Below are 52,660 nucleotides of genomic sequence, written 5' to 3'. Positions count from 1 at the left end.
CGGATGTCCCGATAGCCGACCTTCATGACGTCCTCGATCTCGAGGTCTTCGACGCTTCCCGCGTTGGCCGCGAGGCTCAGAATCGTGTCCTGCGCCTTGGCGTGCAGGATCAGGCGGGTCGAGTCCGCCTTGGGATCGCAGCCGACGATCAGGATCTTGTGACCCATCTCGGCAAGCGCCGCGAGCGTGTTCTGCGACGTCGTCGATTTGCCGATACCACCCTTGCCGTAAAACGCGATTTGTCTCAGTGAAGACATGTTGCTCTCCATCAACCGATTGCCAATGACTCCGCGCTGCTCGCGCGAGATTGCTTCTCTCTCAGAAGCGTGGGCCCGCGGGGTTCGGGAAGGAGAACATCGCTCGCCAGCAGCGTCGGCGTGTTCCCAGCCCTCACTCGTTGTTGCTGCATCCAAATAGCAACTGGCGTGCCACTCGTTTGCGTGCGCCCTAAGGGGCTGATCGCGCTCGCGAAATATTTCCGCACCCACAACCGACAGAAGCTGTGTCGAACCCTACAGAGGTACGGCTACTGTCAGAAACCGAACACGGATCGCAGTGCTGGCGGTGCGAATGCACCGCGATTTCCGCGACGGGGACACGGAACGGAAATTGCTATCCCTCCTCAAGAGGCAATTCGAGGAGAACGTCAGATGCAGATCGGTGTCGAGACAGCCAAGGCCGTCGACCAGCGGCGCGTATTCGTGGTCGACGAGGACGAGATCACCCGCGCCGCGCTCCAGTTCATGCTGCATGACGAAATCGAGACCCACGAGCTGGCAACACCCGAGGAAGCCTATGCCAAGGGCGTGGACTGGTTGAAGCCCGACGTCGTGCTGCTCGGCGTCTCTTTTCTGAAGGCCCGCGGGTCGGGCCTGGTCGGCGAGATCGGCGCAAGATTTCCCGGCGTTCGCATTCTCGTCGTGGCCGACAAATCCGATGAGACCACCGCGGTCGAAGCGATGAAGGCCGGCGCCCATGGCGCGGTGGTAAAGCCGCTGACGCTGGAGGGCGTCCGCAAGAAGGTCGACACGATCCTCGGCCGCGGCGGGGCCGCGCCGCTGATCCAGCTCAGCGCGATAAAATAGGGCCCGCGCATGGCGACAGTGCTGTTCTACCAAAAGCCGGGCTGCGGGACCAACGCCCGGCAAATCCGCGCGTTGGAGGTGGCAGGTCACCGGGTGGTCGCGAAGAGCCTCTTGACCGAACCATGGACCGCCCAGGAGCTGCGCACCTTCTTCGGTACGACACCAGTCGGGTCGTGGTTCAACCCGGCCGCGCCACGAATCAAATCGGGAGAGGTGAAGCCGGCGGAGATCGACGCGGCGGACGCAATCGCACTCATGCTCGACGATCCCCTGCTGATCAGGCGACCGCTGATCGATGCCGACGGTGCCAGATGCGCCGGCTTCGACCGCGAGCCGGTTCCCTCGTTGCTCGGCGGCGGACGAGACGATCTGCAGGGCTGTACGCGGCCAGAGGCCTTGTCAGGCTGCGCGGAGCCGTGAAGCTCAACTCCGCGCGAGCACCATCACCAGGCGATCGACGCGCCGGCCCTGCGTCAGGTGCTGATCGACGATCTCGTCGATGTCCTCCGGCGTCGTCGGCCGATACCAGACACCGTCAGGGTAAACAACCATCAGCGGACCGGCGGCGCAGAACCCGAGACAGCCAGATGCGGTGAAGCCGACGTCGGCAAGCCCCTTGGCCTCGATCGCCTTGCCGAGCCGCTCCCACAACGGCCCGCAGCCAGACGCGCCACAGCTTCCGCGCGGATGGGTCGGCGGCCGCTGGGTGTGGCAAGCGAAGACGTGATGACGGTAGAGCTGCGGCAGCTCGAACTCCTCGGTCATGCTGTCGCTCATGGCGCGGCCACCGCGACGCCCTTGTCATTCAGCACTGCTGCCAGCTCTCCCAGCTTGAACATCTCGCGCACGATGTCGCAGCCACCAACAAACTCGCCCTTGACGTAGAGTTGGGGAATGGTCGGCCAGTTCGAGAACGTCTTGATGCCCTCGCGTATCTCTGGATCGGCAAGCACGTTGATGCCGGTGAACGGCACTCCGATCCCGTTCAGGATCTGCACGACGGTGCCAGAGAAGCCGCATTGCGGCGCAGCAGGAACGCCTTTCATGAACAGCACGACATCGCTGCCCGCAATGATGTCCTTGATGCGCTGTTCGGTGGGATCGCTCATATGTTTATCCTTCCATATTTACGTTGGCACAGCCGTCTCGAGCGCGAGCGCATGCAGCGCTCCGCCCATTTGTCCCTGCAATGCGGCATAGACCATCTGGTGCTGTTGAATTCGACTCTTTCCGGCAAAGGCCCGCGAGACCACGCGCGCTCCGTAATGGTCGCCGTCGCCGGCGAGATCCGTCACGATCACCTGGGCGTCGGGAAACGCCTCCCTGATCAATTGCTCGATGTCCGCTCCTAGCATCGCCATGTCGTCGACTCCTGCTGCGCAGCCGCTCCATGCAAGCACCAAACCAACTCCGGAACTCATGATTTCAGAGAGACTTGCGCGCTCACGCGTCGGAGCGATGTCCGACTTCCGACAACGCGACGCGCATGCGTGTCGATGACGTAACGAACGCGCGCAGATCTGCGTCCAACCTGGCCGCGATACCGCGCAGTCGACGCGCTTTTCCACGAAATTCGCGCGCGGCCCGGCTTTTGCTTCGTGGGGACAAGACCCGGGTTTCGACATCCGATCAGAGGAACAGGAATTGTCTCACGCAGACTTCAGCAGCGGCCAACGCCGAACACCAAAGAGGACAGGCGCATGACAGCCGTTCTCGTCGATTCCGACGGCATCAATTTCGGTGAAATCGCGCCCGAAATCGACTCGCTATTGCAGCAAGGCGTGGTCACCTATCGGCGCGACCCCAGTGAAGCTGATCGCATCTTTCGGAGAGCCCTGGACGCGGCACCGACCGAACTCGCGGTCTATTTCTGTCTCTACAAGACGCACACTTATCGCGGCCGTCTCGACGAGGCCCAGAGCATCGCCGAGCGCGGTCTGCGCGAAGCCGCACATCAGGCAGGCTGGAATCCCGACTGGCGCAGCTGGCGTCCCCAGGCCGAATTGCCGGATGGGCCGGGCCGGTTCGCGCTCTATACGCTGAAAGCGCTTGCCTTCATCCATCTCAGGAAAGGCGAGCAAAAGCAGGCCCACGAGCTGCTCGCCGCACTGCGCAGGCTCGATCCCTCCGGCGCGGTCGGTTGGCCCGTCGTCGCGGCACTGGCCGAGGGGCTTCAGTGAGGCTGCGATGGCGACGACCGACCATACCGAGGCTGAGTTGTTGATGGTCGGCATCATCGCGGCGCTGCGCACCGTGCACGATCCCGAGATTCCCGTGAACATCTACGACCTCGGCCTGATCTACCAGATCGAGCCCAAGGACGATGGTCTGGTCGAGATCGACATGACGCTGACCGCGCCCGGCTGCCCCGTCGCCGGCGAGATGCTGACCTGGGTGGAGAAGGCGGTGATCGAGGTCGCCGGCGTCGAGAAGGTCGCCGTGCGCCTGGTATTCGACCCACCCTGGGACTCATCGCGGATGACCGACGACGTCAAGCTCGAGCTCGGCCTGCTCTAGCGGAACAAGCAGAGGCCCACCGGAGAGGAGACGACACCATGATCGAATTGACTGCCAGCGACGGAGCAAGCTTCTCCGCCTATCGCGCCGAGCCTGCGGACGCGCCCAAGGGGGCCGTCGTGGTTCTCCAGGACGTTTTCGGCGTCACACCCGAAATCCGCAAGGTCGCAGATGCCTTCGCAGCCAAGGGCTATGTCGCGATCGCGCCGGCCCTGTTCGACCGGGTCAAGTCGGGCGTCAGCCTGGGGCACGACAAGGAAGGCAAGGCCGAGGGCGCGTCCATCAGCGCGCAAATCGGCAAGGAGCAGGCGATCTCGGACATCCAGGCGACCGTCGATGCCGTGAAAGACGCCGGCAAGGTCGCGATCGTCGGCTATTGCTGGGGTAGCGACCTCGCCTACGCCGCGGCCAACAAGGTCAACGGCATCGCCTGCGTGATCGGCTATGACGGCAGCCAGGCGGTCGCCGACTATCGCGAGAAACGCAAGGTACCGACGCTTCTGCATTTCTGCGAGAACGATCCGGAGTTGTCGATGGAGGCCATCACGCAGTTCCGCGCCTGGCGGCCCGATGTCAGCGCCTTCACCTACGCCAACGCCTCGCAGGGCTTCGGCTGCGACGAACGCGGCAGCTACCGCGAGGACGCGGCGGCCGCGGCCCTGGAGCGGACCCTGTTCTGGATCTCTCAATATGTCGAGGGCCAGCAGCCGATTTTGTTGAAGAATGCGGGCGCTTATGCCCAGGCCAAGACCGAGAAGAAGAAAAAGAAGAAGGCCGACGACGATCTCGGACCGCCGATGGATTGATGGAGTCTTCCACGATGTTGCCGACAACCATTCTCATCGACGATACGCCGCGCTGCGTGATCCGGCCGACCGATACCAAGGATCTCAATCGCTTCATACGCAACGGCAAGGCATTCTTGCTGGCCGAGCGCCCCGAAGGCAGGATCACGCACCGGACGGCCAACGAGACAGAGATGGGCAAGTGGCAGGACGGTCTCGCCCTGCATACGGCGTGGGGGGGTGCAGAGGAGGAGTTTTTTGGATTGCCACTGCCGGAATGACGCGGCGTCCGTTCAAGCGTGGCCACCGCGCGCATCGTGCGGATTGCCGGCCTGGTTGCGCATCCAGTCGGCCAGCTTGGTGAGTGCGGCGTCGATCTCTCCCCGCGCAGTGTCGTCGGCAACCGTTTCGGCCAATGCACCGCGCATGCAGAGCAACCAGGCATCGCGCTCGGCGCTGCCGATCGGAAAGCCGAAGTGACGCTGTCGCAGCCGCGGATGGCCTTTCTCCGGCGAATAGAGTTTTGGACCCCCGGTCCATTCGCTGAGGTATCGCTTCAACACCTGCTTGGTCGATGTGAGATCGTCCGGATGCATCGCCCTGATGCCGGCGGCTTCCGGCAGCGAATCCATCCGCCGATAGAAGCTCTCCACCAAGCGGTCGATGACGACCGGGCCACCGATCCGTTCAAACATTGAGGCTGTGATGACCGTATCGCTCATACTGATGCCTTCTGCTGCGCCCGTCTACTCGTCCATGCTTGGTGACAGGATAACCTCCGCTGGAGCGCCGGGACCTTGATCGGCGACAAATTCCAGCGTGGATACGCGCGAAAGCCCATCGCCGCTGTCCATCAGCACCACGGCGTCCTCCGGCAACTGTTTCAGTCGATTGAGCAATTGGGCGACAGTCACGGCCGGTCCTCCGCTAATCCGGGTGGATCATGATTTCCATGGTCTCGTCATGATCGTCGAAAGCGCCGAACGGCCGGTCGTCCTCGACCAGCCGCTCGCCGCACAGGCAGACCTCGCCGTCGACCACCGCCAGCGCGATCGGCTCGAGACTCTTGCCGTTGCAAGGGCCATCGATGCAAAGCCCGCTGTCGATCTCGAACGTTGCGCCGTGGCGTCCGCATTTCAGGAACGCGCGATCCTGCGTGAAGAAGTCTCCGCTGCCGATGTTGAGCCAGACACCGTCATGAGGGCAGGCGTTAACGTAACCGAGATAGACGTTGTCGTGGCCTCGGATCACGACGATCGGGAATGGCCGGCTCTCACCGGACGCGTCGATGCGCGACAGGCTGAACGCCTTGGCGCCGCCGCGCTCGATATCGTCGCTCGCGCAGACGACGAAAACGTCGATCTCTTCCGAGCCCATTGACGCTCCTTCCTCTGGTCAGGCCGCCGCTGGCGCCGCCGCCTGCTTGAGTGCCGTCACTTCGTCGCGCGTCAGCCGGAACACGCCCCGACCACCCGCGAGCGCCTGGTAGACGTCGCCGGCCTTGTCGCTGAGAAAGTTGAACCAGGCCTGCGGCGTCAGGCCCTCGGGCCGCTCGCTGATCTCGACGATCGTGCCGTTCGGTGCAAAACGCGCATGGAGAATGACGTTCTGGGTATCCATCGTCCCTCTCCCGCTCACAGGCCCGACGAGAAGCCGAGCAGCTCGATCTTGACGTTCTCGGTCCCGAGCATCGTGGCCTGACAGGCGAGCCGCGACTTCGAGCTGACGCCGACGATCGCGTCGAGCTTCTCGTTCTCGAGCCGCGCGATCTTCGACAGTCCCTTGCGACCTTCCTGCACGTAGATGTGGCAGGAGCCGCATTTGGCCTGGCCTTCGCATTTGTGCGGAATCGCAATCTCGGCTCCAAGCAGCGCGGCCAGCAGCGTCGTGCCCTCCGCGACTTCGATGGTCTTGCCCTCGGGCATGATTGTCAGTGTGGTCATGGTCTTCGTCCTCTCTGTTGTACGGATCCGTTGTTCAATAGATCGCCGCGCCTGCGCCGACGTTGATCGAGGCGTCCTTCATGGTCTCGACGATGAATTCGATCTGGCTGTCCGTAAGATGCGTATGGAACGGTAGCGCGACGGCGCGATCGGCGATCTTCTCGGTCACAAGAAGATCGCCGCGTCGATAGCCGAGATCGAAATAGTGCCGCTGCAGGTGCAGCGGATGGCTGTAGGCCACCGCTTCGACCTGCTCGACCCGGAGATCCTCGGCGATGGCGTCACGGCTGGAGCGGGTGAAGCGCGTGCCAAGATGCACCAGATAGAGAAACCAGTTAACTTCGGTGACGTCCGGGCCGATATAGGGCGGCTTGATGCCCTCGAACGACTGCACATGTGTCGCATAGAGCTGCTCGACCAGCCGGCGACGCTCGATGATCTCATCGATGCGCTTGAGCTGGGCCAGCCCGAGCGCGGCCGCAAGATCGCTGATTCCGATCTGGTATGATGCCACCGAGCCGACGACGACGGACGACCGCTCGCTCAGCCGGTGCGAGCGATGGCGTCGCAAGGTTACGGCAAGGTCGATATCGTCGGTCACGACCATGCCGCCTTCGCCGCAGGTCAGGAGTGACGGCTGCGCGAAGTCGAATACGGCCGCATCGCCAAAACTGCCGACCAGCCTGTCCTTGTAGCGCGAGCCGATCGCCTCGGTGGAGTCCTCCAGCAGGAGAACGCCGTGCCGGGACGCGATGTCGCGCAGCTCGGAAAAGGGCGCCGGGTGGCCGTTGGTGTTGGCCGCGAGGATGGCACGCGTGCTGGGTGTGATGCGCTCTTCGACCTTCTGCGGCGCCAGCGTGCCCGACCAATAGTCGATGTCGGCAAAGACAGGCCGTGCGCCGGCGAGACTGATCGCATGCGCCGTTTCCCGGAACGAATAGGACGAAGCGATGACCTCGTCACCGGGACCGATGCCATATGCCTTCAGCGCAAGCATGAGGCCGATCGTGCCGCTCGGCACTGCGATCGCATAGGCTCGACCGACATAAGCGGCAAAGGCTGCCTCGAACGCCTCTGCGATCAGACCGCTGGAAACCCGCGGCGAGCGCAGCACGGCCTCGACTGCCCCGATCTCTGCCAGAGTGACGTCCGGGTCGGACATCGGAATGAAGTCGTGGCCGGTCTCGACCGGGATTTCGCCGGTTTCCGGCAGGTCGTCATAGGCGAGAGCGGGCTCCGTCATGATCCCGTCGCCCGCTTTGCCAACACGATGCCGGTTGCGCGCGTCGGATCATCCGTGATCTGCACGCAATGATCCGCGCTGTCGAGCAGGTGCAGGTCGAAGGCTGCAAAACGGCGGTACGGCGTCTCCGTCACGTCGGAGGCGTCGCAGCGGACCCAAGAGAGATGCGGGAATTTCTGCCGCAACTCGAGATAGGCGTGCGGTGGCGCGTCGGGCGAGGCCAGCATCCGCTCGATCTCAGCCAGTTCGATTTCCGCCAGTGGCATGTTCCCGTCTCCCATCATTGCCAGAACACGCGCTCGGGATCCGCGTTCAGGATCTCCGTCACCGACGACAGCCGCTGATGCACGCCGTGGAGCTCCCAGACACCGGTCTCGTGATCCTTGCGAAACAGCTTCCAGCTTGCACTCGCAGCATCGTGGTGCAGCAATGCGACGTCGATCACGCCGCCCTCGGAGTCGATGTTGCGCGAGCAGCAGGGGCTCTCGACGAGATAGCCGCCGGTCACGCCCGTGACGACCGGCGAGACGTAGCGATAACGCTTGCGCGATCCCAGGGCGCGCTCGATCCGCTTGCGATCGAGCTCGTTGGGATGCGCCGGCAAACGCACGGCTGGCTGTCGGAGGACGGCGGCATTCATCGCGGCGCTCCTACAGCGGACTGATTTCTTCTTCGAGGCAGCCGACCACCAGCCGCTCGCCGAATTCGACGAGATAGATCGGCAGATTGGCGTCCGTATGCCGACCGACCTGGACGATCTCGCCGGTGCCGCCGACAGCGACGAGGAGACCCTCGGCAGGCGCATCGGGAAACGAGCCGTCGTTGAGAAGGTCGACCGCCGCCTTCACGCGCTGGCCCCATTGGTACTTCGGCAATTTCGGTTCGATCATCATGATGCAGCCTCCGGCAGCGGAATGTCCTCGAGCACATCCCGCGGAGTGATGGGATCGAGCTCCTTGCGCTTCATCCCGACGCGGTTGCCGCTTTCGAGGAATTCGACGCCATAGATGTAGAATTGCTGAAGGAAGGTGCCGATCGAGACGACGTAACCAACCTCGCCCTTCTTGGCGAGGATGTCGCCGATCTCCTTGCCGGCATAGGTGCCATCGTTGCGGATGGTGCGCTTGGCCCGCACCTTCTCCCCGAACGAGAAGAACGGCGGGGCCGTCAGCTCGACGACATCGCTATCGCGGACGATGTTGCTCATACAGACGCTCCCGTTTCTCGTTCCAGTCGAACGGCGACCCGGGATCGCGCCACCTCGCGTACCAGTCCGTCCTGGTCCTCGACCAGTCCCATGAGCTCGCCGGCCGCGGCGCGGCTCGCGACCTCGTAGCGGATGCGCCAGTCCGGGTCGCGGCGCATCAGGGCCAGGAGCTCCGGCGACAGCCGCTGCGCGATCTCGAGCCGCACGGCAGCATCGCGATCGTTGATCATGCCGAGCAGCCATTCGTCGGGAATGCGGCGAGCCACGACGCGGCGCACCTCCGCCTCCTGATCCTCGATCATCCGGCCGAGCAGCAAAGGGGCGAGCCTGCGCGCGACGACGAGGCGGACATAGTAATCCTCGTCAGACGCCATCGGCACCAGATCGTCGTTGTCTATCAGGGTTGCAACGCGCATCCTGACTTCGCGATGCGGGTCCTTGCGCAGTCGCAGGGCATAGCGCCTGGGCAGGCGGCGGACGGCGTTCCAGCGCACGGTTTCGTCGGCATCGCCGAGCAGCGGAGGGAGCAGAAACAGATTGGCGAACTTTGCGGCGATTGCGCGTACCTCAAAATGCGGGTGAGCGAGATAGCCGTCGGCAAGGCCCGGATTCCAGTTGAAGAAGCGGTCGATGCGGCGCGCATAGCGATCGTTGACGCAAGCGTGCCCGATCCGGCAGCCGCCGGCGCCGTTGAGCGCCAGATGGGCGCAAGAGGCGCAATCGACCTCCTGTCCCTGCCAGTCGAGGACTTCGTCGATGTCGTCAGTCATCGTCCTGCCCCATCCGCTCGAGCACGCCGAGCAGCACCCTGGCGCCGATCTTGTCGGTGGGATCGAGCTCCAGCAGCTTCTCGACCGCCAGCCGCCCCTCATCGGTCTCGCCAAGGCGCATCTGCAGATAGGCGTAGCCCTTCAGCGAGAACAGGAAGAAGCGCGGCAGGATATTCTCATAGCGGCCGAACTCGGCATCGCCGGCCCGCACACAGCGCCAATCGGTAGAAAAGTTGTTCTCTTCGCCCGCCTTGAGCAGACAGCGACGGGCGACATCGAGCGCCTCGGCCAGACGGCCCTTGTAGAAGTAGAAGCGATAGAGGCCGATCAGCACGGCCGCATGGCCGGGCGCCAGCGCCTCGGCTTCGCGCAGATGACCTTCTGCGATGTCGTCCAGGTGATAGGAGAGCCCCGCCTCCCACAGATGATGTTCCGCCTCGCTCGGCAGTCCGCGGCCGAGCAAGGCGCTGGTGACGAGCGCCTCGTTGATCTCGACCTGCGGGCTGACGAACGGCTCCGGCATCATTGTCGCCTGTTCAATGGTGGCCGCAGGAGACCTGCTTCGGATCGTGGAACACGAGCCCGGTCTGGGTTGCCGTATCCGCGAAATCGATGGTGACGCCGTCGAGCAGCAGCCGGCTTTCGGCCGGCAGGAACAACTTGACGCCGTCCCGCTCGACCACGGCATCGCCGGCCTGCGGCGCAGCCAGCACGTGGATGTCCGCCGCAAGACCCGAGCAGCCGCCCGGGCTGACGGCGAGGCGAAAGCCGCTCCCCGCGCCGCCGTCGACCCGAAGCATCATGCGCATGAATTTCTGCGCCGCCGGTGTGATCGTAAAGTTCATGTCGTTCCCCTCAAGCTGGTGCCTGGTAGCGCGGCAGCGACGTATCGATCACGCAGGTGTTGTCGACCGGGCACACCGCCACGCATTGCGGCTCGTCGAAATGACCAAGGCACTCGGTACATTTCTTCGGATCGATCACGAACGTCCCGCCCTTCTCGCGGATTGCGACGTTCGGGCATTCCGGCTCGCAGGCCGAGCAGCTCGTGCACTGCGAGGCGATGATCTTGAATGGCATCGGTCTCTCCTCACGCCGCCGAAATCAGCGCGCCCTGGCGGATGGCGGCATCGCCGCGCTCCGCGTGCTCGATCTCGCCGCTGTTGACCTTGTCGAGATAGGCCTTGAACCAGGCGATCGCCGACTTCTCGATGAATTCGTGGGCGTATTGATCGACCGGCTCGATCCCGGCCTTGATCAAATCGCCCTTCGGGCAGCCGCCGATCTTGGCCACGAACACCGCATGGCAGTCGTTGATGGCGCGGATGATGGTCTCGAGACTGTCTTCCTCGCCGTAACCGCCCTGGCAGTAGAGGTCGACGCGGCGATGGCCGACAAATTTGGCGCCTGCCGTGGAGAGTTCGTAGACCTGAAACTCCTTGGCGTGGCCGAAATGTTCGTTGATCAGGCCGGAGCCCTTGGTCGCGACCGCGGCCAAGACCTTGATGTCGCTGGAAAGGCCTGCGAGCTCGTTGAGCTCCTCCTGCTTGGCGGCGACCTTGGCGACACGCTCCTCCTCGACCTTGGCCTGGTAGGCCTTGCGGGTATCGGCGTCGTATTTCACCTCCATCGCCATGATCTTGTCGGTGGTGAACTCGGCGCTGCGATCTTCGCCGAGCAGGCCGACCGCGTCGGCGCGGCACTGGCGGCAATGCCGCATCATGTTCATCTCGCCTTCGCAGGAATCCTGCAGCGCTTTCAGCTCCTGCGCGCTCGGACCGCGCTGGCCGTTCAGGCCGAACACAGTGCCGTGCTCGGGCGCGGAGATCAGCGGCATGATGTTGTGCAGGAAGGCACCGCGCGACTTCACCGCCCTGTTGACCTCGACCAAGTGCTGGTCGTTGATCCCAGGGATCATCACCGAGTTGACCTTGCAGAGAATGCCGCGCTCGGTCAGCATTTCCAGGCCCTGCAGCTGGCGATCGGTCAGGATCTTGGCGGCCTCGTAGCCGGTGTAGCGCTTGTGCTTGTAGAAGATCCAGGGATAGATCTGCGCGCCGATCTCGGGATCGACCATGTTGATGGTGATGGTGACGTGGTCGACATTGTACTTCGCAATGGTGTCGACGTGGTCCGGCAGCATGAGGCCGTTGGTCGACAGGCACAGCTTGATGTCGGGTGCGGTATTGTAGATCAGCTCGAAGGTCTTGAAGGTCTTTTCCGGATTGGCCAGCGGATCGCCGGGACCGGCGATGCCGAGCACGGTCATCTGGGGAATGGTGGAGGCGACCGCGAGCACCTTCTTGGCGGCCTGCTCCGGCGTCAGCTTCTCGCTGACGACGCCGGGGCGCGATTCATTGGCGCAGTCGTATTTGCGATTGCAGTAGTTGCACTGAATGTTGCAGGCAGGCGCGACAGCAACATGCATGCGCGCATAATGATGGTGCGCCTCCTCGCTGTAGCAGGGATGGTTCTTCACCTTCTCCCAGATCTCGGTCGGCAGATCGCCCTGGCCTGCCTGCGATCCGCAGCTTGCCTTGCCGCTGCCACCACTGGTGCCGCAGCCCTTGTGATCGGCGATGGCTTGCATGATCTCGCCGACGTCGGCGACGGGACCGGTGCTGCTGGCGTCGTGTTGCGCTGAAACGTCCATTTGCTCAGTTCTCCTTGCAAGCCGAACGGATTTGCGGGCTCTGATTTCGAGAAGCGTCCTAAGAGTCGTTCTAGAAAGGTATTAGCAACCTGCATGCCACCGCCGGGCAACGCGGCTTTCTTGACGTACGTCAAGGAGTTAGCGTCCGCGTTGGAGAATGTCGGTTTGCCAACGCATGTTGGAAAAGTGACAGACGCGACATCGTCGACAACTGGCATCGACGCGCTCCGCCGCGCGAACGCAGCGCGGCGGCGGGGCAGGTCAGCAATTTCGACGGAAGTTAGCCTGCGAGAACGATCTCGATCGCGCGCGCCAGCGGAATGGCAAGTGGGGTCAGGCCCTGGCTCACCAGGAAGCGCAGCTCGTTCTTCGATAGCGTGTCCGGTTCGACCACGGCATAGTGCGTGTCGGCCGAACGCTTCGACAGCTGCCTTGCATAGGTCCGCAAGAGCTGATCGTTGAAACGGCAGCCGAGGAACAGGAAGCTGCGCCCCATGCGTCGCTCCTTGACCTCGTCCGGGATCGGCGTCTGGATGTCGATCTCGGTGAGGACCTCGACATAGTCGGCGTCGGAGATCAGGAAATTCTTTGCGGGCGCGACGCTGCCGTGTGGCTTGTAGAGGATCGTCGTCCACGTCTTGGCTTGCGTACGATCGACCTCCTGGCCCGCAGCATCGTAGAACCGGAACCAGCGGTCCTCGCCGATGCCGGCGCGGGTGATTCCCTGAATCTCGCCCCAGTCGCTGCGCCCCACCAGCGCGCTTCGCATTGCGCCGTCGTACCAGCTGTCGACGATCAAAGGCAGCGGCAGCGTGGCAAGATAGCGATGTAGCGCGGTCGGCGCGACCGGGGCGGCAAATGCGTCCGTCATCAGCGCAGTGACCGTGGCGCGATGCCTGGTGCTCTCGATATGCTGGGCCGAGGCCCATGCATTGCCGCGGGCACGTCGCGGCAATGCGACCCTCGTCCCGAAAAAGGCCGCCAGCGCTTCCGGATTCATTGGCACCGCCGGCTCGCCAAGCTCGACCACGCCGGGCCCGAGATAAGGGATGACGTTGCCGCCGCGCAGCCGCGCGACGACGTCGCCGAGGATGGCTTCAGCATCGGCCGGAGCGGCGAAATCGATCTGCGGGACAGGCGCATTCATCACTCGTCTCCCTCTCCGCCACGCTTCTTGGCGTTGATGGTGATCGGCAGGTTGGTGTCGGCGGCCATCTGCGGCAAGTCGAGCACCCAGCCATTGGCGATCTTGATCCAGCCGCCCCACAGCGTCTCATGCTCGGATTCGACGATCGGCTCCTCGAGATCCTTCTTCGGCACGTAGATGGACAGGCCAGTCTCCGGCGATCGGCGAATCATGACTTTCATGAGCTGAGTTCCTCGGTCAGAGAGGTGCCGCTCGCGCACTCGAGCCACGAAGGAGACAATGCTCTCAGTTTCGATAGGATGTCCGGCAGTTCGTGCAGAACGCGGTCGATTTCGTCGACCGTCGTTTCGCGTGACAGTGAGAACCGAATCGCGCCGCGCAGCGACTGCGGCGGTACGTTCATCGCGCGCAGCACGTGCGAAGGCTCCATCGATCCGGAGGCACAAGCCGATCCGAGCGAGGCGGCAATGCCCGCGCGGTTCAGGTGGTGGATGATCGCCTCGCCTTCGACGTGCTCGAAGGCGATATTCGACGTATTCGGCAGCCGGCTCTTGACGTCCCCCAGCACCATACAATGGCCGAGTTGCAGGATTCCCCGCTCCATCCGGTCACGCAGCTCGGCGATCCCGGCTTGCTCCTGCTGCAGTTGCGCCGCTGCAATTTCGGCCGCCTTGCCGAGACCGACGATACCAGGAACGTTTTCGGTGCCGGCCCGGCGGCGACGCTCCTGCGGACCGCCCAGGATCAGCGGCTTGAATTTTGTTCCCTTGCGCACGTAAAGCGCGCCGATTCCCTTGGGTCCATGCAATTTGTGGCCGGACAACGAGAGCATGTCGATCTCGGTTGCATTCAGATCGATCGGAATCCGTCCCACCGCCTGCACGGCGTCGGTGTGAAACACCGCGCCGGCCGAACGGGCCATCTTCGCCAGGAACTCGACAGGAAACAGGGTGCCAGTCTCGTTGTTGGCCCACATCACGGAGGCGATCGCGGTGCGCGGACCGAGCGCACGCCGATAGGCCTCGATGTCGAGCCGTCCGCGCCTGTCGACGGGGATGAGATGGCTCCTGATGCCGCGACGCGCGAGATCCTCGACCAGCGAAAGCACGGCAGGGTGTTCAACGGCTGTGGTGACGATCTCGTCGCGCCCGTCCTGCACGGCAAGCGCCGACAGGATCGCCGCGTTATCGGATTCGGTGCCGCCCGAGGTGAAGATGATCTCGTGATCGAACGCTGCGCCGATCAGGCCCTGAACACTGCGCCGCGCCTCCCTCACCGCCTCGGCGACGTCACTGCCGAATGCATGCGCCGAAGACGCATTGCCGAACTGGTCCGTGAAGAACGGCAGCATCGCCGCGACGACGGAGGAATCCGTGCGGGTCGTCGCATTGTTGTCGAGGTAGATCGGCCGCACGGAATCCCTCTCCCAACGTCGAAGCTGTTCAGTGACGAGGCTTTGCTGCTCCGGCAACGGGGATCAGGCGGACGAACTCGCCGAGCCGCTCGATCAGGCGGGCCTGAATTCCTTCCAGCGTCGCGCTGGCGAGCTTGCAGAACACGCAGGCCCCGGTGAGCCTGACCATGATCTTGTTGCCGTCGATCTCAAGCAGCTCGCAATCGCCGCCGTCGCGCTTGAGATTGGGACGGACCTCGTCAAGCACGGCGCGAATGATGCGTTCGCGATCGCTGGGTTCGGCGACCGGCGCCTGCTTCAGATGTTCGGATTCAACGAGCATTTTCATGATCTCTTTCTTGCAGATCGACGGGGACGGCTCAGCTGAAAGACTTGCCGCAGGAGCAGCTCGACTTCGCATTGGGATTGTCGAAGGTGAAGCCGGAGCCTTCGAGCGCGACGACGAAATCGATCGTGGTGCCGCTGAGATGTTCGTGGCTCGCATTGTCGACGAATACCTTCACGCCGCCGCGTTCGATCACGGTGTCGTCGGGCTTGGCCTCATCGGCGAGACCCATCATGTATTTGAAGCCGGCGCAGCCGCCGGTCTCGACCATGATGCGCAAGCCGCTCGCCGGCTGCGCCGCGGAGGAGATAGCGGTCTTCACTGCATTCACCGCGCTGTCCGTCAGGTTGATCATCGCTCGCCCTCGCTGTCTGGGTCTGTCGCGAAGAGGGATCGCAAGTCCCGTGCCAGAGCGTATGTTACTGAAACACCTTCGTTTTCGCGAAGCATGCTTCTGTTATGTTTGCGACGCTTGTCGGATTTGCGACACGCCGCTTGGCGGCGCCGGGACACAGAAATGGCAACGCGATACCGGGCAGTGCGCAGCGGCCGCGCAAAGCGGTCCGGTTTCCCGAGAAATTCGATCCCCGGGCACATCTCGGAGCAGATGGCAAACTCCTTGCACAAGAACGATCGAGACTTTCGCGCCGGTCGGTTATGGCGCAGCAAATGTCACGAGGAGAGATTGATGACGTCGATCGACAACACCGCCCTTGGCCGCCTGGACCAGGAGGGTCGGCTCCTGAATGCGGTGCTCAAGGGCGACACCACCAAGCCGGGGCGCTTCGGCTTTCGCGGCGACATCGCGCTGAAATTCCAGGCCCAGGTGGCAGACGAGAAGCGCCCGCCGGATTATTCGATCGAGCAGGTCCTCACCGTGGCGCAGGAGGGCGAAGCGACCATCCCGGTGCTCGCAGGTTACATCCATTCCTTCGCCTATCTCGCCGATGTCGCCAAGGTGCTGGACGGCGCCTTGAGCCCCAAGGGCAGCTACTTCATGTTCTGCAACAACATCGACTTTCTGGCAAAATACCGCACCAGGATCGGCGACATCGAGTTCCGCGTGCTGCCCTGCGACGAATCCACGGTCTGGAAGGAGATGATGGATCTCGCCGGCGTCGACAAGAACGACATCAAGAAGCTCGATACCGCCGGCAAACTGGACTATCTGCTCGACGCCGCCAGAGAACTCGACGGCTCCTACACCGACATCTCCTACGAGGACGGCGTCGCAAAGATGGAGCCTGTTAAGAACCGTAACGAGAACCGTCCGGTCTGACGTATCGGCGTCAGACCTCTTCCTCGCAGGCCGTCTCGTCGTCCTCGACCAGCGTCACGCCGGTCACGCAGATATCACCGTCGAGCACGGCGAGCGCGATCGGCGTCAGGCTCTCACCCTTGCATGGGCCATCCACGCAACGGCCGGTGCCAAGTTCGAAAGTGGCGCCGTGCTTGCCGCACAGCAGCCGGGTGCCGTTGCCGTCCAGGAATTGGTTGCGCTCCCAGTCCAGATTCACGCCGTCGTGCGGGCACCGGTTGAGATAGCCGAACACCTGCTTGCCCCAACGCACGATGACGATCGGCCACGGGCGCGGCGCGCCGTCCTCTCCGATGATCATCAGCTGAAAGCCAATCGCCCGCTGGCTCGGAATGTCGTTGAAGGCGCAGATCGCATAGGCGGTATTCTGGTCCATGCCGTCCTCATTCGCGGTCGAAATGTCCTCGCAAGCGTTGCAAGAATCGCGCTAGGCGCAGTGCAGCGAATTGCCTTTTTCCTTGTACGAAATCCGACAGGTATGTCCCTCGTTGTCGGATTGCCCCGACGCGGCGCCGCATGAGGACACTGGCGGTGCCCATATTCGTTCTATTTGACCTCGCTGGGGCGTGATGCGCGGGCGCAAGATGGCATGGAAATTGATGTTGTTCAGTCAGGCCCTTTGGCATGGAGAACGACATGAACGTTGCGTCTGAATTCGCCGCGTGCTCGGAAGACGAGATCAAGGCGCTGCTCGATGGTGGTACGCTGACCGTCTACTCGGTCGCGCGCCCGATCACCGCCGATCGTCCGGTCGATCGCAGCGGCGTGCTCGCCACCTTCAAGTTCGCAAGTCCCGCTTTCGGCGGAGATGCGGCCGGCGCGAATTTTGCGGCCAATCCGGTCCCCGCAAGCAGTGTCGGCACGCCCGGCTTTGCCCGTGCCTGCAAGGCCGACGGCACCGTGGTGGCCGATTTCTCCGCCGGGCCCGGCCCGCGCGAGCTCAAGTTCGCGGAAGTGTCCTGCTCCCAAGGCGCCCCGGTGAAGATCACCGCGTTCAAGTTCATCGCCGAAGGCGGCTGGCCGGAGCGGCCCGACTATTACGACGCCCATCCCCGACCGGGCTTTGCCATGCCGATGGTGCCGTGATGGCAATACTGGTCAAGACCACACGCGACGGCCGCAAACTCGAAGTGGTCGGGCTCGCAATCACGCTGGGTGGCAAGCTCGAAGCCAATGAGCTGATCGAGGTGAAGGATCATCCCTATCGGCGCGCGATCTTCTCGGCGGCGCCGGAGGCAACTCACATGGCTGGTCGCGTCCCCCTGACGCAGGCGGAAGCAGAGATCGTCATCGCCGCATTCAAGCGAGCCGAAGCCGACATGCTCGCCAATCCCATCGCCATTCACGAGCGGTTCCGCATCGCCGCGATGATGAAGGCACGTGAGCAGGGAATAGAGTGAGACGACTGCGCGGTGTTCGCGCGTCAATTGATCAGTTGCCGGCGCCGGCGATAGCTCCCCTCATCATCGGCCTCGAACAGGGCTCCGATGCCGGGATGCCTCACTGGCAAGCCGGAATCATCCGGCTCCAAATCATGCTCCGCGATGCTTGCCACATAGGGAATTTCATCGTCTTCGGCAAACAGCCGATAGACCAGGCCGGTTGCGAACCCGTTCGTTGGCGGCTCGCCATCCATGCCGGCGAACGATGTTTCGACGTCAAAGATCACGCCGCGCATCTCGTAGAGCCTGTGACGGATCACCTGGCCAATATTATACTTGGCGAACTGGGTCTTGCTCATGCGCGAGTCCGGAATAGCGCTCAGGCCGCTGCAGGGGCGTGAGTCTGGCAGTTGGTCGGGCAAACCCGCGCACAGGCCCCACAGCCGATGCACGCGCCGTCGTCGTTCATCACCATGACCTTCTTCTCGACCTCGTCATCGTCGTCATCGAGGTCGATCATCTCGCCGTCCTCGTTGATCCCCTTCAGCGTCATGACCTCGCGACCGCAGACCTTGTAGCAGCGGCCGCAACCGATGCACTTCTTGGGATCGATCGACACCAGATAGTCCGGCTTCCAATCGCGGCCGTCGCGGGTTGCGTAGGACATGGTTGGGATCCGGCTATGCCTTTTCCAGAGTCTTGAGATCTTCGCGCTTGCGCTCGAGCTCGGCGAAGGCGTCATAGGCCTTCTGGGCCACGCTCAGAATGGAGGTCCAGTTGATCGGCAGCTCCTCCGAAAGATCGTGGAGGTCCATCTTGGACTGGATGGCCTTGGCCGACAATTTCTTGATCTCGGCCTTCAGCGTTTCAAGATCGCTCATGCTCAACCTCAATAATTCGCGACGTCGGGAAATTTGCGGATCATCTCGACCGCGCCGGCGACGTATTTGTCGCCCTCGGCCGCGAGCTTGCCGAGATTGTCGAAGCCGTAGCGGTGCACGTCGCGCAGCTGCTTGTTGACGACGATGAGGCGGCCGCCGATCAGGACCATGCGGCCAAAGCCCTCATGATGCATCTTCAGCATCGGGGAGATCATCACGCCGGTCGCCTTCTCGACCGACAGCGCGACCGCGTTGAAGAACAGCTCCATCCGCCAGATCGTGTCCGGGTCCGGATCGCCAACGATCGGCAAGGCGCGCCGCTTTTCCTTGTCGAGGATGTAGGGCTCGAGCAGCTCGAGATCCTTCTTGCCTTCCCAGGCACCGTGGGTGTCCTGAGCCCGCCAGACACTGACGAGTTCCTTGACGAACGGCGCACCAGCCGCTGCGTCCGGTTGAACGAGTTCAGCCGCTTCGACCATGATGATTCCCCTCAGTCTTCCAAATCAAAGTTGCGTTCCTGATCCTTCGCCAGCACCTTGCGCAGCCAGGGTGGCGGCGAGCCCTTCAGCACGTCCTCGAGCTTGACGCAGAGATCGTCGATCGCCTCGGGCTGTGTCACCTTCATCGGGTGGATGTTGTTGGCCACGACGCGGGCCGCGCCAGAGCCGCCGATCGCGGCGACATAGAGGATCGTGCAATCCTTGATCGCCTCGATCTTCGGCGCGAGCTTGTCCTCGTTGCCGTCCTCCTTGAGGTCGCCGTCGAATTGGATGGCCTCGACGAAGCGATGGCCCTCCGGATTGACGTCGTAGATGGCGATGTTCTTGGCCCAGCCGAAATGCGCATCGACGCGCTTCAGGTCCTGGGTGGCAAAGGCGACTTTCATCGATCTGGTCCCTCTTCTTTCATCAGTGCAGTTGCGGCGGGACGACCTGGAGGCCGCTGTCAGTGGTCCGCCAGGTATCGGGCGTCGGCTGGTGGTTGACCTCGCGGTCACCGATAACGAGGTTGGCGAGGTCGAAGATCAGATCGCGTGTGCCGCGGTAGCCGACCGACAGCTGATGTCCGGCGCCAAGGCGGTCGAACATCGGGAAGCCCGCGCGGTAGAACGGGATCTTCAGGCGCGAGGCCGCTTGGCGACCGTGCGAATGGGTGATCAGGAGATCGCACTCGCGTGCCTTGGCGCGCTCTTCGAGGTCCTCGAGGTCGCCGATCAGGACCTCCTGCGTCCTGACGCACTCGAGCACGGGCGAGGCCGTCGTGGTCACGGCGACGGCGACCTCGGCACCCATCTCGTGCAGCATGCTGGAGAGATCGAACAGCAGATCCGGCTCGGCGCCAATCGCGAGCCTTCGCCCGCCGATGTGAAAATGCGCATCCAGCATCGCGTCCGCGAGCTGGCCGCGCTGCCGGCGGTACTTCAACGGCACGGGCCGGCCGCTGATCTCGCTCAGGAAGGCGATGAACTCGTCATTGGGGACGAGCCCGCAGAGCCGCTCGAACATGCGGAACGGCACGCCGGTTCTCTCCTGCATGGCCTCGGCCGCGCGCTTCATCTGCGCGCCGATCGCGATGGTCCAGGCCGCCTGCCCCATGGTGGCGATTTCGTCCACACCGATGCCACCGATTGTGGTCGGCGTGAACTCGTCCGGGATGTGGCCATCGAGGGACCCGGCGAGATCAGGAAGGAATGACGGCTTGAGCCCGAAATCGTTCAGGATCGCCCGCAACTCGTCGAGATCGCCGGGCGTGAGATGGCAGCCCGGTAGCACATTGACCCTGGCCGGATCGCGTGCAGTTCCGGGCTCGACCGGATCGACCAGCACCTCCACCATGCGCGCGACGGTCTTCTCCCACCCATCCTGGAAGGCATCCTTGAAATCGGGCGTCGAGACGTAGACCAGCGGGAATTTCTCGAGCTGCGGATGCTTCTGCCGGATCAGGCGAATGAAGCCCTCGACGTCATCGCCCTTGGTCTCGGTGACGCCGGTCGAGTTGATGCCGATGATCTCGGGCTTGGTGCGATTGTAGATGTTGAGGATCGCCTGCTCGACATTCTCGTAGCCGCCGAGCACGGTGGCGACCTCGCTCATCGCGGTGGTCTGCATCGGCACGGCTTCCTTGAAATGTCGCACGAACAGCGTCAGGCCGAACGAGGTGCAGCCCTGCGAGCCATGCAGCAGCGGCATCGCGCCCCGCAGGCCCATGAAGGCGAAGGAGCCGCCGATCGGCTGGCTCATCTTGAGCGGATTGACCGAGCAGGCCTTCTTGGAAGTGGTGACGATGGCCATCGGCTGCGCCCTACTCCGCCGCCTGGAGCACCGGCGCCGGCTGCGCGGCGAGGATGTCCTCGATCCGTCCCTTGCAGGCGCCGCAGCCGCCGGACGCATTGGTGTGCTCCTTGATGCCGTCGACCGTAGAGAGAGCGTGCTCGGCGATGGCATCCTCGATGCTGCCGAGATCAACCGTCTTGCAGAAACAGATCTTCTTGGCCCTCCGGGTCTCCTCGGCGCGGACCGGATCGGCGGCGATTTCCGCGGCCTGCGCGTCCATCTGCGCCATCGCCTTGGTCTGCCAGTTGATGCCGGTATCATCCCAAGGTGCCGGGCGGCGAAGCTGCGCCCACATCGGGTTGTAGAGTGCCTTGTCGATCTCCTCCATCAGCTTGACCATGCCGATGTAGCCCATGTAGCCGTGGCAACGCTCCTGGTTGATGTCGAGCCACGGCATCGCCGCCTTCAGCGCGACGAATTGCGATTTGCCGCCGGAGAGCATGATGTCGGCGCGCGCGTCTTTCAGCATCTTGTACATCTCGCGCGGCGTCATATCCTCGATCATATGGGCGTCCTGGCCCATCAGCTCCTTGATCCGTTCCTTGTCCTCCTTGGTGGACTTCTTGACGGAGGTGCCGACGATCTCGAGGCCGGCCTCCTGGAGCGCGGCGACCACGGACCACGATTTCACGCCGCCGGTGATCAGCAGCACCTTCTTGTCCTTGAAGCGCGGCTTGAAGCGCTCGATCGCAGCCCAGGCCTTGGCCTCCTCGCGCGCGATCACGGCCTCGGTCCGCTCCATCAGCTCCGCAGGCGCCCCGCGCTCGATCAGCATGCGTGCGATCTCGCGCAGCGAGTCGCTGGAATCCTGGATGCCGTAGAACGAGCCCTCGAAGAACGGGATGCCATAGCGTTCCTCCATCTTGCGGGCGACGTTGATCATCGCCTTGGAGCACACCATCATCGCGGCCTTGGCCCGATGCGAATAGGCGAGCTCGCGGTATTTGCCGTCGCCGGAGATGCAGGAGAGGATGCGGATGCCGAGCTCGTCCAGGATCGGCTTGATCTGCCAGAATTCGCCGGAGAGATTGTATTCGCCGATGATATTGATGTCGTAAGGCGTGGTGTAGTCGGGTTCTTCGGTGCCGATCACATGCTCGAGCAGAGCCTCGCCGGCGAGCTTGTTGCCGAGGTTCTTCGGACCGACGAAACCCGGCGAATTGACGGGGATGACCGGCTTGCCGAACTTGGTCGCGGCTGCCTTGCAGACCGCGTTGATGTCGTCGCCGATCATGGCGGGAACGCAGGTCTGGTAGACGAAGATCGCTGGCGGATCGTACTTCTCGATGACTTCCTTGATCGCCTTGTAGAGCCGCTTCTCGCCGCCGAACACGATGTCGGTCTCGTTCATGTCGGTGGTGAAGCTCCGCCGCCAGAGATCAGACCCGGAGGAAGCTGAGCCGCGATTGTCCCAGGAGTTGCCCTCGCAGGCGATCGGGCCATGGACGAGATGAGCGACGTCGGTGAAGGGCTGCAGCGCGATCTTGGCGCCGTCGAAGGCACAACCGCCGGCAGCGCCGCCCGGCTGCAGCTGCTTGGTGCAGCCCTTCTTGCGCTCGGCCTCGCTCTTGTTGGCGTTCTTGCCGCAACCTGGCTCGTTGAAAACGTCCTGGATGGTGGCCGACAGCGAGCTCATTCGTCTCTCCTATTCCCTGACCCGCTGCGCGAGCTCGTCGCCCCGCAGTCTCGATCGCTCTGGCTAGACTGGTCGTCTGCCGCCGCCGTGTCAGGCGGCGGCAGTCGCTTCCGCATCAACGAATGATGTCGAAGCTGTAGTCGGTCTTGGCGGGAACGTTGGTGTTCTTGTCGATCTCGTCGAAGATCTTGTCGAGGATCTTGACCAGAACGTTCATGCCGCCCTGATAGCCCCACACCGGATAGCGGTGGTGATGATGGCGATCGAACACCGGGAAGCCGATGCGGATCAGCGGCGTGCCGGTGTCCCGCTCCAGATACTTGCCGTAGGTGTTGCCGATCAGGAAGTCGACCGGCTCGGTGAACAGCAGCGAGCGCATGTGCCAGAGGTCCTTGCCCGCATAGGCGTGGCAGTTCCTGCCGAACGGCGAGCTATCGAACAGCGCCTGCATCTTCTCCGCCCAGGCCTTGTTGCCGTTGGTGGAGAGCACGTGGGTCGGCTCGGCGCCGAGCTCTAGCAGGAAGGCCGCGAGGCCGTAGCAGAGGTCCGGATCGCCGTAGATCGCGAACTTCTTGCCGTGGATATGCGCGCTGGAGTCGGCCATGGCGTCGACGAGACGGCCGCGCTCCTGCTCCAGCGCCTTCGCGATCGGCTTACCGCTGATGCGCGAGAGCGTCATCAGGAAGTCGTCGGTGGCGCTGACGCCGACCGGGTGGTTGAAGGCCGCGACTTCCTGACCGTGGTTCGCGATGAAGGGCAGCGTCTTCTCCGTGCAATATTGCTGCATGGAGATGGTCGCCTTGGCATGGATCGCGTTCGCGGCGTCTTCCAGCGTGGTACCGCCGTCGTACATACGGAACTCGCCGTCAGTCGGCGTGTCGAACACGTCGCTGTTGTCCGCGAGGATCGTATACTCGATCCCCATCAGCTCAAAGATGCGCTTGATCTCGCGGATGTTACCGACAGTGTACCCGTCGAAGCCGCCGATGAAGTTGATCTTGCCGTTCTCCTTGCGCTCGAGTTTCGGCGCAGTACCGGCCTTGCCGTCCCAGAAGTGGTCGAGAATGCCCTTGAGCGCGTTGTCGTACCCGGTCACGTGGCTGCCCACGAAGGCCGGCGTATGAGCGAAGGGAACGTCATACTCGGCCGGAACCGAGCCCTTCTCTTTCGCGGTCTTGATGAAGGCGTTGAGGTCGTCGCCGATCACCTCCGCCATGCAAGTCGTGGAGACGGCGATCATCTTCGGCTTGTACATGTTGTAGGTGTTGGCGAGCCCGTCGATCATGTTGTTCAGACCGCCGAACACGGCAGCGTCTTCCGTCATCGACGAGGAGACGCAGGAGCTCGGCTCCTTGAAATGGCGCGACAGATGGCTGCGGTAGTAAGCGACGCAGCCCTGCGAGCCATGCACGAAGGGCAACGTGCCCTCGAAGCCGACGGCCACGAACACAGCGCCGAGAGGCTGGCAGGCCTTGGCCGGATTGACGGTCAGGGCCTCGCGAGCAAAATTCTTCTCGCGATACTCGGGCGTCTTGGCCCATTCGCGGATTCGTTCGACGTCCGCCGGATCGTGTGGATTTTCGAACAGGGTCTTCTTGTTGGCCAGCATCTGCTGGTATTCCGGACCGCGAAAAAGCTCGAAATGATCGAGCACGTGTTCGGCATTCTGTGTCATCGTGGCACCTTCGTTGGATCTCGTGTTCGATCGCCCGTCTCTCGGCTCTTCCCGGGGATCGGGAAGAGCCGGACGTCGCCTCTGTTATTCAGCCGCCATCAGGCTCGGCCGCGGGGCATCCTTCCAGGGTGCCTTGGTCTTCTTCCAGATTGGGGAGTTGATCGCCATGTCCATGTCGCGGGCGAAAATCGCGAACCCGTCATAGCCGTGATAGGGACCGGAATAATCCCAGGAGTGCATCTGCCGGAACGGCACGCCCATCTTCTGGAAGACGTACTTCTCCTTGATGCCGGAGCCGACCAGATCGGGCTGGATCTTCTCGACGAAGCGCTCGAACTCGTAACCGGTGACATCGTCGTAGATGAGCGTGCCGTCCTTGACGTAGTGCTGGGCGGTGCGCTGATAGTCGTCGTTGTGGCCGAACTCGTAGCCGGTGCCGACCACCTCCATGCCGAGGTCCTCGTAGGCGCCGATCACGTGGCGGGGACGCAGGCCGCCGACGAAGAGCATCACCGTCTTGCCTTCCAGGCGCGGCCGGTACTTCGCGATCACCGCATCCATCAGCGGCTGGTATTTGGCGATGACGCGCTCGGCGCCTTCCTTGATCTTGTCGTCGAAGAAGCTCGCGATCTTGCGCAGCGACTCCGCGATCTTCGAGGGGCCGAAGAAATTGTACTCGCACCACGGGATACCGAATTTCTCTTCCATATGGCGGGAGATGTAATTCATCGAGCGATAGCAGTGCAGCACGTTGAGCTTCGCCTTTGGCGTCGCCTCGAGCTCGGCGAGGCTACCGTCGCCGGACCATTGCGCGATCACGCGCAGGCCCATCTCCTCCAGCAGGATGCGCGACGACCAGGCGTCACCGCCGATGTTGTAGTCGCCGATAATCGCGACGTCGTAGGGCGTCGACTCGAACGCCGGCTTGGCTTCCGGGCTGATCTTGTCGAAGATCCAGTCGCGCACCGCGTCGTTGGCGATATGATGGCCGAGCGACTGCGAGACGCCGCGGAACCCTTCGCAGCGCACCGGAACGATGGTCTTGCCGTCATACTCTTTGGACTTCACCTTCGAGACGGCTTCGATGTCGTCGCCGATCAGGCCAATCGGGCATTCCGACTGGATGGTGATGCCGTGATTGAGCGGGAACAGCTCCTGGATCTCGTCGATGATCTTGGCGAGCTTCTTGTCGCCGCCGAACACGATGTCCTTTTCCTGGAAGTCGGAGGTGAATTGCATCGTGACGAAGGTGTCGATGCCGGTCGTTCCGATGTAGTAGTTGCGCCGCGCGGCCCAGGAATACTGTCCGCAGCCAACCGGACCGTGGCTGATGTGGATCATGTCCTTGATCGGGCCCCACACCACGCCCTTCGAACCGGCATAGGCGCAGCCGCGAATGGTCATCACGCCAGGGATCGACTTCAAGTTCGACTTGACGCCGCAATCGGACTTGCCGGCGTCATGCACATTGAGATGTTTGGCACGGCGCTTAGCGGTCTTCTCCGGATAGACCTTCAAGACCTCGTCGATCAATTGCTTGTTGCGCGCCTTGATCTCGGCGACGCTCTGGGTGGTTGCTAGGCTCATGCGAATATCCTTCGGTTGTCCTCGTAACAGGGGCCGACGCTTCCTCCGAAGCGCCTGGTAGACGATCGACAGGCCTCGCAACGCGACGGCCTGTCTCGGTAAAGTCAGTCTGCTCTCCTTCGGCCGATTGCCCTCAATCGGCGCGCCGCTCTCGCGAGGTCTGTACGCGAGGTCGCCTTGCACGAGGACTTTTGCAACGAGTGTGCCAGCGCTCATCGAGCAGAAAAAGCGAAGCTATTGGAGATAGATAGCGTGAGGACTCGGCATTGTTGCAAACCCGACATCGCGTCATGTCGACATGAGGTCGCACGGACAGCTGTTCGAAACAAAACAATGCGAACCCCACCAACCCGCCGTCGTCGGTGATTTTTATTGCGCCGGGACTTCAATCCGCCGGGCGGTATGGAGCTTGCTTGATGGATATGGCCGATACAGTGCGACCACCGTCCTGAGGTGTTCTGGTAACCGGCAGCCAAGTCGCAGCTGCGCTCGCAGTCGGACCAGAGCTGATCACTTCCAATTCGGAGAGCACACGTGACCTCTTCCTTACCCACGCCGATCGACGACATCATTGAGAATTTCGCCCTCCTCGATGAGTGGGACGATCGATATCGCTATGTGATCGAGCTCGGCCGCAAGCTGGCGCCGCTTCCGGAAGGCCAACGGACCGACGCCAACAAGGTGCCGGGCTGCGTCAGCCAGGTCTGGCTCGCCACCACCATCGAGCACCGGGACGGACGACCGCTGGTCAGCTTTGCCGGCGACAGCGACGCTCACATCGTCCGCGGCCTGGTTGCGATCCTGATTGCGGCTTTGTCGGGCCGACCCGCCACGGAGATCGTCAGCGAAGATCCGCTCGCCCTGTTCGACCGACTCGGGCTGGGCGAGCATCTCACGCCGCAGCGCTCGAACGGCTTCCGCTCGATGGTAACCCGGATGCGCGCGGATGCGACGGCGGCGCTCGCTGAAGCCGTGTAGTATCAGGCCGCGTCGAACGCAGTTCCCGTCCGCATCATCTCACGGCCCCGCATGATCACGAACACGGATTGAGCCACGAACTCGACCGTGTAGTAGACCTCACCGAGAAAGCGCCAGCTCTCGCGCACGATGCCGGCATCGCCCGGATGTACGAGCGGCTCGCCGATATCCTTGTGCGGATACATGCCATCGTTCCTGATGAGGGCCACCGCGCGGACCGGCTCGCCAGCCGAAAATTCGCCCGTGACGCGCCGTTCCATGTTTCGCACCGTCCGTCGCCTTTGGGCGTTGCAGACAATACGGGCTACAGCCCGTGGCCTGTTGGAAAGCGACTCGGCGGCGTCCTTTTTCCTCATGAGAATAGCTCCTGAGCCTTGAGCAAAGCCTCGGCCAGCGAGTCGACCTCCTCCATCGTGTTGTAAAGTGCGAACGAGGCGCGGCAGGTCGCGGTTACGCCGAAGCGTTCGAGCAACGGCATCGCACAATGCGTGCCGGCACGTACCGCGACGCCGGCACGGTCGATCACGGTTGCGAAATCATGAGCGTGGGCGTTCTTCATCTCGAACGATACGAGCGCTCCCTTGTCGGCGGCCGTCCCGACAATCCGCAGGGAGTTGATTCCGTGCAGCCGTTCCTGGGCATAGGCCAACAGGGTGCTCTCATGTCTGCGGATCCGCTCCTTGCCGATGGATTGGACGTAGTCGATGGCCGCGCCAAAGCCGATCGCCTGCACGATCGGCGGCGTTCCGGCCTCGAAACGGTGCGGCGGCTCGCCATAGGTGACGGCATCGCGCGAGACTTCGCGGATCATCTCGCCGCCGCCGTTGAAGGGCGGCATGACCGCAAGATGCTCGTATTTGCCATAGAGGGCGCCGATTCCGGTCGGCCCGTACAGTTTGTGTCCAGTCACGACATAGAAATCGCAGTCGATATCGCGGACATCGACATCCATGTGGACGGCCGCTTGCGAGCCGTCGACGAGGACGGGAATCCCCTGTGCATGCGCCAGACGGACGACCTCCTTGACCGGAACCACGCTGCCAAGCACGTTCGACATCTGAGTGATCGCGACCAGTTTGGTCTTTTTAGTCAGGAGCTTCTCGAACTCGTCGATCAGGAAATTACCCTCGTCGTCGACCGGAGCCCATTTGATCACCGCGCCGTTTCGTTCGCGGAGAAAATGCCAGGGCACGATGTTGGCGTGGTGCTCCATGATCGAGAGCACGATCTCGTCGCCTTCGCCGATCCGCTCCCGGCCGAACGTCTGCGCCACGAGATTGATCGCCTCCGTGGCACCGCGGGTGAACACGATCTCTTCGCGCCGCTCCGCATTGAGGAATTTTGCGACCTTGTCGCGCGCCCCCTCATAGGCCTCCGTCGCAGCATTGGCGAGATAGTGCAGGCCGCGATGCACGTTGGCATATTCGCTTGTGTAGGCCTCGGTCAACCGGTCCAGAACTGCCCGCGGCTTCTGCGCGGAGGCGGCATTGTCGAGGTACACCAGCGGCTTACCGTGCACCTGCATCGCCAGGATCGGAAAGTCCTGCCGGACCCGATGGACGTCGTAACTCCCGTTGCTGACCGCCGGATGCATGCGACTAGTCCCGATCCCTGAGCCAATCGCGCATCGCCCGCGATAACGCCTCGCGCAGATCGTCGTGCGCGATCTCGGCGAGGACCTCACCGACGAAGGCCTCGATCAGAAGGGCCTCAGCCTGCTTTTCCGGAATGCCGCGGGCCATGAGGTAGAACTTCAGCTGATCATCCAACGCACCGGTTGTCGTGCCGTGCCCGCACTGGACGTCATCGGCGAAGATTTCCAGTTCCGGCTTGCAATTGGCGACCGCGTCGTCGGACAGCAGCAATGCCCGCGCCATCATCCTGGCGTCGGTCTGCTGCGCGCCCGGCTGCACCGTGATCCGGCCCTGGAAAACCGCGCGCGCCTCGTCATCGATCACCGCCTTGAACAGCTCCCGGCTCTCAGAGCCAGCGGCGGCGTGATCGACGACCAGCGTTGTGTCGGCATGCTGACGGCCGGCAAGCAGGCTCGCCTGGTGCACTCTGGCCGTTGTCCCCTCGCCTGCAAGTCTCAGAAAGAGCTGGTTGCGCACGACAGCGCCCCCGGTCGTCAAGCCAAACTCGCGGTACGTCGCATTCGCCCCAATGTCTGCAGTCAACGTAGCAAGATGCAGCGCGGCCGCACCTTCGGATGTGACCTTGATGTGGTCTAGCCGAGCCTGATCGCCGACCATCATCCGCAGCGCGGTGTTGACCTGATATTCGGACTGATCAGGCCCCTCGTGCGTCTCGACCAGCGTGACGGCAGCGCCACTACCGACCGATAGCGACGACTGTGTGAACATCGCAGACGGCGTCGCGGCCGTGGTGACGAAGGCCAGATGGATCGGCCGCGCCACCAGGACGTCGGGTTCGACCGCAATGATCACGCCGTCAGCGGCGAACGCGGTATTTAACGCTGCGACAACATCGGTCCCGACCATGCCACCATCGAGCGGGACGGGGACGTCCGCCTCGAATTGCTTGATGGTCGCTCGGACGCTGACGCCGGGCTCGAGATCGGCAAGATCCGACAATTCGGGAACGAAGGCACCGTCGACGATCACGAGCCTGCGAAAGCCGAGGCCGGCAAAGGCGGCTCCGGCGTTGCCGGCCGCGACCTTCGCCGCCGCCTCGGGCCAGGCCGCCAGCGGCTTGGCATCGCGAACCAGGCGGCGGAGATCAGTGTATTTCCACGCCTCGACACGCGAATGGGGCAGACCTTGCGCCACGAAACGATCGAAGGCGTCGCGCCGCATCGCCTCGATCGTGCCGCCGCCCGGCAAACCCTTATGCTCGGCCGCGAACAGATCGGCTAGCCCGATCTCGGCGGCGGTCCTCACCGGACGGATCTCGGCATTCATGGAATTACGCCGCCTCGTTCTGATATTGCGCGTATCCCGTCGCCTCCAGTTCAAGCGCGAGCTCCTTGCTGCCAGTCTTGACGATGCGTCCGGCCGAGAGCACGTGCACGACATCAGGCACGATGTAATCGAGCAGCCGCTGATAATGTGTGATGACGATCATGCCTCGATCGGCCGCGCGCAGGCGGTTGACGCCGTCGGCAACGATGCGCAGCGCGTCGATGTCGAGCCCCGAGTCGGTCTCGTCCAGCACACACAGCTTTGGCTCCAGCAGCGCCATCTGAAGCGTTTCGTTGCGCTTTTTCTCGCCGCCGGAAAAGCCGACATTGAGCGGCCGCTTCAACATCTCGGGGTCGATGCTCAGTTGCTTGGCGAGCTCGCGGACCCGCTTCAAGACATCGGGCGAAGACAGCTCCTGCTCGCCGCGCTTCTTGCGTTGGGCATTCAGGGCCGTTCGCAGAAACGTCAGCGTGGCAACGCCCGGAATTTCTAGCGGATATTGGAAGGCAAGGAACAGCCCTTTGGCAGCCCGCTCATCAGGAACCATGGCCAGCAAGTCCTCGCCGTCAAGGAAAACCTCACCTGCGGTGATCTCGTAGCCCGGCTTGCCCGACAGCACGTAGGACAAGGTCGACTTGCCGGCACCGTTCGGGCCCATGATCGCATGGATCTCTCCTTTGTTCACGGTCAGGTCCAGGCCGTTCAAAATCTGGCGACCGTCGATCTCGGCCTTGAGCCCACGAATGTCCAGGAGCGCTGTCATCACACTTCCTCTTGCTTGTTGGGCCTGAAGGCGGTCATCCGACGCTGCCTTCAAGCGAGATCGAAATCAGCTTCTGCGCTTCCACCGCGAATTCCATCGGCAATTGCTGCAGCACGTCCTTGACGAAGCCGTTGACGACGAGGCCGACGGCCTCTTCCTGCGAAAGACCGCGCTGGATGCAGTAGAACAGCACGTCCTCGGAGATCTTCGAGGTCGTCGCTTCGTGCTCGAACGTCGCCGAGGAGTTCTTGGCTTCGATGTACGGCACGGTGTGCGCGCCGCATTTGTCGCCGATCAGCAGCGAATCGCAGGCCGTGAAGTTGCGCGCGCCGGTCGCCTTGCGGTGCGCGGTGACGAGGCCGCGATAGGTGTTCTGCGACTTGCCGGCGGCGATGCCCTTGGAGATGATGCGGCTCGACGTGTTCTTGCCGAGATGGATCATCTTGGTGCCCGAATCAACCTGCTGGAAGCCGTTCGAGATCGCGATCGAGTAGAACTCGCCGCGCGAATTGTCGCCGCGCAGGATGCAGCTCGGATATTTCCAGGTGATCGCCGAACCGGTCTCGACCTGGGTCCAGGAGATCTTGGAGTTGTTGCCGCGGCAGTCCCCACGCTTGGTGACGAAATTGTAGATGCCGCCCTTGCCTTCCGAGTTGCCGGGATACCAGTTCTGCACCGTCGAATATTTGATCTCGGCATCGTCATGCGCGACGAGCTCGACCACGGCGGCGTGCAACTGGTTCTCGTCGCGCTGCGGCGCGGTGCAGCCTTCGAGATAGGAGACGTAGGAGCCCTTGTCGGCGATGATCAGCGTGCGCTCGAACTGGCCGGTGTTGCGCTCGTTGATGCGGAAGTAAGTGGACAGCTCCATCGGGCAGCGCACGCCCGGCGGCACGTAGACGAACGAGCCGTCGGAGAACACCGCCGAATTCAGCGTCGCGTAGAAATTGTCCGAGGTCGGAACCACCGATCCCAGATATTTCTGCACCAATTCAGGGTGCTCGCGGATCGCTTCCGAGATCGGCATGAAGATCACGCCGGCCTTCTTCAGCTCCGCCTTGAACGTGGTCGCGACCGAAACCGAATCGAAGACAGCATCGACCGCGATCTTGCGGCGGGCGGGATCTTCCTCGCCGGGCTTCGGCTCGACGCCTTCGAGCATGGCGACCTCCCGCAAGGGGATGCCGAGCTTCTCGTAGGTCTTCAGGATCTCCGGATCGATCTCATCGAGCGAGCTGACCGTCTTCTTCGGCTTCGGCGCCGCGTAGTAATAGAGGTCCTGGAAATCGATCCTGGGATAGTCGACGCGGGCCCAGGTCGGCTCGGTCATGGTCAGCCAGCGCCGATAGGCTTCCAGCCGCCACTGGAGCATCCAGGCGGGCTCATTCTTCTTTTGCGAGATGAACTTGACGATCTCTTCCGAGAGCCCCTTGGGAGCCTTCTCGGAGTCGATCAGGGTCTCGAACCCATAACGATACTGGTCGACGTCGATGCCGCGAACCCGCTCGATGGTTTCCTGAACTGCCGCCATCTATCGCTCCGCTGGCAAGATCGACTTCGCAGCCTGCGTCATCGGTCGCCCCTCAGGCCGGGATGCAGGTGTCGGGAACGGGACAGACGACCGCGCATTGCGCCGTGTCGAAATGGCCCTCGCACTCGGTGCACTTCTTCGGGTCGATCACGTACATGTCGCGCTTGAGGCTGATCGCGGCGTTCGGGCATTCGAACTCACACGCACCGCAAACCGTGCATTGCGAGGCGACGATCTTGTAGGCCATGTGCTCGACTCCTTGAGTGGACGATGCCGTCGGGCACATCCTTTCAAGCGTCGTGCCAATCGCGAAGCGCTGGAAACTAAACGATTATTTGCGCGGAGCCGTTGTCGTGGGCCCGACATGTCGCATCTGCGACAGTCGCTGTCAGAGCCGCTTGACCTCGATGCCGTGCTTCTTCAGTGCGTAGCCGATTTGCCGCGGGGTCAGGCCGAGCAGTCGAGCGGCCTTGGCCTGGACCCACCCGGACTTCTCCATAGCCGCGACGACCCGGTCGCGATCGGCCATGTTGCCGGCTGGAGTTCCACCGGCGACGCTCGACCCGGCCGGCTCGGAAACCTGCGGTGCTACACTCACATCTGCTTCACGCGCAGTCCTGGCTGGAAGGACGGACAGTGGTACGATCGGTAACGAGCGTTGCGCCGCAGCTTCGGATCCGCCCTTCCACAGCATCGCGGACAGGCATTGGCTGTGGCAGCATGCGAAATCGTTCCTGACGATCTCGGGGCCCGGTGCCAGCGTCGCGGTGCGCTGGACGCAATTCTCGAGCTCGCGCACGTTGCCCGGAAAGCCGCAGCTCATCAGAACTTCGATCGCGTGGCGGTCGAAGGTCAGCGCACGGCCATTTTCCGTATTGAAGTTCTTCAGGAACTCGTTCGCCAACAGCGGAATATCACTGCGCCGTTCGCGCAGCGGCGGCAGCATCATCGGCACAACGCTGATGCGGTAATAGAGGTCGGCGCGGAATTCTTTGCGCGCCACCGCCTCTTCCAGATTGCGGTTGGTCGCCGCGATGACGCGAACATCGACCTTGATGGTCTGGTTGCCGCCGACGCGCTCGAACTCCTGCTCCTGGAGCACCCGCAGCAGTTTGGCCTGGAACGACGCCGAGATCTCGCCGATCTCGTCGAGGAACAGTGTGCCCTTGTCGGCGAGTTCGAACCTGCCCTTGCGGGAATTGAGCGCCCCGGTGAAGGCCCCCTTCTCGTGGCCGAACAGCTCGGACTCCAGCACCGATTCCGGCAGGGCCGCGCAGTTGATCTTGATGAAGGGACGCTTGGCGCGCGGTGACAGCTCGTGAATGGCCTTTGCGATCAGCTCCTTGCCGGTGCCGGATTCGCCGCGCAGCAGCACCGTGGAGTTCGACTTTGCCACGATCGCGATCTTCTCGAGCAACCCTCGCAGCGCCGGGCTGTCGCCGATGATGCCCTCGACATGAACCTTGCGGCGGTCGCGCGCCGGCTTCAGCTCGGACAGCTCCTTCTGGAGTCGATAGCTCTCATGCATCAGCCGCTCGCGGTCCTGCGCGACGACCCGATGCAACTTCACGGTCTGCCCAATCAGGTTGGCGATCATCGTGAGCAGCCGCACGTCTGAGTCGAGCCGATACATCGACCGTTCGTCCCAGACCCGATCGATCGTCAGCGTGCCGACAACCTTCGCATCGATGCGAATGGGAACGCCGATAAACGATACCCGCGTCGTCTCGGACGCACCGAGAGCGTCCATATCGGTCGAGTTGAAGGCGGGATGGGTCGCGATGTTCTCGGCAACCAGCGGCATGGCGGTTGCGACGATCTGATCGACGGCCTTCTGCGGCAGCCGGACCCGGTAACGCTCATCGCTGCCCTCGCTCCAGCCGGCTCCGACGGTCAGATCGGGAATACCGTCGTCGGCCAGCAGTGCGACGACGCCGTGACGCATCTGGAGGAACGATTGCAGCAGGTTCACGACGTTGGCGAGCGTGGTCTCCAGACGCGTCGGCGCGGTGAGTATCTTGGAGATCTCGAAGATGCCGGTCAGCGCGATCTCGTTGATGGGCACGATCGGCGCAGTATGATCGGCCTTCCTTTCAACCACGGGAGCAGCGTGCAGCATGACGGAATCTCCGTTGCCTGTGACATCCTCCCAGCGGCCTTCTTTGGAATTTGTCGTATTCTCATTCATGTCGTGTCGGGAGTCGCGCTCAACTTGTCAGCATCGTTGCAAAAAGATTCCATCGCACTTGCACGCTTTGTGATCCGATTCATGGAATTGACCGTCGAAATATGCGACACGCCCGGAATCGGGATCTCCGCATTGATCCAGCGCAAATCGGCAAAGTTTTTTCGCGGGCGGCCGTCGTAGCTTGATCACACATGTTGCCCGCCGTTGATCGGTACTTCAGCACCAGTGACGTAGCTGGCGGCATCCGAGCATAGGAAGAAGATCACCTTCGCGACTTCGTCCGGCGTGCCGACGCGATGCAACGGGATGACCGGCGCCAATTTGGCCTCGGTCTCCGGTGACAGGATGTCGGTCTTGATCTCGCCGGGCGCGATCGCATTGACGCGTATTCCGAACGGCGCGTAGTCGTGCGCCATCTCGCGGGTGAGGCACGCGAGCGCGGCTTTCGAGGTCGCATAGGCGGTACCGGCGAACGGATGCACCCGTGAGCCCACGATCGAAGTGACGTTGACGATCGCGCCGCTCGCGCGCTTCAGCTCGTCGACCAGCCCCTGCGCGAACAGCACTGGCGCCAGCAGATTGACGTGGAACACGCTCATCCAGGTTTCCACCGGCGTCGTCAGCGAAGTCAGGCGCGTGCCGTCGGCGGCCTTGGGCGAGATGCCGGCATTGTTGATCAGCGCGTGCAACGGCGCGCCGTTGAGCCGCTCCTTGATCTCGGCCACCGCGCGCGGCAACGCACGATGGTCGCTCAATTCGACCTGCACATGATTGTCCGTCCCGGAATCCCATGGACACAGACCGCCGTCGAAAGGCTGGCGGGAGCAGGTGACGATGCGCCAGCCGGCCTCGGAGAACAACTTTCCCGTCGCGTGGCCGATGCCTCGGGATGCGCCGGTCAGCACCAGCGTCTTCCGTTCGCCAGCTTGCGCACGCGACTTGTCGCCGTGAAACGGGCACAGCGCGACGTCGGATGCCGGCGAGCCAGCCGGTGCAGCGTTGCGATCCAGCAGATCAAGCGTCACGGAAGCTCCTCGCTGCGTCCGAGCGGACGCATGTATAATGACGACGCGGCCAAGTTTGCAGGAATTGGGCCACGCGCGACCGCCCAATCGTTGAGATTTTCGCCGCCTTGTGTCGGCTTCGCGACACGCTGCAGGGTTTGCAACATGCGCGCGTGCGCTTTCGAACGAGGCGGCGCCTTCGCTGCGCGTTTCTGCTTTCCTAATGTTGGCCGACAGTTGGCAGTCAGTTTTCAACCGTTCCAAATGGCCCGGCTCTTGCTCTTCCCGTTGCAAGCTCGATCGCGCTTCGCTGCGCTTTCCCTGCAAACGTGGTTTTCAGATGCCCCAGCCGCACGACCACCAACTCTTCGCCGTCATCCTCGGCACCAACGAGATCGCATCCGCGGTCGCCATCCAGCTCGTGCGGGCCGGATATTGCGTGGTGCTGTCGCACGATCCGGATCCGCCGGTGATCCGACGCAAGATGGCGTTTCACGATGCACTCTTCACGGACACCATGCAGATCGAGGACATTGTCGCCGAGCGCGTCGATGGCGGCGTGCAGGTCTATCAGGCGCTGCGCCGGCCACCGCACGTCATGGTCACCTGGCTCGGCCTGCTCGATTTGCTACCGGTCCGCCACATCGACCTTCTGATCGACGCACGCCTGCAGAAGCGCCGGATCACCCCCGACCTTCGACGGCTTGCCCATCTGACCATCGGGCTCGGCCCCGGCTTCTCGACGAACTTCAATTGCGACGTCGCGGTGGAGACTCGGCCCGGCAAGATCGGGCTCGTGGCCGACACGCGCTGGACCGATGCGGCCGACGGCGTCGCGAGTGCGCTGGGTGATGTCGGCGCGGAGCGCTTCGTCTATTCGCAATTCGCCGGACGCTGGCACACGCCGGTCGAGATCGGTACCCGCGTCTACCGGGATCTCGTGCTCGGCCATCTCTCCGGCGTTCCGCTGCTCGCGCCGCGCGACGGCATTTTGCGCGGCATCGTCCGCGACGGGAGCGAGGTGCCGGCCGGCGTCAAGCTGGTGGAGATCGATCCGCGCGGCCGCGACGCCCAGTGGACCGGAACGGACGACCGCGGCCGCGCCATTGCAAGCGCGACGGTCGCCGCCGTGAGGCTCCATGCGGCGCGACGCACGACACAACGGAATCCGGCATGATCGTCTGCTCCTGCAACATCATCAGCGATCACGACATCAGGGGCGCGGTGGTCGCAACCGACGACGAGCTGCTTTCGGCGGCGCAGGTCTACGATTGCCTGGGATGCACCGTCAGGTGCGGGCGATGCTCGCAATCGGTACGCCGGATTCTCGATGAGCGGTCGTCGCGTTGCGCGCAATATCGAGAACGTCTGCACTTGCAACGGCAAGCATATCCTGAGTGACACCTGCATTGTTCGACGGTGTGCGAGCCGACGGAGGGCAGAGGTGATCGACTAAAAACATTGCTGCGGAGCGAAGAGTCTGCTGTTGACCCCGAGCATGGAGATCGCCGCAGGCGCCCTGACGGTCACACGCGCAGAGGTTGGACAAAAAACTTAATGAAAATAGATAGATGGCGCGCCCGGAACGATTCGAACGTCCGACCCTCAGATTCGTAGTCTGATGCTCTATCCAGCTGAGCTACGGGCGCGTTTTTCGCAAGAAGTGCGGACCTAAGCCCGCACGCAGCCTCCGGACAGCGCCGGAGGGGTGCGAAAGAGCGCTCTGACTAACCGCTCTTGGCGGCGTTGGCAAGGTCTGCCTGAGCGGTATTTTGGGGCATTTCTGCATCCCCAACGTCATTCCGGGGCGACCCGAAGCGGCGAGCCCGGAATGACGAGAGCATTGACGTGGAGCGGTACTCGTCCTTTGGCCTATTACGCCCGCTGCCGCTCGTTGCGGATGGAGAGGAGTTCCACCGGGCGATCCGGGATGACGATCCGGAAGGTGGCGCCGATGGTGCCTTCGACCAGGTGGATCTCGCCGCCATGGGCGCGGACCAGTTCGGCCGCGATGGCAAGGCCAAGCCCGCTGCCCCCGGGACGGCCGGAGGTCTGGAACGCCTCGAACAGACGCGCCCGGGTCCTCTCGGGCACGCCGGGGCCGGTGTCGGAGACCTCCAGAATCGCGACCGCGCCTTCGCGCTTCCCGGTGATCCGGATCTGCAGCGGGCCGCCGTCGCCGGAGGCGTGGGTCTCCAGCGCCTGGGCGGCGTTGCGCACCAGGTTGAGCAGCACGCGAAACAGCTGGTCGGGATCGGCATCGACCGCGAGGCCGCGCTCGATCGCGGCGACCCAGGCAATCGTGGCGTCGTTGGCGAGGCCCGCGGTCTCGCGCACCTCGAGCACGACGGGCTCGATCAATATCATCCGGCGGTCCGGCGCGGCCTCCTGCGCGCGGCCGTAGGACAGCGTCGACTGGCAGAACGCGATGGCGCGCTCGAGCGAGCGCACCAGCTTCGGCGCGAAACGCTGCACCCTGGGGTCGGGCACGCTGGCAAGCTGGTCCGAGAGCAGTTGTGCCGAGGCGAGCAGGTTGCGCAAGTCGTGGTTGATCTTGGAGACGGCGAGACCCAGCGCGGCAAGCCGGCTCTTCTGGTGCAGCATCGACATCAGGTCGCGCTGCATGTCCGACAATTCGCGCTCGGCGACGCCGATTTCGTCGCTGCGCTGGCTCGGCACGATGATCCGCGCCGAGCTTTCCGGATTCTCGTGGAAGCCGACCAGGCTCGCGGTCAGACGCCGCATCGGCCGCACGAAGAGATAATGCAGGGCGAGATAGACGAGGCCCGCGGTCAAGACGCCGATGATCAGCGCGACCACCACGACGTTACGGGAGAAGCGATACATCGACTGCCGCAGCGGCAATTCGTCGGTGACGATCTCGACAAACTGGGCGCTGCCGACGCCCGGGCCGACGATGCGGATCGGCTGGTTGCCCGTCTCCAGCATCATCTGGAACGAGCCGGTGATGGCCTGCCACACCGTCATGTCGCGCAGATCGACGTCGTGCTCGATCGTGGCAGGCAGATTGTCGCTGGCGAGCAAGCGGCGCTGCTGGCCCATCTTGATCGCGACCGCGCGCGCATTGATGCTTTTCAGGATCTGGCGCGACAGCGAATCCGGCACCATGCCGAGCGGTGCCGCATCGAGCACCAGCGCCGCCGTGTTGGCCGCGGCGACGCGGTCATTGAGCCGGTTGACCCAGAAGTTCGCGATCGCGGGCACATAGAGCAGGACAGCCGCGATCATGACCAGGGGGACGGTCAGTAGCAGCAGCTTGCCGGACAGGCCGAGCCCACCCGGTCCACGGGACCGCGTCACCGGCTGGTCCTCTGGCCGATCCGGATCCATATCCTGATCCTGCGTCGGCTGCTGGAGGTCTGTCGCTACCACGGAATTCGCCCCTGCTGGCCTTCTGATAGAGCACGACGGGATGGAGGATGCGACCCGCCCCGGGGACCGGTCAAATTACGGATCGCTAATCTGCCAAGGTGGGATGTATGCGCTGATATCGCTATTCGCCACCTCAAGGGTTAAAAACCCCAAGGAAACAGCGATATTCACCGGAACTGTGCGGTCCTGCGGCGTTGACGAAAACAAGACGCTCGCTTATAAGCCGGCCAAATTGTCCGCGATGACCCGGTGCGACACCGGGAGCGGCTCTTCTGGGGCCGGAAACGGCCCGTTTTGGGCCGCATCTTCCGGACTTTATCATCAATTCTACAGGCAAATTGCCCGGTCAGCGGAGAAAAACCCGTGAAGCGGACTTATCAACCCAGCAAACTGGTGCGCAAGCGCCGTCACGGCTTCCGTGCTCGTCTCGCCACGGCCGGCGGCCGCAAGGTCCTCGCCGCCCGCCGCGCCCGCGGCCGCAAGCGTCTGAGCGCCTGAGCCGGACTGGCCCCTTTACTGGGATCTCATCATGGATCGGCTGAGGCAGCGAGCGGATTTCCTCGCCGTTGCCAATGGCGCGCGGGTGAATAGTCCCGCGTTCGTCCTGCAAAGCCGCAATCGTGACGACTCTGGCCCTGTCAGGATCGGCTTCACCGTTACCAAGAAGAACGGCAACGCCCCCGAGCGCAATCGCATCCGGCGCCGGCTTCGCGAATTGGTGAAGCGGCTCGATCCGGTATCGATGCAACCCCATCATGATTACGTGCTGGTTGGCCGCAGGGACGCGCTCTCGCGCGACTTCGCCACCATGCTCGACGATCTGCGCATAGCGTTCACGAAGCCCCCGCGGCAGGTGAAGGGACGCGGGCCGAAGCCAGAACCAAGGCCCGCGCCCGCCGCCAGCCGCAAACCGGATTGATGACGAGACCCCAGTGATGACTGACAATCGCAATACCATCCTCGCCGTCATTCTGTCCGGCCTGGTGCTGATCGCCTGGCAGTACTTCTACAACGTGCCGGCGATGGAGAAGCAGCGGGCCCAGCAGCAGGCACAGGCCGAGCTGCAGAAGACCAATCCGCAGCCGACGGCGTCCGCAACGCCGGGCGCCGCAACGCCGCAGGCTGGCACGACAACCCCCACCGCCGCGCCGGGCGCGAACCAGCAGGCCCAGCCGACCGTCAGCCGCGACAGCGCGATTGCCGCAAGCCCGCGCGTCAAGATCGAGACGCCGCGCCTCGCCGGCAGCATCGCGCTGAAGGGCGGCCGTATCGACGACCTCGCGCTGCTGCAATTCCGCGAGACAGTCGACCCGAAATCGCCGCCGATCATTCTCTATTCGCCTTCGGGCACGGCTGAACCCTATTACGCCGAGTTCGGCTGGGTTGCTGCGACGGGCGTGACGTCGAAGATGCCTGATGCGCAGACCATCTGGCAGCAGGACGGCAGCGGCAGCCTGACGCCGACGACGCCGGTGAAGCTGAAATGGGACAACGGCGATGGCCTCACCTTCAGCCGCACCATCTCGGTCGACGACCATTATCTCTTCACCATCAAGGACGACGTGAGCAATGTCGGCAATTCGCCTGTCACGCTCTATCCGTTCGCGCTGATCTCGCGCCACGGCACACCGCAGGTCTCCGGCTATTACATCCTTCATGAAGGCCTGATCGGCTATCTCGATGGCCTGCAGGAATATGCCTACAAGAAGATCGACGAAGCCAAGTCGGTGAGCTTCAAGGCCACCAATGGCTGGCTCGGCATGACCGACAAATACTGGGCCTCGGCGCTGCTGCCCGACACCAGTGCGCAGCTTCAGGCGCGGTTCTCCTCGAACCTCACCGGCAACGTCCACACCTACCAGACCGACTATCTGCTCGACCCCGTCACCGTCGCGATCGGCGGCACGGCAACCGCAAACGCGCGGCTGTTCGCGGGCGCCAAGGAAGCCGGCGTCGTCGGCGTGTTCCCGTTCGCAGGGCTCGGCGGCTACAACAAGGAGCTCGGGCTGAACCATTTCGATCTCTTGATCGACTGGGGCTGGTTCTACTTCATCACCAAGCCGATGTTCCTCGGCCTCGACTTCTTCTACCGCTTCTTCGGCAATTTCGGCATCTCGATCCTGCTCGTGACCGTGATCGTGAAGCTGTTGTTCTTCCCGCTGGCGAACAAATCCTACGCCTCGATGGCGAAGATGAAGTCGGTCCAGCCGCAGCTTGCGGCGCTCAAGGAGCGCTATCCCGACGACAAGGTGAAGCAGCAGCAGGAGATGATGGAGATCTACCGCAAGGAGAAGATCAATCCGGTCGCCGGCTGTCTTCCCGTGGTGATCCAGATCCCGGTGTTCTTCTCGCTGTACAAGGTGCTGTTCGTCACCATCGAAATGCGGCACGCGCCGTTCTTCGGCTGGATCAAGGACCTCTCCGCGCCCGATCCGACCAACCTCTTCACCTTGTTCGGCCTGATCCCGTTCGATCCGACCACGCTGCCGGTGTTCGGCCATTATCTCGCGCTCGGCATCTGGCCGATCATCATGGGCATCACGATGTGGTTCCAGATGAAGCTGAACCCGACGCCGCCGGATCCGACGCAGCAGATCATCTTCAACTGGATGCCGCTGATCTTCACCTTCATGCTGGCAGGCTTCCCGGCCGGCCTCGTGATCTACTGGGCCTGGAACAACACGCTCTCGGTGCTCCAGCAGAGCTTCATCATGCGCCGCAACGGCGTGAAGGTGGAGTTGTTCGACAATCTCAAGGCGACGTTCGCACGGAAGGCGACGTAGCTTTTCCGGCGTAACCAGGCGCAAATGCCTCCACATCGTCATGCCCGGGCTTGTCCCGGGCATCCACGTTTTGGAACGTACCGTGCAGACCAACGTGGATGGCCGGGACAAGCCCGGCCATGACGAAAGGTGAGATCTTCGCATGACCGACGACAAAGATGCGAAGCTGATCGAGGCCGGGCGAAAGCTGTTCGCGCGCGACTGGCAGTTCATCTGGGCATCGCCCTCGATCCAGACGCTGCCGCCGATGGCGGGGCTGGAGATCGCCTTTGCCGGCCGCTCCAATGTCGGCAAATCGAGCCTGATCAACGCGCTGACGGGGCGTAACGCACTGGCGCGCACCTCGCATACGCCGGGCCGCACCCAGGAGCTGATCTTCTTCGAGGTGCCCGGCAAGACGGACCTGCGCCTCGTCGATATGCCCGGCTACGGCTACGCCAAGGCGCCCAAGAGCCAGGTCGCGTCCTGGACCGAGCTGATCCACACATTCCTGCTGGGCCGCGCCTCGCTCGCGCGCGTCTACGTGCTGATCGACGCGCGGCACGGCCTGAAGGATGTCGATCTCGAAGTCCTGAAGACGCTCGATCGCTCGGCGGTCAGCTACCAGGTCGTGCTGACCAAGGCTGACCAGGTGAAGGCCTCCGAACTGGCGTCCTGCATCGCCGCGACGGAAGCCTCGCTCGCCAAACATCCGGCCGCGTTCCCGAACGTGATCGCGACCTCCTCGCGCAACTCCTCCGGAATGGCTGAATTGCGTGCTGCCATGGCGAAACTCCTGGAGGAGCGGACCAAGTGATGCTTCGCCCGCTGATTGCCCTTGCCGGTTTGATGGGCGCCGCCGGCGTGGCGCTGGCCGCGGCCGCCGCTCACGGTGCGGACGCCAGCCGGCTTGCCTCGGCGAGCGCCATGCTGCTGTTTCATGCAACTGCCATATTGGCGGTGGTCGCCTTGCTCGCGCGCGGCCTTCTGCATGGCGGAATTGGCCTGATCGCCGCATTCGGCTTCGTGATCGGCGCCGCGCTGTTCGCGGGCGACCTCACCTTGCGGCAATATGCCGGCCATTCGCTGTTTCCGATGGCGGCACCTTCAGGCGGCACGCTGATGATTGCGAGCTGGCTGGCGGTGACGCTGGCAGCGGTGGTGGCGGCGCGCGCTAATCCCTAGCGGCGGCATGCCAGTCACACTTTGCGCCTCGCCCGCCAATCAGATAGAACGCAGGCCGCGTTAGTCCCGCCAGCGAGACCTCGACATGACCGAAATCTCCCCGCTCGACCAGGCCCGCATCCTGTCCGAAGCGCTGCCGCACATGCAGCAGTACGACGAAGAAACCATCGTCATCAAATATGGCGGCCATGCCATGGGCGACGAGGAGACCGCGAAGAACTTTGCCCGCGACATCGTGCTGCTCGAGCAGACCGCAATCAATCCCGTCGTCGTGCATGGCGGCGGGCCGCAGATCGCCACCATGCTCAAGCGCCTCGGCATCGCCTCGGAATTCGCAGCCGGTCTGCGCATCACCGACGCAGCGACCATCGAGATCGTCGAGATGGTGCTTGCCGGCTCCGTCAACAAGCAGATCGTCGGCTATATCAACGAGGCCGGCGGCAAGGCCGTGGGCTTGTCCGGCAAGGACGCCAACATGGTGAAGGCATCGAAGACGACGCGCACCATCATCGATCCGGACTCGCATATCGAAAAGGCGGTCGATCTCGGCTTCGTCGGCGACCCCGAAAAGGTCGATCTCACGCTGCTCAACCAGCTGATCGGCTACGAGCTGATCCCGGTGCTGGCGCCGCTCGCGACCTCGAAGGAAGGCCAGACGCTCAACGTCAACGCCGACACCTTTGCAGGCGCCGTCGCCGGCGCGCTAAAAGCAAAACGCCTCTTGCTGCTCACCGACGTGCCTGGCGTGCTCGACAAGTCGAAGAAGCTGATCCCGCAGTTGTCGGTGAAAGACGCGCGAAAACTGATCGCCGACGGCACCATTTCCGGCGGCATGATCCCGAAGGTCGAGACCTGCATCTACGCGCTCGAACAGGGCGTCGAGGGCGTCGTCATCATCGACGGCAAGATGCAGCACGCGGTGCTGCTCGAGCTCTTCACCAACACGGGCACGGGAACGCTGATCCACAAGTGATGAGCGAGAAGTCGAGAGACGCTGTCATGGCCGGGCGAGTGCGGCGACCAAATCGCTCGGCTCTGACGCGCTTCCTGATGACGCTGCCGGCTGCCGCCGTCTCGTTGTTCTTCTCCTCCGCTCCCGCTTTTGCCGATCTGAAAATCTGCAGCCGCATGTCCTATGTCGTCGAGGCCGCGATCGGCATCGACGACAAGGCGGCGACCGCGACGCGGGGCTGGTTCAGGATCGATCCCGCCAGCTGCCGCGTCGTGGTGCAGGGCACGCTGACCGCCGATCGCATCCTGCTCAACGCCCGCGCGCTCGGCGTTTACGGTGCGTCCCCGATTCCGCAGAACGGCAACGACATGCTCTGCGTGGCGCAGGAGAATTTCGTCATCGCGGCGGCGCGGCAGTGCCGCAGCGGCCAGACCCAGGCCCCCTTCACCCAGATCACGCCGACGCAGGGCGACGACGGCAATCTCGTCGCCTATCTCGCCGAAGACTCCGAATATGACGACGAGCAGGCGCGGCTTGCCGGCATCCAGCGGCTGCTGGTGATCGCAGGCTACGATGTCGGCGCGATCGACGGCGTCGACGGCCCCAAGACGCAGGCCGCGCTCGCTGCTTTCCTGAAGAGCCGCGGGCTGTCCACTGAGGTGGTCTCCTCGCCGAATCTGTTCAAGACCATGGTCGATGCGGCGCAAGCGCCGTCTCCGAGCGGACTGACCTGGTGCAACGACACGCCGCACAAGGTGATGGCAGCGATCGCGACCGACGATGGCAAGTCGGTGACCAGCCGCGGCTGGTACCGCATCGATCCCAAGACGTGCCTGCACCCTGATGTGACCGGCCAGCCGAAGCAGATCTTCAGCTTCGCGGAAGCCGTCGATGCCGACAACCGCGCCATCAAGCTGAAGGACAGGCCGCTGAACTGGGGCGGCGACAAGCAGCTCTGCACGCGCGAGACCAAGTTCGAGACCAATGAGCAGACCGATTGCGGCGCGCGAGGGTTTGCGGCAACGGGCTTTGGTGTGGTGGATATGAGCAGCGGCGGCAAGACGCTGCGCTTTGCGTTGCCGTGATGGTGGCGGTGACGGTGCGACATCCTCCGCCGTCGTCCTGGCGAAAGCCAGGACCCATTACCCCGAGATTGGGTTTGGCGAAGAACGATGACCCGGGTGCCCCATTGATGGGCCGCGGAGTATGGGTCCTGGCTTTCGCCAGGACGACGATTGAAGGCGGAGCTGCGGCTTCAGCCAACCGATAGAGATTTGAGATGAGCCATCCCCGCGCCTTCAGACATGTCGACACCTGGGTGTTCGACCTCGACAACACGCTCTATCCGCATCATGTCAATCTCTGGCAGCAGGTCGATGCGCGGATCGGCGAGTTCGTGTGCAACTGGCTGAACGTGGGCCCTGCGGAAGCGCGAAAGATCCAGAAGGACTATTACCAGCGCTTCGGCACCACCATGCGCGGCATGATGACCCTGCATGGCGTGCGCGCCGACGATTATCTCGCCTACGTGCACAAGATCGACCATTCGCCGCTGGAGCCGAACCCGGCGCTCGGCGCGGCCATCACAAAACTGCCTGGGCGGAAACTGATCCTGACCAACGGCTCGGTCGACCATGTCGATGCGGTGCTGGCGCGGCTCGGTCTCGGCTCGCATTTCGACGGCGTGTTCGACATTATCGCCGCGGAGTTCGAGCCCAAGCCGGCGGCGCAGACCTATCAGAAATTCCTTCGGCAGCACGCGGTCGACCCGACCAGATCAGCCATGTTCGAAGACCTCGCCCGCAACCTTACCGTTCCGCATCAGCTCGGCATGACCACGGTGCTGGTGGTGCCTGATGGGACCAAGGAAGTGGTGCGCGAGGATTGGGAACTCGAGGGGCGCGATGCAGCCCATGTCGATCATGTCACGGATGATCTGGCGGGGTTCTTGGGCAAGCTCTCTGCCACATAGCTGCTGTCTCGTCCCGTGCAAGCGTCAGTGGAGACCGGGGATCCATAACCAAGCAGTTGGTTGTCACACGAGACTGATCACTCCGAGTCTTCGCCAAACCCCTCCCTGTGGCTTTGGGTCCCGGATCGGCGCGCGCTTGAGGCGCGCTTGTCCGGGACGACAGCGGAGTATCGACGACACTGGAGTTGGCCTTGACTCCGCCCCCCAAATCCCGAAAAAGCCTCCCAATCCATCAAAATTCCCGTTCCCAAGAGGAAATCCCGATGTCCCTGTCCGCCCTTGAATCCACCATCAACAGCGCCTTCGAGGCACGTGACGGCATCTCGACCGCGACCAAGGGCGAAGTCCGCGACGCCGTGAACCAGTCGCTGGAGATTCTGGACAAGGGCGAGGCGCGCGTTGCCGAGCGCGGGGCCGATGGCAAGTGGAAGGTCAACCAGTGGCTGAAGAAGGCCGTGCTGCTGTCCTTCCGCCTCAACGACATGGACGTCATTCCCGGCGGTCCGGGCCAGGCGAACTGGTGGGACAAGGTGCCCTCGAAGTTCGAGGGCTGGGGCCCGAACCGGTTTCGCGAGGCCGGTTTCCGTGCCGTGCCGGGCGCGGTGGTGCGCCGCTCGGCCTTCATCGCCAGGAACGTCGTGCTGATGCCGTCCTTCGTCAACCTCGGCGCTTACGTCGATGAGAGCACCATGGTCGACACCTGGGCCACTGTCGGCTCCTGCGCGCAGATCGGCAAGCGCGTGCACATCTCCGGCGGCGCCGGAATCGGCGGCGTGCTCGAGCCGCTGCAGGCCGAGCCCGTGATCATCGAGGACGATTGCTTCATCGGCGCGCGCTCGGAAGTCGCTGAAGGCGTGATCGTGCGCAAGGGCGCGGTGCTGGCCATGGGCGTGTTTTTGGGCGCCTCGACCAAGATCGTCGACCGCGAAACCGGCGAGATCTTCATGGGCGAGGTGCCGGAATATTCGGTGGTGGTGCCCGGTGCGCTGCCCGGCAAGCCGATGAAGAACGGCCAGATCGGCCCGAGCACCGCCTGCGCCGTGATCGTCAAGCGGGTCGACGAGCGCACGCGGTCGAAGACCAGCATCAACGAGCTGCTACGGGACTGATGTCAGGCGAATAGCGAGTGGCAAGTGGCGGATCGCATCCGCGCCCTACTCGCCATTCGCTTCTGAAATCGAACCCACCCTTCCTCCATCGCGACCAATTTCCGGACGGTCTCTCCCGCCCGGAGCCCTTCGCATGGACTGGAGCTGGTATCTCTTTCGCTTCGACGGCCGCATCAACCGCGCTTTGCTGTGGCAAGCGCTGCTGATCGTCGCCCTGCTGGCGGGCTTGCTCGAGGTCGTCGGTCAAATCGTGCGGGCCATCGAGGGCGGCACGTCCCTCGCCCTCAGGCTCGGCTTCGACATCGACTTTGATTTCGCCCTCGACGACGTCTTCAGGGCTGTCGACCCCCGGGCTTACCGCGCGCTGGCCTCCGCCGATCGCACGACCCTGGTCCTTAGGGCACTCGGCACGTCGCTGTTCTTCTGGATCTTCCTCGCGACCGCGATCAAGCGGCTGCACGATCGCGACAGGAGCGGATGGTGGATCGTTCCCTTCGTCTTCGTCCCCCGGCTGCTTTTTCATTTTTCGGACTTGCTTCCTGCCTCCAGCTGGTTCGTTCCGTTCGACTGGGCGATCTCCGCGCTGTGGCTGTGGGGCCTCGTCGAATTGTTCATTGTGCCGGGCACTTCGGGCCACAACCGGTTCGGTCCCGATCCGCTCGCCGAAATCGAGACCTCCTTCGCACCCGCATCCCCTGCGAAAAGCTGGGACCAGCAGCGCGAGATCGAATTTGTCCCGCCCAGCGCTAGCCCACCCGGCGGCATGCATGTTAAGCGGGGCGCATGACCGATGCTCTGTCCATTGCCCGCGACCTCATCCGCTGCCCGTCAGTAACCCCTGAAGATGCCGGTGCGCTGGGCGTGCTTGAAAAGGCACTGAACGCAGCCGGCTTCATTTGCCACCACGTGACCTTCAGCGAGGACGGCATCGCTGATGTCGACAATCTCTATGCGCGGATCGGCACCGAAGGCCCGCACATCACCTTTGCCGGCCATACCGACGTCGTGCCGCCCGGCGACGAGAGCGCCTGGAGCGTCGGCGCGTTCTCCGGCGAGGTGAAGGACGGTTTCCTGCACGGCCGCGGCGCGGTCGACATGAAGGGCGGCATCGCCTGCTCGGTCGCAGCCGTCCTGGAACATCTCGCCGCGAACGGCGGCCAGCCGCGCGCCGACGGAAAGGGCTCGATCTCGTTCCTGATCACCGGGGACGAGGAAGACGTCTCCATCAACGGCACGATCAAGCTGCTCAAATGGGCGGCCGAGCGCGGCGAGAAATTCGATCATTGCGTGCTGGGCGAGCCCTCCAATGTCGAGACGCTCGGCGACACCATCAAGGTCGGCCGCCGCGGCTCGCAGTCGGGCACGGTTGTGGTCGAGGGCGTGCAGGGCCACGTCGCCTATCCGCATCGCGCGGCCAATCCGGTGCCGGATATTTCGCGGCTGATCGTGGCGATCTCCGACGAGCCGCTCGACCATGGCAGCGCGCAGTTCCAGGCCTCCAATCTCGAATTCGTCTCCGTCGACGTCGGCAACAAGGCCTTCAACGTCATCCCCGGCGAGGCCCGCGCGAAATTCAACATTCGCTACAACGACAACCATACGCAGGCATCCTTGCGCGAGCTGGTCGAGACGCGACTCGCAAAAGCCTGCGGCAACCGCATCAAGGCCCGCATCGTCTGGGAGCCGTCGAACTCCAACGTGTTCGTGACCAAGCCCGGTCCCTTCACCGATCTCGCCGTGTCCGCGATCGAGGAAGTCACGGGCCGCAAGCCGGAGCTGTCGACATCGGGCGGCACGTCGGATGCGCGCTTCATCTCGAGCTATTGCCCGGTGATCGAGTTCGGGCTGGTCGGCCAGACCATGCACCAGGTCAACGAGCGTGTGCCGGTGGTGGATTTAGAGAAGCTGACGAAGGTGTATCGCGGGATACTGACGCGGTATTTTGGGTAGGCACATCTGCCTGCCACACTCTCCGCCGTCATGCCCGGGCTTGTCCCGGGCATCCACGTTCTTTGCCACCCCGACAAGAAAGTTCGTGGATGGCCGGGACAAGCCCGGCCATGACGCCAGAGGTGGCATCAGTCGCTAATAATCCACCTGCATCAGATACAGCCCCTCCGGCGGCGCGACGATGCCGCACGCTGCGCGGTTGCGTGCAGCGAGCGCTGCGGAGAGATCGTCGGCGGTCCAGCGGCCTTCGCCGACCCAGACCAGCGAGCCCACCATCGAGCGCACCTGGCTGTGCAGGAACGAGCGCGCCGAGGTAACGATGATGATCTCGCGGCCATCGCGAAAGACGTCGAGCTGGTCGAGCGTCTTCTCCGGCGATTTGGCCTGGCACTCGGTGTCGCGAAAGGTCGTGAAATTGTGCTTGCCTAGCAGGCGTTGCGCTGCCGCATGCATCGCATCGGCATCGAGCCGGCGCGGTACGCGCCAGGCATGGCCGAAATCGAGCGCGAGATTGGCGCGGGTGTTGATGACGCGGTAGCGATAGTGGCGCTTCACGGCCGAGAAACGCGCCTCGAACGTATCAGGGACAATCTCCGCCTCCAGCACCGCGATCGGATGCGGGCGCAGATGTGCGTTCAATCCGTCGCGGAAGCGACCGGGCGGAAACTGCTTCTCGATATCGACATGGGCGACCTGGCCGCGCGCATGCACGCCGGCATCGGTGCGGCCGGCGCCATGGACCCGCAGATCCGCACCGGTCATCGCCTTCACCGCTGCCTGCAACGCGCCCTGCACGGAGGGCAGCGTGTCCTGGATCTGCCAGCCGAAGAACGGCGCGCCGTCGTACTCGATGGTGAGCTTGTAGCGGGGCATCAGAGAAGCCGCATCGGCGGCTCGAGCTTCACACCGCGCAGGAAATCAATCGCCTGCATCCGCGCCTTGCCCTCGCGCTGCAGCTCGAGGATGCGGATCGCGCCCTCGCCGCAAGCGATGGTGAGTTGGTTGTCGAGCACCTCGCCGGGCGCACCGGATCCCTTGGCGAGCTCGCAGCGCAGGATTTTGACGCGCGCATTCTCGGTGACGCCTGATAGCTCCGCCCAGGCGCCGGGAAATGGCGACAGGCCATGGATGTGACGCAGCACCGCGTGCGCGGGCTTGCTCCAGTCGATCCGCGCCTCGGCCTTGTCGATCTTGGCAGCGTAAGTGACGCCATCCTCGCTCTGCTTCTTCAGCTGCAGCCCGCCGCGGTCGAGCGCCGCCATTGCCCGCACCATCAGATCGGCACCGAGTCGGGACAGGCGATCGTGCAGATCGGCAGCCGTCATGTTGTCGGAAATCGCGAGGCGCTCGGCCATGGCGACGTCGCCGGTGTCGAGGCCGACATCCATCTTCATCACCATCACGCCGCTCTCGGCGTCGCCCGCCATGATCGCGCGGTTGATCGGCGCGGCGCCGCGCCAGCGCGGCAGCAGCGAGGCGTGCAGATTGTAGCAGCCGAGCTTGGGCGCATCGAGGATCGCCTGCGGCAGGATCATGCCGTAAGCGACGACGACGGCCGCATCGGCCTCGAACGCGCTGAACTCGTCGAGCGCTTCCTGTGTCTTCAACGTCTTCGGCGTCAGCACGGGCACGCCGAGTTTTCGCGCGGCTTCTTCAACGGGGGTCGGCTGCAATTGCAGCCCGCGGCGGCCGCCCGGCTTCGGCGCACGGGTATAGACGGCCACGATCTCGTGGCCGTGCGCGACCAGCTCGAGCAGCGTCGGCACGGAGAAATCGGGCGTGCCCATGAAGATCAGGCGAAGGGGCATGACAAGGACTCGGTACGTTCCCTCCCCCCTTGCGGGGGAGGGTTAGGGAGAGGGGTGCCGCACGACGCGCTCTGTCAGAATGAGCGCGGATTAGTTCTTGCCCAGGTTGGACCGTTTGCTGAGCTACCCCTCTCCCCCGCAAGGGGGGAGGGAGCGCAGGGGAGCGTACGGCAACACCAGTCGCTTACAACTTTACTCCGCGCGCTTGGCGGCTTTCTCGAACTTCTTGATCACGCGGTCGCGCTTGAGCTTCGACAGATAGTCGACGAACAGCACGCCGTTGAGATGGTCGATCTCATGCTGGATGCAGGTGGCGTAGAGGCCTTCGGCGTCCTCCTCGTGCAGCTTGCCGTCGAGATCAGTGAAGCGCACGCGCACCTTCGCCGGACGTTCGACCTCCTCGTAATATTCGGGGATCGACAGGCAGCCTTCCTCGTAAGTGGACAGTTCCTCGGAGGAGGCGATGATCTCCGGATTGATGAAGACGCGCGGCTCCGGCTTGGTCTCGCCGTCCTGGTTGGGCTTGGCGAGGTCCATGGTGATGAGCCGCAGCGGCTGCGCGATCTGGATCGCCGCAAGCCCGATGCCGGGCGCGTCGTACATGGTCTCGAACATGTCGTCGGCAAGCTTGCGGATCTCCGGCGTGACCTTTTCGATCGGCTTGGAGACCAGACGCAGCTGCTTGTCGGGCAGAATGATGATTTCTCTGAGGGCCATGGCGGGCGATTTAAGCCGCGCGCGACATGCGGTCAATGCGGCCTGGTACGCGTTAACCCTCCGCTAACCATAAAACTTCAGCTTTTGTTAACCATAAAAATTAACGAGGCATTCACCCGAAATGTTCGCTATTCGTTCGTGCGACCGGCCGAATCGGCTAGAAGGGCAGTCATGAACGAGATCATTTTCATGGTGGGCGACTGGCCGGTGCGCACAATCGATGCGCTGATCGGCTTCGGCGCCCTTATCCTCATCCTGCTGGTGGTGATTGCCGTCGTAATCGCACGGTCAGGGCGGCGCGGCGCGGAACTCGCGATGGCGAGCGCGATCCGGGCCGACGAGCTCGAGGAACGCCTTGCCCAGGTGCTGCGCGCCCAAGCTGAGGCCTCGGGCCGGGCCGATGCCATGACCCAGACGCTGGCCGGCCGCCAGGCGGAGATGGCGCGGGCGGTCAACGAGCGGCTGGATTCGGTGACCCACCGCGTCGGCCAGTCGATGGAGCACTCGACCCGCAACACCATGGAGAGCCTGCGCGCGCTGCACGAGCGGCTCGGCATCATCGACAACGCGCACAAGAACCTCACCGATCTCACCACGCAGGTGACGACCTTGCGCGACGTGCTCGCCAACAAGCAGTCGCGCGGCGCGTTTGGTCAGGCGCGGATGGAGGCGATCGTCCAGGACGGCCTGCCGAAGGGCTCTTACGAATTCCAGTTCACGCTCTCGACCGGCAAACGGCCGGACTGCGTCGTGTTCCTGCCCGACCAGCGCCCGCTCTGCATCGACGCGAAATTTCCGCTTGAGGCGATGACCGCGCTGCACGACGCCCGCACCGACGAGGAGAAGCGCATCGCCACGCAACGGCTGCGCGGCGACGTGATGAAGCATGTCAGCGACATCGCCGAAAAATACCTCGTCACCGGCGAGACCCAGGAGATGGCACTGATGTTCGTGCCATCTGAATCGGTCTACGCCGAGATCCATGACGGTTTCGACGACGTGATCCAGAAGGCCTACCGCGCCAGGGTCGTGCTGGTGTCGCCCTCGCTCTTGATGCTCGCGATCCAGGTGATGCAGCAGATCATGAAGGACGCGCGCATGCGCGATGCTGCCGACCAGATCCAGACCGAGGTGATCAAGCTCGGCGACGATCTGGGGCGCCTGCGCGACCGCGTGCTCAAACTGCAGAAGCATTTTGCCGACGCCAACGAGGACGTCCGCCAGATCCTGATCTCCGCGGACAAGATCGAAAAGCGCGCGGGGCGAATCGAGGAACTGGATTTCAGCAAGAGCGACGCACCCGCGGAGGGCCCGCGGCTGGTGGCGTCAGGCGCGCCGGAGCTGTTTCCGAGGAAGCTCCAGGCGGGGGAGTGATTCTGCGCTGAGATGCAGTAATTTGCCGCCATTCCACCGGTGTGGGGGGGGGGGGGGGGGGGGGGGGGGGGGGGGCCCGGGGGGGGGGGGGGGGGCGGGGCCCCCCCCCCGCCCCCCCCCCCCCCCCCCCCCCCCCCCCCCCCCCCCCCCCC

Annotated in this window: 70 protein-coding genes and 1 tRNA gene (1 of these 71 cut by a window edge); 24 read left to right on the top strand and 47 right to left on the bottom strand. The window is 63.4% G+C overall.

What is annotated here, in order from left to right; all coding sequences use genetic code 11:
• Positions 1–257: the beginning of a nitrogenase iron protein gene (gene nifH / locus M2427_RS35765; RefSeq protein ID WP_280711504.1), read on the bottom strand. Its footprint begins 634 nt before the window's first position; only the first 257 of its 891 coding nucleotides appear in the window; its start codon is at positions 255–257; the stop codon falls past the left edge of the window.
• Positions 258–650: 393 nt separating this feature from the next.
• Between nifH and M2427_RS35760 the strand changes: the two genes are divergently transcribed.
• Positions 651–1,085, top strand: a complete 435-nt coding sequence (locus M2427_RS35760; protein WP_280711503.1) for a response regulator — start codon at positions 651–653, stop codon at positions 1,083–1,085.
• A gap of 9 nt (positions 1,086–1,094) precedes the next feature.
• Positions 1,095–1,505 carry an ArsC/Spx/MgsR family protein gene (locus M2427_RS35755; protein ID WP_280711502.1) on the top strand — a complete coding sequence of 137 codons (411 nt, stop codon included), beginning with the start codon at positions 1,095–1,097 and terminating at the stop codon, positions 1,503–1,505.
• A gap of 3 nt (positions 1,506–1,508) precedes the next feature.
• Here M2427_RS35755 and M2427_RS35750 read toward each other — a convergent pair whose 3' ends face one another.
• Genes M2427_RS35750 through M2427_RS35740 form a run of 3 tightly spaced genes read right to left on the bottom strand, consistent with a single transcriptional unit; the run spans position 1,509 to position 2,446 of the window.
• On the bottom strand, positions 1,509–1,862 hold the full coding sequence (locus tag M2427_RS35750; RefSeq protein WP_280711501.1) for a (2Fe-2S) ferredoxin domain-containing protein: 354 nt from the start codon (positions 1,860–1,862) through the stop codon (positions 1,509–1,511).
• Positions 1,859–2,194: a Grx4 family monothiol glutaredoxin gene (gene grxD / locus M2427_RS35745; protein ID WP_280711500.1), complete on the bottom strand. Its 336-nt coding sequence runs from the start codon at positions 2,192–2,194 to the stop codon at positions 1,859–1,861. The genes M2427_RS35750 and grxD overlap by 4 nt, the downstream gene beginning before the upstream one ends.
• 18 nt (positions 2,195–2,212) lie before the next feature.
• A complete protein-coding gene (locus tag M2427_RS35740; RefSeq protein WP_280711499.1) occupies positions 2,213–2,446 on the bottom strand; it encodes a BolA family transcriptional regulator in 234 nt (77 codons plus the stop codon).
• A 339-nt stretch (positions 2,447–2,785) separates the two neighbouring features.
• On the opposite strand from M2427_RS35740, the gene M2427_RS35735 reads away from it, so the two are divergent.
• Genes M2427_RS35735 through M2427_RS35720 form a run of 4 tightly spaced genes read left to right on the top strand, consistent with a single transcriptional unit; the run spans position 2,786 to position 4,668 of the window.
• The gene (locus M2427_RS35735; RefSeq protein ID WP_280711498.1) at positions 2,786–3,265 is read left to right on the top strand and encodes a hypothetical protein; all 480 of its coding nucleotides are present in this window, start codon (positions 2,786–2,788) and stop codon (positions 3,263–3,265) included.
• 7 nt (positions 3,266–3,272) lie between these two features.
• Complete coding sequence (locus tag M2427_RS35730; RefSeq protein WP_280711497.1) at positions 3,273–3,602, top strand: iron-sulfur cluster assembly protein; 330 nt, start codon at positions 3,273–3,275, stop codon at positions 3,600–3,602.
• A gap of 38 nt (positions 3,603–3,640) precedes the next feature.
• Positions 3,641–4,408 carry a dienelactone hydrolase family protein gene (locus M2427_RS35725; RefSeq protein WP_280711496.1) on the top strand — a complete coding sequence of 256 codons (768 nt, stop codon included), beginning with the start codon at positions 3,641–3,643 and terminating at the stop codon, positions 4,406–4,408.
• 14 nt (positions 4,409–4,422) lie between these two features.
• Positions 4,423–4,668: a hypothetical protein gene (locus tag M2427_RS35720; protein ID WP_280711495.1), complete on the top strand. Its 246-nt coding sequence runs from the start codon at positions 4,423–4,425 to the stop codon at positions 4,666–4,668.
• Positions 4,669–4,680: 12 nt separating this feature from the next.
• Here M2427_RS35720 and M2427_RS35715 read toward each other — a convergent pair whose 3' ends face one another.
• The 20 genes from M2427_RS35715 to M2427_RS35620 all read right to left on the bottom strand — a co-directional run bounded on the left by M2427_RS35715 (position 4,681) and on the right by M2427_RS35620 (position 15,444).
• Positions 4,681–5,109 (bottom strand): group II truncated hemoglobin, encoded by a 429-nt coding sequence (locus M2427_RS35715; protein WP_280711494.1) that lies wholly within the window; start codon positions 5,107–5,109, stop codon positions 4,681–4,683.
• 24 nt (positions 5,110–5,133) lie between these two features.
• Positions 5,134–5,301, bottom strand: a complete 168-nt coding sequence (locus tag M2427_RS35710) for a hypothetical protein (protein WP_280711493.1) — start codon at positions 5,299–5,301, stop codon at positions 5,134–5,136.
• Positions 5,302–5,314: 13 nt separating this feature from the next.
• Positions 5,315–5,764 carry a Rieske 2Fe-2S domain-containing protein gene (locus tag M2427_RS35705; RefSeq protein ID WP_280711492.1) on the bottom strand — a complete coding sequence of 150 codons (450 nt, stop codon included), beginning with the start codon at positions 5,762–5,764 and terminating at the stop codon, positions 5,315–5,317.
• Positions 5,765–5,782: 18 nt separating this feature from the next.
• Complete coding sequence (locus M2427_RS35700; protein WP_280711491.1) at positions 5,783–6,007, bottom strand: hypothetical protein; 225 nt, start codon at positions 6,005–6,007, stop codon at positions 5,783–5,785.
• Between the two features lie 14 nt (positions 6,008–6,021).
• Entirely contained in the window at positions 6,022–6,330 is a 309-nt protein-coding gene (locus M2427_RS35695; RefSeq protein ID WP_280711490.1) for a 2Fe-2S iron-sulfur cluster-binding protein, read from the bottom strand.
• Positions 6,331–6,364: 34 nt separating this feature from the next.
• A complete protein-coding gene (locus M2427_RS35690) occupies positions 6,365–7,573 on the bottom strand; it encodes a DegT/DnrJ/EryC1/StrS family aminotransferase (RefSeq protein ID WP_280711489.1) in 1,209 nt (402 codons plus the stop codon).
• Entirely contained in the window at positions 7,570–7,839 is a 270-nt protein-coding gene (locus tag M2427_RS35685) for a hypothetical protein (protein WP_280711488.1), read from the bottom strand. The genes M2427_RS35690 and M2427_RS35685 overlap by 4 nt, the downstream gene beginning before the upstream one ends.
• Before the next feature lie 14 nt (positions 7,840–7,853).
• A complete protein-coding gene (locus M2427_RS35680; protein WP_280711487.1) occupies positions 7,854–8,213 on the bottom strand; it encodes a hypothetical protein in 360 nt (119 codons plus the stop codon).
• A gap of 10 nt (positions 8,214–8,223) precedes the next feature.
• Positions 8,224–8,463, bottom strand: a complete 240-nt coding sequence (locus tag M2427_RS35675; RefSeq protein ID WP_280711537.1) for a nitrogen fixation protein NifZ — start codon at positions 8,461–8,463, stop codon at positions 8,224–8,226.
• Complete coding sequence (locus tag M2427_RS35670; protein WP_280711486.1) at positions 8,463–8,780, bottom strand: nitrogen fixation protein NifZ; 318 nt, start codon at positions 8,778–8,780, stop codon at positions 8,463–8,465. Before M2427_RS35670 ends, M2427_RS35675 begins: the two co-directional genes overlap by 1 nt.
• A complete protein-coding gene (locus M2427_RS35665; RefSeq protein WP_280711485.1) occupies positions 8,777–9,550 on the bottom strand; it encodes a 4Fe4S-binding leucine-rich repeat protein in 774 nt (257 codons plus the stop codon). The genes M2427_RS35670 and M2427_RS35665 overlap by 4 nt, the downstream gene beginning before the upstream one ends.
• Positions 9,543–10,073 (bottom strand): hypothetical protein, encoded by a 531-nt coding sequence (locus M2427_RS35660; RefSeq protein WP_280711484.1) that lies wholly within the window; start codon positions 10,071–10,073, stop codon positions 9,543–9,545. Before M2427_RS35660 ends, M2427_RS35665 begins: the two co-directional genes overlap by 8 nt.
• 13 nt (positions 10,074–10,086) lie before the next feature.
• Entirely contained in the window at positions 10,087–10,395 is a 309-nt protein-coding gene (locus tag M2427_RS35655) for an iron-sulfur cluster assembly accessory protein (protein WP_280711483.1), read from the bottom strand.
• 10 nt (positions 10,396–10,405) lie between these two features.
• A complete protein-coding gene (locus tag M2427_RS35650; RefSeq protein WP_025037807.1) occupies positions 10,406–10,630 on the bottom strand; it encodes a 4Fe-4S binding protein in 225 nt (74 codons plus the stop codon).
• 10 nt (positions 10,631–10,640) lie between these two features.
• Complete coding sequence (gene nifB, locus M2427_RS35645) at positions 10,641–12,203, bottom strand: nitrogenase cofactor biosynthesis protein NifB (protein WP_280711482.1); 1,563 nt, start codon at positions 12,201–12,203, stop codon at positions 10,641–10,643.
• Between the two features lie 280 nt (positions 12,204–12,483).
• On the bottom strand, positions 12,484–13,350 hold the full coding sequence (locus M2427_RS35640) for an SIR2 family protein (protein ID WP_280711481.1): 867 nt from the start codon (positions 13,348–13,350) through the stop codon (positions 12,484–12,486).
• A complete protein-coding gene (nifT, locus tag M2427_RS35635; protein WP_100178678.1) occupies positions 13,350–13,571 on the bottom strand; it encodes a putative nitrogen fixation protein NifT in 222 nt (73 codons plus the stop codon). Before nifT ends, M2427_RS35640 begins: the two co-directional genes overlap by 1 nt.
• A complete protein-coding gene (gene nifS / locus M2427_RS35630) occupies positions 13,568–14,764 on the bottom strand; it encodes a cysteine desulfurase NifS (RefSeq protein WP_280711480.1) in 1,197 nt (398 codons plus the stop codon). The genes nifT and nifS overlap by 4 nt, the downstream gene beginning before the upstream one ends.
• A 28-nt stretch (positions 14,765–14,792) precedes the next feature.
• Positions 14,793–15,086, bottom strand: coding sequence for a NifU family protein (locus M2427_RS35625; RefSeq protein WP_280711536.1), 294 nt, complete (start codon positions 15,084–15,086; stop codon positions 14,793–14,795).
• A 37-nt stretch (positions 15,087–15,123) separates the two neighbouring features.
• Positions 15,124–15,444 (bottom strand): iron-sulfur cluster assembly accessory protein, encoded by a 321-nt coding sequence (locus tag M2427_RS35620; protein ID WP_280711479.1) that lies wholly within the window; start codon positions 15,442–15,444, stop codon positions 15,124–15,126.
• A 333-nt stretch (positions 15,445–15,777) separates the two neighbouring features.
• On the opposite strand from M2427_RS35620, the gene M2427_RS35615 reads away from it, so the two are divergent.
• Positions 15,778–16,368, top strand: coding sequence for a hypothetical protein (locus M2427_RS35615; RefSeq protein WP_280711478.1), 591 nt, complete (start codon positions 15,778–15,780; stop codon positions 16,366–16,368).
• A gap of 10 nt (positions 16,369–16,378) precedes the next feature.
• Here the strand turns inward: M2427_RS35615 and M2427_RS35610 are convergent, their stop codons facing one another.
• The gene (locus M2427_RS35610) at positions 16,379–16,783 is read right to left on the bottom strand and encodes a Rieske 2Fe-2S domain-containing protein (RefSeq protein WP_280711477.1); all 405 of its coding nucleotides are present in this window, start codon (positions 16,781–16,783) and stop codon (positions 16,379–16,381) included.
• Between the two features lie 260 nt (positions 16,784–17,043).
• Here M2427_RS35610 and M2427_RS35605 point away from each other — a divergent pair, with 260 nt between their 5' ends.
• On the top strand, positions 17,044–17,493 hold the full coding sequence (locus M2427_RS35605; protein ID WP_280711476.1) for a hypothetical protein: 450 nt from the start codon (positions 17,044–17,046) through the stop codon (positions 17,491–17,493).
• Positions 17,490–17,807, top strand: coding sequence for a hypothetical protein (locus M2427_RS35600; RefSeq protein WP_280711475.1), 318 nt, complete (start codon positions 17,490–17,492; stop codon positions 17,805–17,807). Before M2427_RS35605 ends, M2427_RS35600 begins: the two co-directional genes overlap by 4 nt.
• Before the next feature lie 23 nt (positions 17,808–17,830).
• Here M2427_RS35600 and hspQ read toward each other — a convergent pair whose 3' ends face one another.
• The 9 genes from hspQ to nifD all read right to left on the bottom strand — a co-directional run bounded on the left by hspQ (position 17,831) and on the right by nifD (position 25,901).
• The gene (gene hspQ / locus M2427_RS35595) at positions 17,831–18,148 is read right to left on the bottom strand and encodes a heat shock protein HspQ (protein ID WP_280711474.1); all 318 of its coding nucleotides are present in this window, start codon (positions 18,146–18,148) and stop codon (positions 17,831–17,833) included.
• Positions 18,149–18,168: 20 nt separating this feature from the next.
• On the bottom strand, positions 18,169–18,456 hold the full coding sequence (gene fdxB, locus M2427_RS35590; RefSeq protein WP_130364784.1) for a ferredoxin III, nif-specific: 288 nt from the start codon (positions 18,454–18,456) through the stop codon (positions 18,169–18,171).
• 13 nt (positions 18,457–18,469) lie between these two features.
• Entirely contained in the window at positions 18,470–18,670 is a 201-nt protein-coding gene (locus M2427_RS35585) for a CCE_0567 family metalloprotein (protein WP_280711473.1), read from the bottom strand.
• 8 nt (positions 18,671–18,678) lie between these two features.
• Positions 18,679–19,149, bottom strand: coding sequence for a NifX-associated nitrogen fixation protein (locus tag M2427_RS35580; RefSeq protein WP_280711472.1), 471 nt, complete (start codon positions 19,147–19,149; stop codon positions 18,679–18,681).
• An 11-nt stretch (positions 19,150–19,160) separates the two neighbouring features.
• Entirely contained in the window at positions 19,161–19,556 is a 396-nt protein-coding gene (gene nifX, locus M2427_RS35575) for a nitrogen fixation protein NifX (RefSeq protein WP_280711471.1), read from the bottom strand.
• Positions 19,557–19,578: 22 nt separating this feature from the next.
• Complete coding sequence (gene nifN / locus M2427_RS35570; RefSeq protein ID WP_280711470.1) at positions 19,579–20,961, bottom strand: nitrogenase iron-molybdenum cofactor biosynthesis protein NifN; 1,383 nt, start codon at positions 20,959–20,961, stop codon at positions 19,579–19,581.
• A 10-nt stretch (positions 20,962–20,971) separates the two neighbouring features.
• Positions 20,972–22,639 carry a nitrogenase iron-molybdenum cofactor biosynthesis protein NifE gene (nifE, locus tag M2427_RS35565; protein WP_280711469.1) on the bottom strand — a complete coding sequence of 556 codons (1,668 nt, stop codon included), beginning with the start codon at positions 22,637–22,639 and terminating at the stop codon, positions 20,972–20,974.
• A 115-nt stretch (positions 22,640–22,754) separates the two neighbouring features.
• Entirely contained in the window at positions 22,755–24,314 is a 1,560-nt protein-coding gene (gene nifK, locus M2427_RS35560) for a nitrogenase molybdenum-iron protein subunit beta (protein ID WP_280711468.1), read from the bottom strand.
• A gap of 84 nt (positions 24,315–24,398) precedes the next feature.
• Positions 24,399–25,901: a nitrogenase molybdenum-iron protein alpha chain gene (nifD, locus tag M2427_RS35555; protein ID WP_280711467.1), complete on the bottom strand. Its 1,503-nt coding sequence runs from the start codon at positions 25,899–25,901 to the stop codon at positions 24,399–24,401.
• A gap of 534 nt (positions 25,902–26,435) precedes the next feature.
• Between nifD and M2427_RS35550 the strand changes: the two genes are divergently transcribed.
• Positions 26,436–26,879 carry a SufE family protein gene (locus M2427_RS35550; protein ID WP_280711466.1) on the top strand — a complete coding sequence of 148 codons (444 nt, stop codon included), beginning with the start codon at positions 26,436–26,438 and terminating at the stop codon, positions 26,877–26,879.
• A gap of 2 nt (positions 26,880–26,881) precedes the next feature.
• Here M2427_RS35550 and M2427_RS35545 read toward each other — a convergent pair whose 3' ends face one another.
• From M2427_RS35545 to M2427_RS35510, 8 genes are all read right to left on the bottom strand, one after another.
• Positions 26,882–27,139, bottom strand: a complete 258-nt coding sequence (locus tag M2427_RS35545) for a nitrogen fixation protein NifZ (RefSeq protein WP_280711465.1) — start codon at positions 27,137–27,139, stop codon at positions 26,882–26,884.
• Between the two features lie 92 nt (positions 27,140–27,231).
• Complete coding sequence (locus M2427_RS35540; RefSeq protein ID WP_280711464.1) at positions 27,232–28,473, bottom strand: cysteine desulfurase; 1,242 nt, start codon at positions 28,471–28,473, stop codon at positions 27,232–27,234.
• 4 nt (positions 28,474–28,477) lie between these two features.
• Positions 28,478–29,800 (bottom strand): Fe-S cluster assembly protein SufD, encoded by a 1,323-nt coding sequence (gene sufD / locus M2427_RS35535; RefSeq protein ID WP_280711463.1) that lies wholly within the window; start codon positions 29,798–29,800, stop codon positions 28,478–28,480.
• A 4-nt stretch (positions 29,801–29,804) separates the two neighbouring features.
• Positions 29,805–30,563, bottom strand: a complete 759-nt coding sequence (gene sufC / locus M2427_RS35530) for a Fe-S cluster assembly ATPase SufC (protein ID WP_280711462.1) — start codon at positions 30,561–30,563, stop codon at positions 29,805–29,807.
• 34 nt (positions 30,564–30,597) lie between these two features.
• The gene (gene sufB / locus M2427_RS35525; RefSeq protein ID WP_280711461.1) at positions 30,598–32,094 is read right to left on the bottom strand and encodes a Fe-S cluster assembly protein SufB; all 1,497 of its coding nucleotides are present in this window, start codon (positions 32,092–32,094) and stop codon (positions 30,598–30,600) included.
• Between the two features lie 52 nt (positions 32,095–32,146).
• A complete protein-coding gene (locus M2427_RS35520; protein ID WP_028137126.1) occupies positions 32,147–32,341 on the bottom strand; it encodes a 4Fe-4S binding protein in 195 nt (64 codons plus the stop codon).
• Positions 32,342–32,482: 141 nt separating this feature from the next.
• Positions 32,483–34,213 carry a nif-specific transcriptional activator NifA gene (gene nifA / locus M2427_RS35515; RefSeq protein ID WP_280711460.1) on the bottom strand — a complete coding sequence of 577 codons (1,731 nt, stop codon included), beginning with the start codon at positions 34,211–34,213 and terminating at the stop codon, positions 32,483–32,485.
• A 254-nt stretch (positions 34,214–34,467) separates the two neighbouring features.
• On the bottom strand, positions 34,468–35,295 hold the full coding sequence (locus tag M2427_RS35510) for an SDR family oxidoreductase (protein WP_280711535.1): 828 nt from the start codon (positions 35,293–35,295) through the stop codon (positions 34,468–34,470).
• Positions 35,296–35,626: 331 nt separating this feature from the next.
• On the opposite strand from M2427_RS35510, the gene M2427_RS35505 reads away from it, so the two are divergent.
• Together M2427_RS35505 and M2427_RS35500 are read left to right on the top strand one after the other, a co-directional pair.
• On the top strand, positions 35,627–36,463 hold the full coding sequence (locus M2427_RS35505) for a xanthine dehydrogenase (protein WP_280711459.1): 837 nt from the start codon (positions 35,627–35,629) through the stop codon (positions 36,461–36,463).
• Positions 36,460–36,687, top strand: a complete 228-nt coding sequence (locus M2427_RS35500; protein WP_280711458.1) for a (2Fe-2S)-binding protein — start codon at positions 36,460–36,462, stop codon at positions 36,685–36,687. The genes M2427_RS35505 and M2427_RS35500 overlap by 4 nt, the downstream gene beginning before the upstream one ends.
• A gap of 171 nt (positions 36,688–36,858) precedes the next feature.
• On the opposite strand, the gene M2427_RS35495 is transcribed toward M2427_RS35500, so the two are convergent.
• Together M2427_RS35495 and M2427_RS35490 are read right to left on the bottom strand one after the other, a co-directional pair.
• Positions 36,859–36,935: transfer RNA gene (locus M2427_RS35495), tRNA-Arg, on the bottom strand.
• Positions 36,936–37,161: 226 nt separating this feature from the next.
• Positions 37,162–38,637 carry a HAMP domain-containing sensor histidine kinase gene (locus tag M2427_RS35490; RefSeq protein WP_280711534.1) on the bottom strand — a complete coding sequence of 492 codons (1,476 nt, stop codon included), beginning with the start codon at positions 38,635–38,637 and terminating at the stop codon, positions 37,162–37,164.
• A 405-nt stretch (positions 38,638–39,042) separates the two neighbouring features.
• On the opposite strand from M2427_RS35490, the gene rpmH reads away from it, so the two are divergent.
• From rpmH to dapE, 11 genes are all read left to right on the top strand, one after another.
• Entirely contained in the window at positions 39,043–39,177 is a 135-nt protein-coding gene (gene rpmH, locus M2427_RS35485; protein ID WP_008542748.1) for a 50S ribosomal protein L34, read from the top strand.
• 31 nt (positions 39,178–39,208) lie between these two features.
• Positions 39,209–39,598: a ribonuclease P protein component gene (gene rnpA / locus M2427_RS35480; protein ID WP_280711457.1), complete on the top strand. Its 390-nt coding sequence runs from the start codon at positions 39,209–39,211 to the stop codon at positions 39,596–39,598.
• Positions 39,599–39,614: 16 nt separating this feature from the next.
• Positions 39,615–41,462 carry a membrane protein insertase YidC gene (yidC, locus tag M2427_RS35475; RefSeq protein WP_280711456.1) on the top strand — a complete coding sequence of 616 codons (1,848 nt, stop codon included), beginning with the start codon at positions 39,615–39,617 and terminating at the stop codon, positions 41,460–41,462.
• Between the two features lie 142 nt (positions 41,463–41,604).
• On the top strand, positions 41,605–42,258 hold the full coding sequence (gene yihA / locus M2427_RS35470) for a ribosome biogenesis GTP-binding protein YihA/YsxC (protein ID WP_280711455.1): 654 nt from the start codon (positions 41,605–41,607) through the stop codon (positions 42,256–42,258).
• Positions 42,258–42,626: a DUF423 domain-containing protein gene (locus M2427_RS35465; protein WP_280711533.1), complete on the top strand. Its 369-nt coding sequence runs from the start codon at positions 42,258–42,260 to the stop codon at positions 42,624–42,626. Before yihA ends, M2427_RS35465 begins: the two co-directional genes overlap by 1 nt.
• Before the next feature lie 85 nt (positions 42,627–42,711).
• Positions 42,712–43,599 (top strand): acetylglutamate kinase, encoded by an 888-nt coding sequence (gene argB, locus M2427_RS35460; protein WP_280711454.1) that lies wholly within the window; start codon positions 42,712–42,714, stop codon positions 43,597–43,599.
• Positions 43,600–43,676: 77 nt separating this feature from the next.
• The gene (locus M2427_RS35455) at positions 43,677–44,663 is read left to right on the top strand and encodes a DUF1036 domain-containing protein (RefSeq protein ID WP_348521964.1); all 987 of its coding nucleotides are present in this window, start codon (positions 43,677–43,679) and stop codon (positions 44,661–44,663) included.
• A gap of 194 nt (positions 44,664–44,857) precedes the next feature.
• Positions 44,858–45,550 (top strand): pyrimidine 5'-nucleotidase, encoded by a 693-nt coding sequence (locus tag M2427_RS35450; RefSeq protein ID WP_280711452.1) that lies wholly within the window; start codon positions 44,858–44,860, stop codon positions 45,548–45,550.
• 263 nt (positions 45,551–45,813) lie between these two features.
• Complete coding sequence (dapD, locus tag M2427_RS35445; RefSeq protein WP_280711451.1) at positions 45,814–46,659, top strand: 2,3,4,5-tetrahydropyridine-2,6-dicarboxylate N-succinyltransferase; 846 nt, start codon at positions 45,814–45,816, stop codon at positions 46,657–46,659.
• A 133-nt stretch (positions 46,660–46,792) separates the two neighbouring features.
• Positions 46,793–47,446 carry a DUF805 domain-containing protein gene (locus M2427_RS35440; RefSeq protein WP_280711450.1) on the top strand — a complete coding sequence of 218 codons (654 nt, stop codon included), beginning with the start codon at positions 46,793–46,795 and terminating at the stop codon, positions 47,444–47,446.
• Positions 47,443–48,609 carry a succinyl-diaminopimelate desuccinylase gene (gene dapE, locus M2427_RS35435; RefSeq protein ID WP_280711449.1) on the top strand — a complete coding sequence of 389 codons (1,167 nt, stop codon included), beginning with the start codon at positions 47,443–47,445 and terminating at the stop codon, positions 48,607–48,609. Before M2427_RS35440 ends, dapE begins: the two co-directional genes overlap by 4 nt.
• Before the next feature lie 135 nt (positions 48,610–48,744).
• On the opposite strand, the gene truA is transcribed toward dapE, so the two are convergent.
• From truA to def, 3 genes are all read right to left on the bottom strand, one after another.
• A complete protein-coding gene (truA, locus tag M2427_RS35430) occupies positions 48,745–49,482 on the bottom strand; it encodes a tRNA pseudouridine(38-40) synthase TruA (protein WP_280711448.1) in 738 nt (245 codons plus the stop codon).
• Complete coding sequence (fmt, locus tag M2427_RS35425; protein WP_280711447.1) at positions 49,482–50,417, bottom strand: methionyl-tRNA formyltransferase; 936 nt, start codon at positions 50,415–50,417, stop codon at positions 49,482–49,484. Before fmt ends, truA begins: the two co-directional genes overlap by 1 nt.
• Positions 50,418–50,609: 192 nt before the next feature.
• Positions 50,610–51,134: a peptide deformylase gene (gene def / locus M2427_RS35420; protein WP_280711446.1), complete on the bottom strand. Its 525-nt coding sequence runs from the start codon at positions 51,132–51,134 to the stop codon at positions 50,610–50,612.
• Between the two features lie 171 nt (positions 51,135–51,305).
• On the opposite strand from def, the gene rmuC reads away from it, so the two are divergent.
• Positions 51,306–52,508 carry a DNA recombination protein RmuC gene (gene rmuC, locus M2427_RS35415; protein ID WP_280711445.1) on the top strand — a complete coding sequence of 401 codons (1,203 nt, stop codon included), beginning with the start codon at positions 51,306–51,308 and terminating at the stop codon, positions 52,506–52,508.
• Positions 52,509–52,660 lie beyond the last annotated feature (152 nt).

It is taken from the genome of Bradyrhizobium sp. BR13661 (assembly GCF_029892425.1).
In the GTDB taxonomy this organism is placed as follows: Bacteria; Pseudomonadota; Alphaproteobacteria; order Rhizobiales; family Xanthobacteraceae; genus Bradyrhizobium.
This window is presented reverse-complemented; position numbering and strand designations above follow the sequence as displayed.

Coding starts and splice junctions, on each gene's coding strand:
- nifE (WP_280711469.1), bottom strand. CDS start 22,639: ATGAGCTCGCTGTCGGCCACCATCCAGGACGTTTTCAACGAGCCAGGT.
- M2427_RS35660 (WP_280711484.1), bottom strand. CDS start 10,073: ATGCCGGAGCCGTTCGTCAGCCCGCAGGTCGAGATCAACGAGGCGCTC.
- sufC (WP_280711462.1), bottom strand. CDS start 30,563: ATGACAGCGCTCCTGGACATTCGTGGGCTCAAGGCCGAGATCGACGGT.
- M2427_RS35735 (WP_280711498.1), top strand. CDS start 2,786: ATGACAGCCGTTCTCGTCGATTCCGACGGCATCAATTTCGGTGAAATC.
- M2427_RS35580 (WP_280711472.1), bottom strand. CDS start 19,149: ATGGTCGAAGCGGCTGAACTCGTTCAACCGGACGCAGCGGCTGGTGCG.
- nifB (WP_280711482.1), bottom strand. CDS start 12,203: ATGGACGTTTCAGCGCAACACGACGCCAGCAGCACCGGTCCCGTCGCC.
- M2427_RS35455 (WP_348521964.1), top strand. CDS start 43,677: ATGACGCTGCCGGCTGCCGCCGTCTCGTTGTTCTTCTCCTCCGCTCCC.
- nifX (WP_280711471.1), bottom strand. CDS start 19,556: ATGAAAGTCGCCTTTGCCACCCAGGACCTGAAGCGCGTCGATGCGCAT.
- M2427_RS35585 (WP_280711473.1), bottom strand. CDS start 18,670: ATGAGCGATCTTGAAACGCTGAAGGCCGAGATCAAGAAATTGTCGGCC.
- nifK (WP_280711468.1), bottom strand. CDS start 24,314: ATGACACAGAATGCCGAACACGTGCTCGATCATTTCGAGCTTTTTCGC.
- M2427_RS35755 (WP_280711502.1), top strand. CDS start 1,095: ATGGCGACAGTGCTGTTCTACCAAAAGCCGGGCTGCGGGACCAACGCC.
- rnpA (WP_280711457.1), top strand. CDS start 39,209: ATGGATCGGCTGAGGCAGCGAGCGGATTTCCTCGCCGTTGCCAATGGC.
- M2427_RS35610 (WP_280711477.1), bottom strand. CDS start 16,783: ATGGACCAGAATACCGCCTATGCGATCTGCGCCTTCAACGACATTCCG.
- M2427_RS35520 (WP_028137126.1), bottom strand. CDS start 32,341: ATGGCCTACAAGATCGTCGCCTCGCAATGCACGGTTTGCGGTGCGTGT.
- M2427_RS35545 (WP_280711465.1), bottom strand. CDS start 27,139: ATGGAACGGCGCGTCACGGGCGAATTTTCGGCTGGCGAGCCGGTCCGC.
- argB (WP_280711454.1), top strand. CDS start 42,712: ATGACCGAAATCTCCCCGCTCGACCAGGCCCGCATCCTGTCCGAAGCG.
- M2427_RS35540 (WP_280711464.1), bottom strand. CDS start 28,473: ATGCATCCGGCGGTCAGCAACGGGAGTTACGACGTCCATCGGGTCCGG.
- sufD (WP_280711463.1), bottom strand. CDS start 29,800: ATGAATGCCGAGATCCGTCCGGTGAGGACCGCCGCCGAGATCGGGCTA.
- M2427_RS35640 (WP_280711481.1), bottom strand. CDS start 13,350: ATGAATGCGCCTGTCCCGCAGATCGATTTCGCCGCTCCGGCCGATGCT.
- truA (WP_280711448.1), bottom strand. CDS start 49,482: ATGCCCCGCTACAAGCTCACCATCGAGTACGACGGCGCGCCGTTCTTC.
- M2427_RS35620 (WP_280711479.1), bottom strand. CDS start 15,444: ATGATCAACCTGACGGACAGCGCGGTGAATGCAGTGAAGACCGCTATC.
- M2427_RS35685 (WP_280711488.1), bottom strand. CDS start 7,839: ATGCCACTGGCGGAAATCGAACTGGCTGAGATCGAGCGGATGCTGGCC.
- M2427_RS35440 (WP_280711450.1), top strand. CDS start 46,793: ATGGACTGGAGCTGGTATCTCTTTCGCTTCGACGGCCGCATCAACCGC.
- nifA (WP_280711460.1), bottom strand. CDS start 34,213: ATGCTGCACGCTGCTCCCGTGGTTGAAAGGAAGGCCGATCATACTGCG.
- M2427_RS35650 (WP_025037807.1), bottom strand. CDS start 10,630: ATGCCATTCAAGATCATCGCCTCGCAGTGCACGAGCTGCTCGGCCTGC.
- yidC (WP_280711456.1), top strand. CDS start 39,615: ATGACTGACAATCGCAATACCATCCTCGCCGTCATTCTGTCCGGCCTG.
- M2427_RS35715 (WP_280711494.1), bottom strand. CDS start 5,109: ATGAGCGATACGGTCATCACAGCCTCAATGTTTGAACGGATCGGTGGC.
- def (WP_280711446.1), bottom strand. CDS start 51,134: ATGGCCCTCAGAGAAATCATCATTCTGCCCGACAAGCAGCTGCGTCTG.
- M2427_RS35675 (WP_280711537.1), bottom strand. CDS start 8,463: ATGATCGAACCGAAATTGCCGAAGTACCAATGGGGCCAGCGCGTGAAG.
- M2427_RS35720 (WP_280711495.1), top strand. CDS start 4,423: ATGTTGCCGACAACCATTCTCATCGACGATACGCCGCGCTGCGTGATC.
- M2427_RS35750 (WP_280711501.1), bottom strand. CDS start 1,862: ATGAGCGACAGCATGACCGAGGAGTTCGAGCTGCCGCAGCTCTACCGT.
- rmuC (WP_280711445.1), top strand. CDS start 51,306: ATGAACGAGATCATTTTCATGGTGGGCGACTGGCCGGTGCGCACAATC.
- M2427_RS35615 (WP_280711478.1), top strand. CDS start 15,778: ATGACGTCGATCGACAACACCGCCCTTGGCCGCCTGGACCAGGAGGGT.
- M2427_RS35760 (WP_280711503.1), top strand. CDS start 651: ATGCAGATCGGTGTCGAGACAGCCAAGGCCGTCGACCAGCGGCGCGTA.
- M2427_RS35670 (WP_280711486.1), bottom strand. CDS start 8,780: ATGAGCAACATCGTCCGCGATAGCGATGTCGTCGAGCTGACGGCCCCG.
- M2427_RS35705 (WP_280711492.1), bottom strand. CDS start 5,764: ATGGGCTCGGAAGAGATCGACGTTTTCGTCGTCTGCGCGAGCGACGAT.
- M2427_RS35680 (WP_280711487.1), bottom strand. CDS start 8,213: ATGAATGCCGCCGTCCTCCGACAGCCAGCCGTGCGTTTGCCGGCGCAT.
- nifD (WP_280711467.1), bottom strand. CDS start 25,901: ATGAGCCTAGCAACCACCCAGAGCGTCGCCGAGATCAAGGCGCGCAAC.
- M2427_RS35450 (WP_280711452.1), top strand. CDS start 44,858: ATGAGCCATCCCCGCGCCTTCAGACATGTCGACACCTGGGTGTTCGAC.
- M2427_RS35725 (WP_280711496.1), top strand. CDS start 3,641: ATGATCGAATTGACTGCCAGCGACGGAGCAAGCTTCTCCGCCTATCGC.
- fdxB (WP_130364784.1), bottom strand. CDS start 18,456: ATGTCCTACGCAACCCGCGACGGCCGCGATTGGAAGCCGGACTATCTG.
- M2427_RS35700 (WP_280711491.1), bottom strand. CDS start 6,007: ATGGATACCCAGAACGTCATTCTCCATGCGCGTTTTGCACCGAACGGC.
- sufB (WP_280711461.1), bottom strand. CDS start 32,094: ATGGCGGCAGTTCAGGAAACCATCGAGCGGGTTCGCGGCATCGACGTC.
- nifN (WP_280711470.1), bottom strand. CDS start 20,961: ATGGCCATCGTCACCACTTCCAAGAAGGCCTGCTCGGTCAATCCGCTC.
- fmt (WP_280711447.1), bottom strand. CDS start 50,417: ATGCCCCTTCGCCTGATCTTCATGGGCACGCCCGATTTCTCCGTGCCG.
- M2427_RS35665 (WP_280711485.1), bottom strand. CDS start 9,550: ATGACTGACGACATCGACGAAGTCCTCGACTGGCAGGGACAGGAGGTC.
- M2427_RS35505 (WP_280711459.1), top strand. CDS start 35,627: ATGCCCCAGCCGCACGACCACCAACTCTTCGCCGTCATCCTCGGCACC.
- M2427_RS35730 (WP_280711497.1), top strand. CDS start 3,273: ATGGCGACGACCGACCATACCGAGGCTGAGTTGTTGATGGTCGGCATC.
- M2427_RS35500 (WP_280711458.1), top strand. CDS start 36,460: ATGATCGTCTGCTCCTGCAACATCATCAGCGATCACGACATCAGGGGC.
- yihA (WP_280711455.1), top strand. CDS start 41,605: ATGACCGACGACAAAGATGCGAAGCTGATCGAGGCCGGGCGAAAGCTG.
- M2427_RS35605 (WP_280711476.1), top strand. CDS start 17,044: ATGAACGTTGCGTCTGAATTCGCCGCGTGCTCGGAAGACGAGATCAAG.
- hspQ (WP_280711474.1), bottom strand. CDS start 18,148: ATGAGCAAGACCCAGTTCGCCAAGTATAATATTGGCCAGGTGATCCGT.
- M2427_RS35625 (WP_280711536.1), bottom strand. CDS start 15,086: ATGCTCGTTGAATCCGAACATCTGAAGCAGGCGCCGGTCGCCGAACCC.
- dapD (WP_280711451.1), top strand. CDS start 45,814: ATGTCCCTGTCCGCCCTTGAATCCACCATCAACAGCGCCTTCGAGGCA.
- M2427_RS35465 (WP_280711533.1), top strand. CDS start 42,258: ATGCTTCGCCCGCTGATTGCCCTTGCCGGTTTGATGGGCGCCGCCGGC.
- grxD (WP_280711500.1), bottom strand. CDS start 2,194: ATGAGCGATCCCACCGAACAGCGCATCAAGGACATCATTGCGGGCAGC.
- dapE (WP_280711449.1), top strand. CDS start 47,443: ATGACCGATGCTCTGTCCATTGCCCGCGACCTCATCCGCTGCCCGTCA.
- M2427_RS35695 (WP_280711490.1), bottom strand. CDS start 6,330: ATGACCACACTGACAATCATGCCCGAGGGCAAGACCATCGAAGTCGCG.
- nifT (WP_100178678.1), bottom strand. CDS start 13,571: ATGAAAGTCATGATTCGCCGATCGCCGGAGACTGGCCTGTCCATCTAC.
- M2427_RS35690 (WP_280711489.1), bottom strand. CDS start 7,573: ATGACGGAGCCCGCTCTCGCCTATGACGACCTGCCGGAAACCGGCGAA.
- M2427_RS35655 (WP_280711483.1), bottom strand. CDS start 10,395: ATGAACTTTACGATCACACCGGCGGCGCAGAAATTCATGCGCATGATG.
- M2427_RS35490 (WP_280711534.1), bottom strand. CDS start 38,637: ATGGATCCGGATCGGCCAGAGGACCAGCCGGTGACGCGGTCCCGTGGA.
- M2427_RS35740 (WP_280711499.1), bottom strand. CDS start 2,446: ATGGCGATGCTAGGAGCGGACATCGAGCAATTGATCAGGGAGGCGTTT.